A 54,745-nucleotide genomic window follows, 5' to 3' on the forward strand; every position below is an offset into this window, starting at 1 on the left:
TGACTCGCTCCAGCTCCGCCAGCAGGTTTTCCCAGCCCTTGATCTCAAGCACCGTGAAGTTGCCGCTGGTGATGTCCAGCACCGCCAGACCGAACAGACGCTCGTCACCCAGCACCGCCGCGATCAGGTTGTCGCGGCGCTCATCGAGCAGCGCTTCATCGCTGACCGTGCCCGGGGTGATGATCCGCACCACCTGACGTTCCACCGGTCCTTTGCTGGTGGCCGGGTCGCCGACCTGCTCGCAGATCACCACCGACTCGCCAAGCTTGACCAGTTTCGCCAGGTAGCCTTCCGCCGCGTGGTAAGGAATCCCGCACATCGGAATCGCCTGCCCCGCCGACTGTCCGCGGGCGGTCAGGGTGATGTCCAGCAATTTGGCCGCTTTCTTCGCGTCTTCGTAGAAGATCTCGTAGAAGTCGCCCATGCGGTAGAACATCAGCTGGTCCGGGTGCTGATTCTTCAGGCGCCAGTACTGCTGCATCATTGGGGTGTGGCTGGATACGTCGATATTCAAAGGCTTTGGCTCAGTCTGTCTATTTGACACGGGGCAATTCTCTAATACTACAGGGATTTTTTCGGCATTGTTGGAGGCTCGGCAATGTCAGTTTCACGAAGGCGAAGATAGCGCGCGGTCATTTTTGCGTCGGTGTAGCCGTCAAGCTTCTGGGCGTTGTTTCCTTGCTTGGCTGTGTCGGTCAGCTTCGCGCGCACGTCGTGCAGCGTTGCACCGACGACTCCAGCCGCGTCACAGTTACGCTTGAATGCATCCTTCACCGAGCTGTAATGAACCGGTTTGCCGCCACGCGGTGAGCAGAACAATGTCAGGCCCCGAACGCGACGAGGCAACGCCTTGATCCTGGAGACCAGAGCTTCTAGGTCTGGGCTCATCCAGACGATGAGCCGAGCACCGGTCTTCTGCGGCTTGAACGCAATACATTCCTCACTGATATCCGACAGGTGAATGGACAGCATGTCGCTGATCCGCTGGCCGGTCAGATAGCACATCTCATAGATGACCCGCATGTTCGGGCTCGCCTTGTCACAGATCCTTTCAAACTCAGCATCGGTGATGTACCGATCGCGCCGCTTCTCCGTGTGTCGCCGAATGCGCGTGCACGAACTGGTCTCTGCCGGTTTTTGTCCTTTCCTCCACCTTGCCCAGCGCAACGGTCCTCTTGAGGTGTACAGTCTTCTTTCCCATATCGGTTGCATCCCAACGTACGGCCAAGGCCTCCGAGAGCCGGAGGCCAGTGAAAAATATGACCTCGAACAGAGCGGCGTAGATAAGGCTTGGCCAGTGCTCATGCTGGTACAGCCTGTCGATGATGTTATTGGCCTCTGCGAGGGTGAAGGGGGTCGATTTCCTTCCTTGATCGCTTCGGCAGTTCAATCATCTCGGCAGGTTTTTTGATTAGTAGGCCTTCCCGGGTGGCTGCACCCAGGAGCGTCGCCAGCCTTGTGATCGCGTTGCGTTTGACGTTTGCCGATATCCAGTCGGTGTCAGCGATGGCTCGTCACGGTGCCAGACGCAGCTCCTGGTCAAGAACGGCTTCTTGCCTGTCTCCTCGCCCTCGGTCAGCCATCCAGATGGCCTGGCGGTCAAAGGTCGTGAGCCCGTCCATGGCGCACACGGCCAGGCGCAGGTCGTCGTAGTCAGGGCGCTCGCCGGATTTGGCTGCTTCGATGATTTCGTCGAGAGTTCTCATGGCCGGGCACCAGCGGCCAGGGCCTCAGCCTTCAGCGACGAGTGCGCCACGCCATCCAGCGCGCTGTCCTCGTGGAACTTGTCGGTGTTCTGCCACGGGTGCACATCCTTCAACACCTGGAGCAGCAGCCACCCCTCGGCTTCGGTGAGGTCACGGCCGGTGAACTGCTCGCACGGGCTGATGCTCGACGGGGAGAGCGGGCGAGGCGTACGACTCATTCCGGTAGCTAGTCAGCGATATGAACCTGAGACGGCCACTGACGTTCACTCGGAAAGCCGTCATGCCCAGACATTAGTCACAAATAGTTCATAACGAAGGTCACTTCGCTGTTGGCGGAACCCGCGCTCATTCCCTCATCGTATTGGCCAGCATTACCATTCGGTAGGGTACGAATATACTTGGCATTCAAGGGTATGGAGAAGTTTCCGCCGGCTGTTGAGTACTCGTTGAAGTCATAAATTTTGTCGAGTTGAATGGGGGTCTGATTGTTATCAAGTAATTGCAGTGCGATACCTTTTGCTGTTGAGATTTTGTTTAATTCGATAATGCCGAGTGCGCCGTCCACAGCAGGAGAGTCTGATGTGGCAGATAAGCTATAGCTCACTTTCTGGATTCCGCTCGGGCAGTTATTTAATTTTATATTGACCGCCCTGGGTGGTGTGGTATTTCCGCTTCTTGAAAATACGCTAAGGTTGTGCTCGCCCATTTCAACGGCAATGTTTGGGGTTTCGCATGACTGAAGTGTAATGGCTGAGATATTACTAGTTACCATTGCTAAAGGTCTTAGGTTTGCCGATTCTATTTGTATATACCCTAGGGCTCCGGCTGGTATGGTTGCGCCTGGTGAAATAACTCCAGTTTTAACTATGCGTAGGGCGTTTGTAGTGGTATTGAAACCGTATCCGCCAGGTTCTCTAGGTTTTCCAGCGGCAAATCCCTTATATTCAGTGCCCTGATAAATCCACTGCCACGAAAGCCCCGTATTACCTATTGGGAAATAAGTTGAGGTTGAATCCGTTCCCACGTTGTTTTTAATCCCGCTCGTGAATGTGGTCGTGCAATTGTACGATGCGTCACCATAAAAGGTTATTGCCGGTGATTCGTAAATCACGGTATTGACTGCTGCATCTCTTGGGATGGAAAGCGTTGAAGGTATACTTATATTTATCTGTTTTTGTGAGTGGCCGGTGAAAAACGCGCAAGCTGCAAACGAGAGCGAAGGTGCAGCGATAAAAATACAAGCTGCCAGTAATGTAATAGGTTTAATCATTTACCGAGCCCTCAGCGAATTTCCAGTTGGATTCAGGGTGCTCAGTCGTTAAACGATGGTAAGTCTCGTTTAAATGGGTGCTCTCTGTTTCGCTAGATGTGTTGTTTAAAGAGTCGTGAGTTGGTGAAGTGCATGCAGAAATAGTGAAGAATAAACTCAATAAAATTATATTCCAGCTGCTATAATGCTTACTTGCTTTCTTGTAAGTGTGTCTTGAGTCTCGCATGGTGCACGCCCGATAAATTAATGCACCAAGTTACCCCCAGAATGGCTGCAGGTTTAATCAGACAATTCTGATAGCTACACACGTGCCCAGATGACAGTAAGATCTCTACCTGGAGCGGTTGTTTGCTGAATGGGCTTAGCAACTGATTACCCGTGACACGATGTATCGTGTGTGCCTCGGTCCTGGCTCAACCTTCCATGTGCCGCCCTTCTGCTTGAACGAACAAGCATAGTCCGCCGAGCGGTACTGGCGCGTTTGCGTTTCCTGATGCTGAGTGCTGTATCTATATACAGTATCTCGGTGCGGCATGTACTACCTCCTCGTCCGCCGCCGCGTGAATGGCTAGGCCATCCCCTCTGATCGACTGAAGGAGGTTCAGCCCCTGCGCGCCGACATCCACATCGGCGACCACCACAGCGTGCCGCTTGGCCGGGTGGCCACACAGGCATGGGTATTCAACCCGACTCCTGGGCCTGACATCATTCCTCGGCTGCATGACGCCAAGGTCAACGGCATGGCCCAACCCGGGATGAATATCAATGGATTCGAGGACATTGACGGCGTGCTGTATGTGCAGTCCTGGTGGTGCAGGGCAGAATTTGAAAAGCTGGGAAGGTGACGAGCCAGGACGGATCGTTATCGGCAGAACGCCAGGGTGGGGCGCATAGGCTGCCTAAAACCGCTCGAAAGCTTCTCGGTTTTACTAGGCGAAAGTCGCCCAAACTCGCCAATGCATATTAGACAGGCTCGATGCATAGGCCGTGAACGGTGCGGCCTGAGGTCGATTTTCCACACTACTGCTGAATCATCGGAGTGTGGGAGGACAGGTCGGAGACGGCTTTATTCCTCGGATTGTCAGGTAACTCGTTGGAAGATGTGGGGCAAAAGCGGGGCGGTCTGTCGGACGCAGGCATCGCGGCCGGGTGACATCTATCTGGCGCAAAAAGATCGACTATGCACGATTTATGCAAATCAGCATTTGTCTTCGCGAAAAACTTCAAGCACTATGCGCGTTATGCAAAAACGCAACGTATCCTCCGTCTTAAGAGCACTGCTCGATCAGCACGGGATCTCCCCCACGGAGCTCCACCGTCGCACCGGCGTGCCTCAATCCACTCTCTCGCGGATTCTCAGCGGGAAGATCGTCGATCCTTCGGATAAACACATCTCGAAGATTGCCGAGTACTTCGCCGTGAGCACCGATCAGTTGCGCGGGCGCGCGGATGTTGCGTCGGTCGCCGGCGGCGGGCGCGAGGAGTTGCATTCCGAACTCAAGGACATAAGCCTGTGGGACGATGACACGCCCGTCGATGACGACGAGGTGTCGGTGCCCTTTCTTCGCGAGGTTGAATTGGCTGCTGGATCAGGAAGATTCGTCATCGAAGAGAGCGAACGCTCTAGCTTGCGCTTTGGCAAGCGCAGCCTGCGCCATAACGGCGTGCAGTTCGACCAGGCCAAATGCGTGACCGTACGGGGCAACAGCATGTTGCCGGTGCTGCGCGACGGCGCCACTGTCGGCGTCAATGCGGGCAAGTGCGGGATTGGCGACATCGTCGATGGCGACCTATATGCGATCAACCACAATGGCCAATTGCGGGTGAAGCAGCTCTATCGCCTGCCTACCGGTATCCGCCTGCGCAGCTTCAATCGCGATGAGCATCCGGACGAGGACTACAGCTTTCAGGAAATCCAGGAGGAGCAGATTGTCATCCTTGGTCACGTCTTCTGGTGGGGCATGTACGCCCGATAACGCTCCCTCTCTCAGATAAAACCCGCCCACAGCGGGTTTTTTTTCGCCTGTAGAAAACCGGGCAACCCTTGTTTGGCGGGGCTTCCATGCATCTGCGCAATTCCTGCGCATAAATAAATGCATTTATGCATTGACTGCATATGCATTAATGCATATTCTTGCCACCAAGCCGCTCGACAAAGCGGCTGGCAACAACAGCTCTTTAGTTCCACAAGAACAGGCAGCGATGAACCGGCCTCAACGGTTCAGAGGGTTGGCAACTGACCCGGGTGTGCAGCGTAAAGCACCAGAAGCAGTTATCCGGCGGGCAGGGACCGCGGTCGGAAAAACAATTTGAATGGACTCGTACCGCGCCAGTAGCGCCGAAAAGTCAGCTTCCTTCACGTACACAGGATTGAAGGAAGGCAAAGGAGTGCATTACTGAAAAGCCCGGCGAGTTGCCGGGCTTTTTGGAATGCCTGCCTTGTTCCTCAGCGTCGCTGAAGGCGTGCAGAACTGCGAAACGGCATTTGCTGAAATGAAGAAAGGAAAATATGAATGAACCGATATGTGCTTCTTGAATCCACCGGCACCAACTTCTCTATTGTTACGCAGGTCATTGACACTGAAAGCTACACGGCACCTGCAGTGCCAAACGGATCCAAGGGCTTTTGGCTGTGGGTGCCGGAAAATACAATCGTGCAAGTGGGATGGATAGCCCGCAACGGGGCTACCGGAACGACTTTTACTGCGCCAACTGATGAGGATAAGGTTGTCATTGTTGTCTCCCGCACGAGAATGCTGCTTCTTGCCGCCCTCGATTGGCTCCCGCACCACACATTGCAATACAGAGTGGATATTGGTGTTGCCACCCCCGCAGAGCAAGCCTCGTTACTGGCGTTCAAACAATACGTCATTGCCCTCGATGAAGTGAAAAACCAGACGGGTTATCCGACCGAAATCAACTGGCCGGTCGCGCCCTTCTGATTCGGCGTCCCGCCTCGAAAGTCAACTGAAGGCATTTCAACGTATGCCGGGATACCGGTGAGCGAATAAGGAAGTGAGCAATGAATTTGAAAAAATATGCACGTGTAGTGAATGGCAAAGTCGACAACATTTTCGAAACGGTTAATCCGATCAGCGAAGAGTTTCCCATCGAGCAAGTGTGGGTTGACATCACCGCCACTGCAGTTGGCCAGGTTGACTACGGCCACAACGCGGTCAACACCGACGGTGTTTGGTCTTTCGCTCCTGAGTTCCCTTGGAGCCAGTCGGTATTGGGTGAACAACTGCGTAACGAAAAAACGCGTCGGTTCGACAACCTAATCACTCGTGTGGTGTCCGCGGGGCTACAAAACAAAGTCGATCTGGGCCTGGCGACAACGGCAGAGCAGGCTTATCTGGTGGCTTTCAAGCAGTACTGCGTTGCCTTCACCCAGGTGAACAAGCAGCCAGCCTTTCCCACCACCATTGTCTGGCCAGACCTTCCGTAACCAACACTTCGAATCGTCAGGAGCGCATTGCTGAAAATCCCGACCCCGTGCCGGGATTTTTGGAATGCCTACCTCAAGAGAAATCGTTTGAACCCAACACACACCATTCATCCATCACACCAGGAGGCGTGACATGACAACCGAGCAACAAGCATTGGCAGACATGCCAATCTGGCTGGTCATCCTCCTTGCCGTTGCAGGCGGGGTGTCCGGCGAAATGTGGCGCGCCGACAAGGACGGCGCCCGCGGCTGGCCGTTGCTGCGGCGCCTGGCCCTGCGCTCCGGCGCCTGCATGATCTGCGGCGTTTCGGCGATCATGCTGCTGTACGCCGCCGGCATGTCGATCTGGGCCGCCGGCGCCTTCGGCTGCCTTACCGCAATGGCCGGGGCCGACGTGGCCATCGGTCTGTACGAACGCTGGGCCGCCAAGCGCATCGGCGTCAGCGACGTTACCCCGCGCGACCCGCAATAACCCTTTCACTTTCCTGTCTCGCTGCACACGTGCGGCGGGACTGCGCGTGGACATTCGAAAAGGAGGTCATGTATGCCCACACCGATTTTGCAGCCGTCGCAGCTGTTCACGGCGATGGCGACAGCCTTGCGCAACAACGCCGACCTGAACGTACAAGTCGGCAATCACGACGACTTCACGACCCCCGGCGACAAGGCCTGGGTGCTGATCGACATCGAACGCAATGCACCGGGAGAGCGCGCTGCCAATGGGCGCATTGCCCACGCATTGACGCTGTCCCTTCAGGTTATTCCGGCCATTTCCGCCACCGCGTTTGCCGCGTGTGATCTGATCGCCGCCCTGAAAAACCTGATCACCGACAACCGCTGGGGCCTGCCAGGCGATCAGTGCGATCTGCCGATGAACATCGATGGCTTGCCGTCGCTGGCGATTCGCGCCGATCAGCCCAACAAGGCGTGGACCCTGACATTCAACCAGACCCTCTACCTGGGTCCGACCTTGCTCGACGACCCGCTCGGTACACCGAAATTCGCTCGCACCTGGGAAGTCAGCGACATCGACGACCCCGACCAATACACCTCGCTGGAGGCCTGACCGATGTTCGACGCATTACTGCGAATGCAACTGGGCCCGATCATCGAACGCCTGGCGGAGATGGAAGCGGAGATCGAAGACCTGCACCGACGCGCTGAAAGCTATTGCCGCATTGGCATCTGTCAGGAAGTCGATGCGGCGAGCAACACCTGCAAGGTCAGCCACGGTGGACTGCTCACCCCGGCCATCAAGTTCTTCAACCCGAGTGCCGGTGCGCAAAGCGAGTCGCGGATTCCGAGCGTGGGCGAACAGTGTCTGCTGTTCAACTACGGCAGTGGCGAAAGCGGTGCGCAAAGCGTGGCGTTGTTCGGTCTGAACAGTGACCGCTTTCCACCCGCTGCCACCATCCCCACGTTGACGCGGCGGGTGCATGTCGATGGCAGCGAAAGTGGCTACGACGATGCCTCTCACACGCTGCACTGGCAAAACGGTCCTGCAGCTTTCAGCGGCTCTCGCGAAGCGCTTGAACTGAGCATCGGCCCTGCGCGGCTGGCGATGACGCCGCAAGCGATCAACCTGCAACTGGGCGCCGTCGGCGTGACGATCGACGCCTCGGGCGTTCACTTCAGCGGCCCGCTGGTGGATCACCAGGGTCGCGTCATCAGCCCCTGAATCAAGAGCCTCCCATGATCGGAATCGATAGAGACACCGGGGCCACGGTCGACGACTGGCTGCAATTCGTGCAGCGCGCGACCCGGGCCCTGACCACGCCGTTGGGCACACGGCAGAAGCGGCCCTTGTACGGGTCGCTGATCCCCACGTTGCTGGGACAGAACCTCGGTGACGACGTTCTGCTTCTGGCGCAAAGCCACGCCGCGCAAGCGTTCTACAACACACAGAACGGTATCGGCGACTTCCAGCCGCAAGTGATCGTCGCCAGCCGTCAGGGCGCCGGGTTGTTGCTGCGGTTTGCCGGCACCTGGAAAAACCGCCAACAGACTTTCGAGGTCGTGACATGAGCATGTTGATCCCTGGCCAGAACCAGTTGGCCGAACCTTCACTGATCAAGGTCGAGGCCTTCGAGGATCTGCTCGCCGAGTTCAAGACCTTCGTCCTCGAGTACGTCGGCAGCCGTTCGCCGGACAGCGCGGCAAAACTCAAGACCAGCCTGGAAAACGAAAGCGAACTGCTGACCATGGCGCTGGAAGCTTTCTGCGTTCGCTTGCAAACCCACGAACGCAAATACAACGCCCGCATCAAGCAGATGCTGGCGTGGTGGGCGACCGGCAGCAACCTCGATGCGCGGCTGGCGGACATGGGCCTGGAGCGACAGCTGCTCGACCCGGGCGACCCGGCAGCATTCCCGCCGGTGCCAGCGATTTACGAGAGCGACGATGACGCCCGGTTGCGCTATTACCTGGCGCCCCATGCCCCGGCGGCGGGTTCGCGGATGCAATACCGCCGCGAGGTGTTCACCCTCGGCGAACGGCCGGCGGTGAAAGTCGAATCCACCGATGCCGGTGTGGTGAACGTCACCTACACCTTCGCCCCGGACGGCCTCGCCGCGCAGGTCAAGGATGGCAATGGTCGTCGCACGGCCCCCGGTGAAGTGCAGGTGACGGTGCTCTCGCGGGACGCCGACGGCACACCGTCCGCCGCATTGCTCGACGGCGTGCGCCAACACTTTGCACGGCCCGATGTCTGCCCGGAAACCGACAAGGTCACGATCAAGGGCGCCGAGATTCAGCGCTACAAGATCCGCGTCGTGGCGAAGATCAATTCCGGCCCGGATTCGGGCTTGACCAAAGTCGCCGCCGAGCAACATCTGCAAGCCTACGCCGACAGTTGCCATCGTCTGGAAGGCCGGGTTGATCCGAGCTGGATCGACTACACGCTGCACAGCGCCGGTGCCGTGCAATTACAGATTCTTGAACCGCTGACACCCATCGTGTGCACCGCGTTTCAAGCGCCGTACTGCACGGCGGTCGAAGTCGAGGTGCAGACGCTATGACGGACCAGACACCTCGTCCTACCCTGCTGCCGGCCAACAGCTCGGCGCTGGAACGGGCGCTCGATATCGGCTTCGGCACCTTGCTTGACCGCATTGCGCCGCCGTTTCCCGAACTGATGAATCCGGCTTCAACTCCCGTCGCGTTTCTGCCGTATCTGGCCGCGGATCGTGGCGTGGCCGAATGGAGCACCGATGCGCCGGAAGCGGAAAAACGCCTGACCGTCGAACTGGCCTGGCCCACCGCGCGCCAGGCCGGCACTCGCAAGGCTCTGGAAAACGCCGCCAAGGGCTTGCAACTGAGGCCTGAAGTCCGCGCCTGGTATGAACAGACTCCGTCGGGCGCGCCTTACAGCTTCTCCGTGCGAGCCTTCACCGAACAACCCTACAGCGAAGAAATCGACGCCCGTCTCGACCGACGCCTGGCCGATGCCAAGAGCGAACGGGACGTGCTGTCGGTGTCGGTCGGCCTCAGCGCCTTTGGCTCTCATGTGATTGGCGTCGCGACCTTCTGCGGCGAGCTGACCACGGTCTATCCGGTGTTCCTCGAAGGCCTTGAAACCTCCGGTGAAGCCTTCATGGCGGCCGGTCTCTACACCGTCGAAACATCCACTATTTATCCTCAGGGGGCCTGAATGGCTGACTATTACACCCTGCTCACCAACGCAGGGATTGCCTACGAAACCGCCTGCAAGGCAGCGGGCGTGCCGATCAAGCTGACGCAGATTTCCGTCGGCGACGGCGGCGGCGCGGTCTACAACCCGGCCGCGACGGCTACCGCGCTGAAACGCGAAGTCTGGCGTGGACCGCTCAACGCACTGTTCCAGGACGAGAAAAATCCGAGCTGGCTGCTTGCCGAAGTGACCATTCCGCCGGATGTCGGCGGCTGGTACGTGCGTGAAGCGGGGCTGTGGACCGACACCGGCATTCTCTACGCGATCGTCAAATACCCGGAGTCGTTCAAACCGGTGCTGGCCACCTCCGGCTCGGGCAAAGAGTTCTACATCCGCTCGATTTTCGAGACCAGCAATGCCTCGCTGGTGACGCTGCTGATCGACGACACCGTGGTCAAGGCCACTCGTGCGTGGGTCATGAGTTACCTCGCCGAAGAACTCGGCAAACTCGATGGCAAACAATCGGTGCGCGTCGCCGCCACCGCCAACGTGGTGTTGAACGGTGCGCAGCAGATCGACGGTGTGGCGGTGATCGCCGGTGACCGCGTGTTGCTGCCGAACCAGACCCTGGCCAAGGACAACGGTCTGTGGATTGTCGCCAACGGTGACTGGGTTCGGGCCAACGATGCCAACGTCAGCGCCAAGGTCACACCGGGCCTGACGGTGATGGTGGAAGAGGGCACGCTCAACGGTGATTCGCTGTGGCACCTGACCACCAACGCGCCGATCACTCTCGGCACTACCGCGCTGACCTTCAAGATGCTGGCCGGGCGCACCGGGATTGCTGCCGGTACCTACAAAAGTCTGAGCGTCGACGAATACGGCCGCGCGACAGCCGGCTCGAATCCCGACACGCTGGCCGGTTTCGGCATCAAGGATTCGTACACCAAGGCTGAAGTCGAGGCGCTGATTGCCAAGGCTTCTGCGTTGCCGGTGGGATCGATTGTGGCGTTCCCTGTCGATACACCGCCACCGGGTTTTCTGGAGCTGGACAACAGCGTCAAGAGCAGCGCGACCTACCCTGACTTGAGCGCCTATCTGGGTGGCAAGTTCAACAAGGGGGATGAGGGTGTCGGGAATTTCCGGTTGCCTGAGGCGCGTGGGGAATTCTTGCGGGGTTGGGATCATGGGCGTGGGGTGGATGCCGGGCGTGGCATTGGCAGTTGGCAGGCTGATGACAACAAGGCACATACGCATACAGCCGTTGGTACGATTTACTCGTATGGTCATTTGGCGGCTGGTCCAGGGCGTGACTTTCAGAGTTCCAATGTCACTACTTCCTCGGCGGGCGGTTCAGAGGCGCGTCCGCGCAACATCGCTGTCATGTGGTGCATCAAAGCCTGGAGCGCCCAGGTCAATCAGGGAAACATCGACGTTGCCGCGTTGGCCGTTCTGGCGCAGCAAGCCACCGAACTCAATCAGGGCACTGTGAAGACCGCCACTCAGGCCCAGACAGACGCTGGCAACGACGATCAAACGATCGTCACGCCGAAGAAACTGCGGTGGGGATTCTCGGCGCTCAAGGCGGCAAACGGATATCTGATATTGCCGAGCTGGCTGGGCGGTTTGGTCATTCAATGGGGAACCACGGGAGCCATTGCGGCCGGTGCCCAAATGACAGTGACCTATCCGATTGCGTTCCCGAACGTTTCTGTCATGACATTGGTCGGCAACAGCAGCTCGATCGGCTCTGTCAGTATCACGTCTACCCTCTGCGTCATGTATGGAGGCGCAACGAAATTCGCGGTTTCAGCTCTCGGCAGCAGTGGCCAGCCAAATGGCCCGTGGATTTCGATAGGCTGGTAATCAGGAGAACAGTTTATGTCACTTTTTTATGCCGCCTCCACTGGCGGTTTCTACGATGACACCGTTCACGGTGTCATTCCGCAGGACGCAGTGAAGATCACTGCGCCGATGCGTTCGCAACTGCTCGCCGGCCAAGCGCAGTCACAGGTGATCGTTGCGGATGCGGACGGAAACCCTGTGCTCAAACGGCCGGAGATGGATGCCGAAGCGAAGGCCAACCGCGAGCGCCTTTGGCGCGACGGCGAAATCGACAGCGTCAAATGGCTGCGCGAGCGTCATCGCGATGAACTCGAAATGTCCAGCCAGACGACATTGACCGTCGATCAGTATCAAGCGCTGCTGGCTTATCTAAAGAGCCTGCGCGACTGGCCGCAGTCAGAGCGTTTTCCCGACGAACAGGCTCGCCCCAAACAACCTGACTGGATTGCGTTGCAGACCCATTGAGCGCCCCGCACCCCGGGGCGTTTTCTTTCCCCCCTAAAAAACTCAACACCCGCCAAGCCCCTCCCAACGAGGGGCTTTCCCGTTTATGGAGAAACGAAAAATGGCAACCCGCCAAACCTACACCGTGCTCGTTCCATTCCCCACCGGCGGTGGGCACTGGTCGAGTGTCGGCCAGGAACTCGATCTGCTCGACGTCGAAGCCAGCGCATTGCACAGCGCCGGTCGACTGGAGTTGAAAACACCTACCACCAAGGCCGTGAAGGCCGCTGCCAAGAAGGCTGACTGACTATGGCTGAGGTTCTGAACTTCGAGCACAACGGCATTACTGTCAATGCCACCGAATCTCCCGAGGCCATGGGTGGCCTGGGTGACAACGTCATCGGTCTGGTCGGCACTGCGCCGAAAGCCGATCCGCTGATTCCGCGTAACGCACCGTTTCGCATCAACAGCTTCACCACCCACGCGCTGCTCGATCCGACCGGCTCGGAAGAGGGCACCCTGTACCACGCGGTTTACCAGATCCTCAAAGTGGTCAAGGTGCCGGTCTACGTGGTGATCGTCGAAGCGGGCGCGACCCCGGCTGACACCGTCAACGCGGTGATCGGCGGTGTCGAACCGGCCACCGGCCGCAAGCTCGGTCTGGCTGCGCTGGGCAGCGTTCCGGAAGACCTGACCATCATCGGCGCGCCAGGCTTCACCGGCACCAAGGCAGTGGCCAGCGAGTTCGCCTCGTTCGGCAAGCGCATCAAGGCCCGCGTGGTGCTGGACGGCAAGGACGCTTCGGTCGCTGACCAAGTGCTGTACAGCCAGGAACTGGGCGGCGCGGATCTGGGTTTCGACCGTTGCCTGGTGGTGCACAACATGCCCGCCGTGTACTCGAAAGCGGCGAAGAAAAACGTCTTCCTCGCGCCATCCAGTCTGGCAATCGCCGCGCTGGCCAAGGTCAAGCAATGGGAAAGCCCGGGCAACCAGGTGACCTACGCCGAAGACGTGTCCCGGGTCGTTGAATACAACATCCTCGACACCTCCACCGAAGGCGATCTGCTCAACCGCTACGGCGTCAGCTATTACGCCCGCACCGTGCTGGGCGGCTTCTCGCTGCTGGGCAACCGCTCGATCACCGGCAAGTTCATCAGCTACGTCGGTCTGGAAGATGCCATTAGCCGCAAGCTGGTGAAGGCCGGCCAGAAAGCCATGGCCAAGAACCTGACCAAGTCGTTCATGGATCAGGAAGTCAAACGCATCAACGACTGGCTGCAGACTCTGGTCGCCGACGAAACCATTCCTGGCGGCAGCGTTTATCTGCACCCGGAACTCAACAGCGTCGAGAAGTACAAGAACGGCACCTGGTACGTGGTCATCGACTACGGCCGCTACGCGCCGAACGAACACATGGTTTATCAACTCAACGCCCGCGATGAAATCATCGAGCAGTTCCTGGAGGACGTTCTCTAATGTTTACCAACCGCGTAAGACAGGCCATCGCGGCCACCCTGCAAGGCCTGCCGCTGTCGGCGACCGTGGAGGAATTCACTCCGCCGAAGATCGACTTCGACATGGAAAGCATGACGGGCGGGCGCTTCATCGTTGAGGAAATGGCCAAGAGTGCGAAGGCGCTGAATGCCACACTCAAGCTGCAAGGCACCGGCGCTGAAGTGTTGCTGGCGATGGGCGTGAAACTGGGCGACGACATTCTGCTGAACGTGCGTGAAGCCGGTCAGGATCAGGACGGCAACACCTGGTTCACCTATCACACCGTCGGCGGCAAGCTGAAATCTCTGGCTGAAGATGCCTTGAAAATGGGCAGTAAAGCCATAACCACGCTGGAACTCTCCTGCCGCACCTATAACCGTCTGGAAAATGGCATCCCGGTGATCGACATCGACGTGCGTACCCAGAAGTTCGTGCTCAACGGCGTCGACATCCTCGGCGATGCCCGTCGTGCGGTGCTGATGCCGTAAGGCTTCTGGCAGACCGTGCACAAACCCTGCGGGCGTTCCTGCCCGCAGGGATCTTCAAGAACACCCAAGGAATTCATTCATGTCGTGGATGCCACCCAAGCATGACCTGTTGTCGCCGATCACCGGTGACGACGGCTCGCAGATCGAATCGATCCAGCTCAAGCCCCTGTTCTACGCCGCCCAGAAAGAAGCGCTGGAGCGCGCCGGTGATGACGAAGACGATCAGTTCTTCGAACTGGCGCTGCTGGCCACCGGGTTGTCGGTCAAGGAACTCGACCAGCTCAAGCGTCCGGACTACGTGAGCATTGCGCAGTACGTGCACGAGATGTCGACCCGTCCGGCGTCGTACTTTCTCGACCAGGTCGAAGACGCGGAAAAGTCCGACGACCCCGACCTGGTGCAACTGCTGCAACCACTCGCCGTCACCGGCCGCACCGTGACCTCGCTGAGCCTGGAAATGCCGGCGCTGCGAGCCACCAAAGTGATGAAGAAACTGAAAACGGCCAAGGAACGTGCCGAGTTCATCACCGCCCATTGTACCGGCCTGATGATCCCCGATCTGGCTCTGATGACCGTGCCGGACTGGACGCAATTGCAGGTGCGCATCGACGATTTTTTAAACCAGCCGGCGGCCTTCTTTCAGAACGCGACATCGAAGTAATCCTCGATATCGTGCCGCTCATTTACCCGGTAAGTGAGGCGGAAATTCTGGAGTGGGACGCCGAAAAGGCGTTGCGCCGCTACGACATAGCGATCACTCGCCTTGGCGTGAAAAAGGAGTAGAGCGGCATGGCAGACACATCGTTTTCGCTGATGTACGCCGCGCAAGACGGAGGCGCGGGTTCCGGTTTTTCGGCAGGGGGATCGGCCACGGACAGCCTGATCAAACCACTGTCCGAACTGAAAGAGGCGCTGCTCACGGCCAGTCTGGACATCCGCAGTCTGGTGCGTGAACAGATCAAGCTCGGCGCCGTTGTCCTGGGCCTGAACACAGCTCTGGCATCGTTCAAGGTGCCCGTTGTAACCGCCGCGCCGGCGGCAGGCGGCGAGAGCAAGTCTAAGCTCAAGGCCGAGATTGAACAGCGCTCGCCTCCGGCCTACCTGCAATCGGACATGGCCCTGAAAACCACCATGGCCCAGCTCAGGCAGGTTCAAGGCCTGAGTGGCGACCTCGACACGTTGTCGAAAGGCAACCTCAAACTGGCCTCCGACAAACGGGTTGCCGGCAGTGGGGCGACGGTCGTGGATCTGGTGCAGGTCGAAGTCGCGGCTGGCAGATCCGGAATTGGCGCGGGTCTCAAGGGCGCCGACAAGGAACAAGCGCTGCTGGACTTTGCCCAGGATGCAGCGGTCAACGCGTCGGCGTTCGGCATCAGCCTGAAGTCGGCCGGTGAGATGCTGTCGGCCTGGCAAGTCTCGATGAAACTGGATCGCACTCAAGGTCAGTTGCTGGCCGATGCAACTCAGCATCTGGGCAACAGCGGACTGAATGCGACGGCCGCCGATATCGGCTTGGTGGTGCAGCAATCCGGCGAGTCGGCCGTTGCAGCGGGGATCCTGCCCGAGCAGTTGGCAGCGCTGTCAGCCGCGTTGCTCAACGCTGACGTCGACAAGGCCGGTGCCGGGGCAGCGGTGAAAAGCATCAGCGCTGCCCTGGGCAAAGGCAGCCAGGGCTCGGCGGCCGAGCAGTCGGCGTGGAAGGCGTTGGGGCTTGATCCCGGCAAGCTGACTGAAAACGTCCCGGACAACCTTGTCAAAGCGCTGGCGGCATTGAAGCAACAACCGGCAGAACAGCAAACGGCACTGATCAAGACACTTTTCAGTGGTGACGACGGTGTACGCAAACTGCTGGCGAAGCCCGAAGACCTGCAAAAAGCGTTTTCGCTGGTCGCTCCGGCCAAACTGGAAGGAACGTCGACGCTTGTGTCCTCGCAAGCGACCCAGAGCAGCCTCGCATCGCCCTACAAAGGTGAGGGTGGCGTGCGCCAATGGATGGGAAAACCCGGCGAGGCACAGACGCCGCTTTCATTGCTCAAGCCCAATGATCCACTGACACCGGCTTACAGCGGCGCGATTGAACGCAGCGCCGAGCCTGCAGGTAAAGACCCACAGCGAAGCTGGAACGCGTTCGATGCCAGTCTCAATCGTCTGATCACGGCCTTGGCGCCGGATGCGACCGGCACGCTGGACTCGCTGACGAATATGACCAACGGCGTGGCCGATATGGCTGAAGCCTATCCAAAAACCTCGACGGCGCTAGCCGTTGCGGGCGCTGGATTGTCGGCCATCGTGGTGGCGGTGATGGCCAAGGCATTCGGCAATTTCACCGACAAACTGCTCAAGGGCGTGGCCTCAAAATTGCCGTTTGGTCTTGGCGGTTTGATTGCCGATATTGAAGACCCGAAAGCAAAAAAAACGTCTGCCGGAAATGGCGTGGGCCATGATTGTTGCTGCTGCCAACCACTGGGCGGCGGGACGGGCGGCAAGCTCAAGCCTCGCCGGGCAAGCATCACGCCTCGAGTCGGACGTGGAGCAGTCGGTGGGGTGCCCCCCCGGGCACCACGGATCATTGCACCGTCGGCACCGCTTGCGCCGCCGACACGATCCGTTGGCACGTACTGGCCGGGAACCATGACGGCATTTGCAGGCTCATCAGCTGTCAGCTCTGCACCGGCCGCTCCACTGTCCGGTTCTTACGCCAGGGCAGGCAGACTGCTTGCCAGACGGGCACCACCGCTGCGGTTACTCAGCGCCGGATACGAAATGGTCACCGGCGTCATGAAGGGCGATAAACGTGCCGTCGTGTCGTCCGGTGCATCGTTAGCCGGGTCGTCTGCCGGAGCCGCTGTCGGTGCTGCACTGGGCACGTTGATTCTGCCGGGTTTGGGCACCATGGTCGGCGGGTGGCTGGGGAGCATGGCGGGCGGGGTCATCGGTGAATCCCTGGGCGAAAAGCTAGGGACACAGGTCGATCGTCTCGGCTCTCCTGCACAGGTCAGCAAGGACCTGATCGCGACTTCGGCGACCTCCACGATCTCCGCGGCACCTGCCGCCACTGCCGCCAGCCAGCCTGTCACGCTCAATTCCACCATCAACATCAATGGTCAGGATCAGGGCAGTGCCCAGGCACTGGCCAATCTGGTGGTGCAAACAACGATGAGTCAGTTGGGCCAGATCATGCCGACCAACCCTCTCGCCACACGCCGTGACGCAGCCCTGACCGATGGAGTCGTGACATGAAACAACAAATGGCACTGGGCAGTTTCATCTTCGGCCTGTCCCGGGATTTTGCGTACAGCACGCTGGCGCGAAAGTCCGATGGCGGCTGGACCGAGCTGCAGATCCTCAACAGCAAGCCCAAAGCCCATCAGATAGGGCAGAAGCCCGAAACCCTGACCATCGGCGGCACCTCGATGTATGCCGTGGCGATGGACCGGCTCGATGAGCTGCGGGCGCTGCAAGCGTTGAGAGCGCCGCTGCCGTTGATTGACGGCATTGGCCGCAACTGGGGTTTGTGGCGGATCACCAGCATCGACGAAAACCAGAGCGAGGTCATCGATGACGGCACCGCGATGGTGGTCAAGTGGGTGATCGTATTGACGGAGTTCAACAATGCGTAAGGTACGAAGCGTGGCCGGCGATTCGGTGAATCTGTTGCTGTACCGCGAAACCGGTCGCAGCGATGACAGCGCCGAGGAAGCCCTGTGGACACTCAACCCGACCCTGGCCGAGCACGGCCCGATTCTGTCGGCTGGTGTCTGGGTGACACTCCCGGAACTCGATAGCAGACCCGCCGCGATCAAACCGGTTCTGGCCTGGGATTAAGGAGGCTGCATGGCACAGGGATTTACGCCGGCGATCGAAATCTACGGCGCCAACAAGGACCTGCTGAACCAGCGCCTGATCAGTTGGGAGCACATCGATGCCGCCGGGATGGAGTCCGATCAACTGACGCTGGTGCTCGACCTGGAAGGCCTTGAAGGCTTGCCGACCCTGGGCGGCATCATCGGCCTGCGGGTGGGGTATCTGGAGACCGGGCTGGTCGAAAAGGGCCAGTTCCGGGTGACTCGATTGACACCGACGCTGTTCCCGCTGCGCCTGACGCTGGTCGCGACAGCCGCGCCTTTCAGCGGCAAGGACGAAACCGGATTCAAGGAACGGCGCACGGCCAGTCATGGCCCCACGACGCTTGGCGGGCTGTTTCGCAAACTGGTCGAGCCGCACGGTTTCTCGCCGCGCGTCGATCCCGAACTGGCGCTGATCAGGATTGCCCATGTCGACCAGTCGAATGAAACCGACATGGGCTTCATCACGCGACTGGCGAAGAAGTACGACGCGGTGGCCAAACCGTTCAACGACCTCTACGTACTGGCGAAACCGGCGCAGCTCAAAAACCTGTCGGGTCAGGTGATACCGGACGTGAGGCTGTCGGTGACCCACAACAATCGGCCGGGCGATCACGCCTTCATCAGCGCCACGCTGGAGGAGACCGCCCGCACCCAGAATCAGGGTTGCAAAGTCTGCTGTTGGGACGCCAACGCCGGCAAACAGGTGGAGGTGAAAACCGGCTCGGCACCCTACAAGGTCGTTCGTCAGAAACAGGCCAGTGTGGAAGAAGCCAAAGCCATCGGCGAAGCCGAAGTGCGCAAGATGCTGCGCGAGAAATACAAGCTGAAGATCACCTGCCCGGGTGATCCGCTGCTGGTCGCCGAGGGCTTGTTGGTGCTCGATGACACCTGGCCGGACTTCATGCGCGGTCGCTGGTCGATTGAAAAAATCACCGCCAGTGGCAAGCGCGAAGAAAGCTATCGCTGCCTGATCGAAGCGACCGGCCGGGATCCCGAGGCAAAAGCCAAGGACTGATCCATCCGGCCTCACCGCCACACACCTCTGTGGTCACTCACAAAACCTGGAACGCTCCCCATGAAGATCTCCCCGATCCTCACGCAGCTGCGTGCGCAATGCCCAAGCCTTGCCGGCCATATCGCGACAGGTGTCGACCTGGCGCTGCTGCAAGGCAACCCGAATTTGCCGACCCCGTCGGCTCATGTTTTACCCCTGGCCGACCTGGCCAGCGCCAGCACCGCACAGAACTCCGCCAGCCAGCCGATCCGCGACCGCTTCGAAATCATCCTGGTGCTCGACGCCACGGACGCCACAAAAGCGCTGGATCTGTTGCACGACCTGCGCGCCGAACTGTGGCGGGCGCTGGTGGGTTTCAAGCCCGGTTCGGACTACAGCGCCATCGTTTATGACGGCGGCGAAACGGTCTCGATCGACAGCAGCCGCGCTTTCTACCGGCTGCGTTTTTTTGCCGAGTTCCAGTTGGGCCGCAATCTGCCAAGTCAGCCTGCGGAGAGTTGGCACGAACGCGAACTGGACGGTTTGTCGTCCTTTACCGGGGTCACCGTGCGGGTCGATGCGATCGATCCGGCCGACCCCAACCTGAAACACCCCGGCCCTGACGGGCGCGTGGAAATGACTTTCTCTGGAGACGTAACCCCATGAGCAACCGCATCACCGTAGTGCCGGCCACCGGCCGTGCCGTGCCGGACCCGGAAGCCGGCGACCTGCTGCCACTGGAAGGCCGTGAAGTGCTGGACAGCGCCTGGTGGCGTCGGCGTCTGGCCGACGGCGATATCACCCTCAAAACCGCAACAGCCAAACAAAAGGGAGCCAAATAATGGCGATCGGATTCAGCAACATTCCTGCGGACATTCGTGTACCGCTGTTCTATGCCGAAATGGACAACTCGGCCGCCAATAGCGCGTCGTCGTCCATGCGCCGCCTGATCGTGGCGCAGGTCAACGACAACATCGCCCCGAGCGAAGTCGGCAAACTGGTGCTGGTCTCCAGCGTGGCGCTGGCCAAGAGCATTGGCGGCCAAGGCTCGATGCTGGCTTCCATGTACGAGACCTTCCGCAAGGCCGACCCGATCGGTGAGATCTGGTGCCTGCCACTGCACAACGCCACTGGCGCCATCGCCAAAGGCGTAGTGACCCTGACCGGCACCGCGACTCAGGCTGGCGTGCTCAACCTGTATGTTGGCGGCGTCCGCGTGCAGGCCACCGTGGTCAACGGTGCCACCGCTGCCCAGGCGGCCACCGCCCTGGCACAGAAAATCAACGCCACCGCCGATTTGCCGGTGAGCGCTGCGGCCGCTGAAGGCGTCGTCACCCTGAACGCCAAATGGACCGGCGAGAGCGGCAACGACATCAGCCTGCAATTCAATCGCCTGGGCAAGAGCAACGGCGAAGAAACCCCGGCCGGCCTGACCACCGCCATCACCGCCATGACCGGCGGCGTCGGTGTACCGGATCAAGTGGCGGCCGTTGCCGCACTGGGCGACGAACCGTTCGAATTCATCGCGCTGCCGTGGTCCGACCTGGCCACCCTCAATACCTGGCAAGCGGTGATGGACGACAGCACCGGTCGCTGGTCGTGGGCCAAGCAACTGTTCGGTCACGTCTACAGTGCCAAGCGCGGCACCGTCGGCACTCTGGTGGCCGCCGGTCAGGCGCGCAACGACCAGCACATGACCATTCAGGCGCTGGAGCCGGGCGTTCCGCAACCGGTGTGGGTACAAGCTGCGGCATTGGCTGCACGCACTGCGGTGTTCATCTCCGCTGACGCTAGCCGTCCGACCCAGAGCGGCAGCCTGCCAGGCGTGGATCCGGCTCCGGCCAGCGAGCGCTTCACCCTGACCGAGCGTCAGTCGCTGCTCAACTACGGCATCGCCACCGCTTACTACGAAGGCGGTTACGTGCGCATCCAGCGCTCGATCACCACCTACCAGAAGAACGCCTACGGCCAGGCTGACAACTCGTATCTGGACAGCGAAACCATGCACCAGTCGGCGTTCATCGTGCGTCGTCTGCAAAGCGTGATCACCAGCAAATACGGTCGCCACAAACTGGCTTCCGACGGCACCCGTTTCGGTGCCGGCCAGCCGATCGTCACCCCGGCGACCATTCGCGGTGAGCTGATCGCCCAATACGCCAAGCTCGAACTGGAAGGCCACGTGGAAAACGCCGAGCTGTTCGCCGAGCACCTGATCGTCGAGCGCGACGTACAGGATCCGAGCCGCGTGAACGTGCTGTTCCCGCCTGATTACATCAACGGTCTGCGCGTGTTCGCACTGCTCAACCAGTTCCGTCTGCAGTACGACGACGTCGCCTGATCGGCCCGTTTGACACTGTGATTTCAGCCCACCTTGCGTGGGCTTTTTATTTGAAGGGAGTAACACCATGGGTCAACTGATTGCAGGCACCTGCTACGTCAAGGTCGACGGTGCACAACTGACTATCAATGGCGGCTGCGAAGCCCCGCTGATGGCCGTCAAACGCGAAACCGTCGTGCCGGGTTTCTACAAGGAAACCGACATCGCGCCATCGTTCAAGGTGACCGCGCTGCACACCGCTGACTTCCCGCTGAAGAAGCTGATCGAAGGCACCGACATCACCGTCACCTGCGAATTCAGCAACGGCAAAGTCTACGTACTGGCCGGTGCCTACCTGGTCGAAGAACCAGTCTCCAAGGGTGATGACGCCACCATCGAACTGAAATTCGAAGGCATCAAGGGGACCTGGCAATGAGCGGCGCCGTGAAGCTTCAAGTTGCGATCGAAGCTCACGGCGAGCCCCTGACCGAACTCGTCCTGCGCCGTCCGACGGTGCAGGAGGTGCGAGCGATCAAGGCGCTGCCGTACAAGATCGACAAAAGCGAAGAGGTCAGCCTCGACATGGACGTGGCGGCCAAGTACATCGCCGTGTGCGCCGGCATACCGCCGTCGTCGGTCAACCAGCTGGACCTGGCTGACCTCAACGCGCTGAGCTGGGCCGTTGCGAGTTTTTTCATGAGTGCGGCGTCGGAGCCATCACCGACCTGATTTCGGTCGCCTATGACCTGGCCTGGTTCTGGAAGGTTGACCCCGAACAGATGATGGCCAGGCCACTGGATGTGCTTCGCGAATCGCTGGAGCACGCGCAACGGATCAATGCGATGCAGCAGGTGCAGTGATGGCTAATACACAATTGAGCCTGATCCCGCAGAACTTCCCCGTCACGGTCAACATGCTCGTGGTGCTCAAGGGCGCCGAGAAAATGGAGGCCGAGATGAAGGGGCTGCGCGGCAAGGTCGCAGCATTCAAGAAAAGCATGGAAGAAAGCGGTCTCGAGCCGCTGGATGTCGCCGGATTCATCTCCGAAGGTGGCCTGCTCAAGCCGTTCCAGGACGGCATCAAGAAAGCCATCGAGGCGCAGGATGCGCTGGCGAAAAAAGCCCGGGCGAACAAGGGGCTGAAAGTCCCCAAGGTTGTCCACGGCGAGACCTCGGCCAACCTCGAGAAATTCAACGAGGCGCTGGACAAGATTTCGCTGAATATCGGTCAGGCGCTGTTGCCGGCCGTCAACGGCATCGTCACGGCGCTGACGCCAGTGATCACTTCGGTTGGTCAGTTCGTTGCGAATAACCCGTACCTCGTCGAGGGACTGGCGGCAGCGGCGGTGGCCTTCACGGTCATGACAGTCGGTGCGATGGGGCTCGTCGCGGTGCTGGGGATCCTGACGTCACCGATTGGCCTGATTGCGGCGGCCATTGCGGCGGCGGTAGCGCTGATCGTGATTGGCGCGCGACTGATTACCGATAACTGGGCGTCCATCAGCGGATTCTTCAGCGAGACCTGGCAGTCGGTCAGCGATGCAACCCATCGCGGTATCGACAAGGTTCAGAAAGGCTGGGACGAGATGGCAACGGACGCGCGGCTGAAATTCGACTCGATGCAAGCCTCGGCCAAACAGAAGTGGGAAGAAATGAAGGCTGACGCCGTTGCCGGTGCCAGTCGTCTTGCAGAGGGCGCATCCGCACGCCTGGATGCATTCGGGGCGAAGATGGGCGAGCTGTGGGATTCCGCTGGCGTGGTCATCAAGGATTACTGGAACGACGCAGTCGCCGGTAGCGTTGCCGGTCTGGAGGCACTGAAGGCCAATCTGTACACCTCGCCGAAGGCGAAACTGGCCGAGGTCTGGGGTGCGACTCAAACGGTGTTCAGCGAATTCTGGGACAGCGCGGCGGCCAAAGCTGCGACTGGCATGGAAGCACTGAAGACCAATCTGTACACATCGCCCAAGGCGAAACTGGGCGAAGTCTGGGATTCCACGCAAACGGTGTTCAGCGGATTCTGGAACCGTGCAGCCACCAGCGCAACCACCGGTTGGGCCACGCTCAAGGCAACATTCGATGGCTCGCTGGCGGAGAGATTTTCCGGCGTGTGGGGTTCGGCTCTGGGGATGTTCACCGGTGTGCTGGACAACATGAAAGCCACCGCTTCAGCCGGGTGGGAGCAACTGAAATCAACGTTTTCATGGTCGCCGTTTGCGCTGATTCAAAGTAACTGGCACCCGCTGGGTGAGGTCTTTTCCGCGCTCTGGGATGTGTTGCGGGCGAGTGCGTTGACGCTGAAAAGCGAGTTCCAGAACCTGTTCAACTTCTCGCCGATGGAATCGGCGATGGCGCAGTGGGATGGTTTGAAGGGTTACTTTTCCGGTTTGTGGGCATCGTTGACCACGGATGCACTAGCGGTCGCGAACGCCTTCGGCACATTGTTCAGTCAATCGCCGATGGAGTCGATCAAGCAAGCCTGGGAGCCGATCCTCGGGTGGTTCAGCGAACTGTGGGCAAAACTGCAAAGTGTCGTCGCACCGATCCGGGAATTGCTCAATGGCAATTTTTCCGGCGTTGTGGCGACGATCACCGGGCAATCCCCGGCGGCCGCTTCCGGTTCGTCAGCAATGGCCAGTCCGTTGCCGCAATCCTCCAGCGCCCTGATCCAGCAAAGCGCCGCCAACAACCGCACGCAACTCGAAGGTGGCCTGACGGTTCGCTTCGAAAATGCACCGGCGGGGCTGCGCACCGATCAACCGCAAACCAATCAACCGGGGCTGGCGCTCAGTTCGCGCATCGGCTATCGCTCGCTGTCCATGGGAGGTTCCAATGAACTGGCGTGATCGTTTGTTGCCGGCATCCTTTCGCGGTGTCGGCTTCTGGATCGACCAGGCGAAAACCCCGGTCGGTCGCAAGGGGCAGTTGCATGAGTATCCGCAACGGGACCTGCCGTTTTTCGAGGATCTCGGCCAGCAGGCCAAGACTCACGACCTGACGGCGTTCATCATCGGTGCCGATTGCCTGGAGCAGCGCGACAAGCTGCTCCAGGCCCTGGAGCAGGGCAGCGGCGAACTGGTGCACCCGTGGCTGGGCCGCTTGCAGGTCAAGGTCGGCGAGTGCGACATGACCCACACCCGCCAGGACGGCGGGATGGTGACCTTCACCCTGAAGTTCTACCCGGACCGGCCGCTGCCGTTTCCGACGGCGACGGTCAGCACGCAAAAAGTCCTGCTGATCAAGGCCGACGGTTTGCTCGGCTCGGCGGTGGCACGCTTCGAACAGGCGATGACCCTGATCAAGGCGGCACGGATCGGTATCACCAATCTGCGCAACAGCCTCACCGGCGTCTACGACGTGATCAAGGAACAGCTCAAACCGCTGATCGCGCAATACAAGCAGATCACCGAACTGGTCAGGGCCGTCAAGGAACTGCCCAAGGAAGTGGCAGCGGAGTTCAAGGGCTTGCTCGGCGATATCAAAGAGCTGAAGGAGTTCGCGAAGGAGGGCTACCGTGGCGTGATTGCCGACGTGTCCCAACAACTCGAAGCCATCCGCAAGGCCGACGCACCGAAAATCACCACCGGCAAGGACACCAACGCCGCCGCGCAAGCGATGGCCAACCTGGTGCAGGACACCCTGATCGTCAAAGTGGCGCAATGGGTTGCCTCGATGCCAGTGGCGTCGAAGCCGGTGAAATTGAACTCGACACCTTCGCTGGATCAGCAATCGAAGCAACCGATCACCCGTCAGGAAGTGCCGGTCACCGATGATCTGCAGGCACTGCAAAAAGAGTTGACCGAAGCGCTTTCCCAGGCCCAGGACAAGGCCGACCCCGCGCATTACCAGGCCATCGCCGATGTGAAGGAAGCGCTGATCGCGCACCTCAAGGCAGTGGCTTCGTCCGGTGTGCGCCTGGTCAGCAAAACCTTCCAGGAAACTTTCCCGGCAGTGGTCGTGGCCTACAAGCAGTTTGGCGATGCCACTCGGGTGACCGAGGTCATTCAGCGCAACGGTCTGTCTCATCCGGGGTATTCACCCAACGAAGTGAAAGTCTCCGGGGAGTGAGCCATGAGCGAGACTGACAACCGCGTGACGCTGACCGTCGGCGACATGGAATACGGCGGCTGGAAAAGCGTGCAGATCACCGCGGACCTGGAGCGCCAGTTCCGCACCTTCAAACTCGACATCACCTGGCAATGGCCGGGGCAGACGGTGGATCAGCGGATCAAGGCCGGAGACCCGTGCGAAGTGCGGATCGGCAAGGACCTGGTGCTCACCGGTTATGTGTTCAAGGCCCCGATCAGCTATGACGGGCGGCAGATCAGCCTGAGCATCGAGGGCAGCTCCAAGACTCAGGATCTGGTGGATTGTGCGGCGCGAAACAACCCTGGCCAATGGCAGGATCAGTCACTGTTGAACATCGTCCAGGCTCTGGCCATGGAGTACGCGTTGATGGTGGTCAATGAAATTCCCGAGACTGCACGCCTGAGCAAACACACGATCGTGCCGGGTGAAACGGCGTTTCAGTCGATCGACCGTTTGCTCTCCCTGTACCGGGTGTTTTCCACCGATGACGCCGAAGGCCGGCTGGTACTCGCCAGACCCGGCAGTGGCGGCCGCGCCAGCGATGCACTGGAGCTGGGCAAGAACATTCTCTCGGCCAATGCGCCGATGGATTTCAGCCAGGTGTTTTCCGAATACCGGGTGATCGGCCAGCAGAAGGGCAACGACAAGAAAAGCGGGGCGGCGTCCAGCGAAGTGGAATCGACGGCGGCCGACCTGAGCTTCAAACGCCGACGTACCACGATCATCAACGAAGGCTCGCAACTGACGTTCGAACTGGCCCAGCAACGGGCCCAATGGGAGAGCGCGACGCGCATGGGCCGTGCGCTGACCACTACCTATCAGGTACAGGGCTGGCGTCAGTCCAACGGTGATCTGTGGCGTCACAACACTTTGGTGCGGGTCAAGGATCCGGTGCTTGGCTTCGATGAAGACATGCTGATTTCCAAGGTGACGTATTCGCTGTCGGCGCAAGGTTCGGTGACCACCCTGCAAGTGGCGCCGCCGCATACCTTCGACGCGAACCCGACGCCCCCGAAAAAGACCTGAGCCCGACACCGTCCTCCAAGGAAAACCCTATGAGCCTACTGACACGCCTGCTGGCGCGCGGCACTGTCGTGCTCGCCAGTTCGACCTCCAAGTTGCAATCGCTGCAAATGCGCCTCACCGCCGGTGAAGTGAACGACGACATGGAGCACTTCGAACCCTACGGTTTCACCAGCCATCCGCTGGCCGGCGCCGAGGGTGTCGTCACGTTCCTCGGCGGCGACCGTTCCCACGCCATCGCGCTGGTGGTCGCTGACCGCCGTTATCGCCTGCAATCGCTGGCGGCCGGCGAAGTGGCGATCTACACCGACGAAGGCGACAAGATTCACTTCAAGCGCGGGCGGATCATCGACATCGAAACCTCCACCCTCAACATTCGCGCCAGCACCGCCGTGAACTTCGACACACCGCTGATCAACCAGACCGGCAAGATCGTTTCCCAAGGTGATCAGGTGGCCGCTGGCGTCAGCCAGATCAAGCACGTACATGGCGGCGTGCAGGGCGGCAGCGGCCAGACCGGTGTGCCGGCGGGAGGTCAGTGATGCTCTTCAGTCAGAACCTTCACGCCGCGCTGACCCGTGCGGTGCTGATCAGCCTGTTCACCTGGCGCCGTGCGGCCGACGACGATGCCCTCGACGACGAGGAGCGTTACGGCTGGTGGGGCGACACCTTTCCAACCGTGGCCGATGACCGCATCGGCTCGCGGCTGTGGCTGCTGCGCCGGGTCAAGCTGACCCGGCAGACCCAGATGGACGCCGAGTTCTATGCCCGCGAAGCCCTGCAATGGCTGATCGACGACGGGCATTGCAGCGCCATCGACATCATCAGCGAACGCCTCGACGCCCAGCGCCTGAACCTGCGTACGGTCCTGACCCTGGCCGACGGCGAACGCCTGGACATCAACCCCGATAACAGTTGGCAGGTGATCTATGCCGTTTGAAACCCCTTCGCTGCCGGTGCTGATCAAGCGCACCCAAAGCGACCTGGCCGGCGATTCGCTGCGCCAGTCCGATGCGCAAGTCCTGGCCCGCACCGTCGGTGGTGCCGCTTACGGTCTGTATGGCTACCTTGACTGGATTGCCGAGCAGATCCTGCCCGACACCGCCGACGAATCGACTCTGGAACGCATCGCCGCGCTGCGCCTTAACCAGCCGCGCAAACCGGCGCAAGTCGCCACCGGCAGCGTCAGTTTTACTGCCACTGCGGGTGCGGTTCTGGACGTCGATACGCTGCTGCAATCGAGCGATGGCCGTACCTACAAAGTCACCACCGCGCGCACCACCGTCAATGGCAGTAACACCACCACCATCGCGGCGCTGGAGGCCGGCAGCCTCGGCAACGCCGACGCCGGACTGGCGCTGACCCCGGTGCAACCGGTTGCCGGCGTGGTCGGCAACAGTTTCGTGGTGCTGGCGCCGGGCCTGAGCGGCGGCGTGGCGCGGGAGAGTCTGGAGTCGCTGCGTTCGCGGGTGATCCGTTCCTATCGCGTCATCCCCCATGGCGGTTCAGCCAGCGACTATGAAACCTGGGCGCTGGAAGTGCCGGGTGTTACTCGCGCCTGGTGCCGGGGCGGTCTGCTCGGGCCGGGCACCGTGACGGTGTTCATCATGCGTGATGAAGATCCGCAACCGGTGCCCAACGACGAGCAACTGGCGGAAGTCCAGAACTACATCGAACCGCTGCGACCGGTGACGGCGGAAGTGCATGTGCAGCGACCGATTCAAGTGCCGGTGGTGTACCGCTTCAAGAGCGTCAACCCGGACACCACCGCCGTGCGCGCCGCCGTTGAAGCGCAGCTGCGCGACCTGCACAACCGTGAAGCCGATTTGGGTGTGCCGTTGCTGATCAGCCATATCCGCGAAGCCATCAGCAGCGCCGGCGGTGAGTACGATCACACCTTGACCGCGCCGACCGCTGACGTGCCTGCCGGTCAAAGCGAACTGCTCACCTTCGGAGGTTGCGTATGGGGGGCATAAGATCCGCCGCGCAATATCAGGCGCAGCTTCGCGCACTGCTGCCCAGCGGCCCGGCGTGGGACCCGGAGCGGGTGCCGGAACTTGATGAAGTGCTGCAGGGCGTCGCCGTCGAACTGGCGCGCCTCGACGCCCGCGCCGCCGACCTGCTCAACGAGATGGACCCGGCCGGCGTCAGCGAACTGGTGCCGGACTGGGAACAGGTGATGAACCTGCCCGACCCGTGCCTCGGCGCCACACCGCTGTTTGACGACCGTCGCCTCGCCGTGCGCCGCCGCTTGCTCGCGGTCGGCAGCCAGGCCGTCGGCTATTACCTGGAAATCGCCAAAAGCCAGGGTTATCCCAACGCCACCATCACCGAACTCGAAGCCCCGCGAATGGGCCGCTCGCGCTTCGGTGCGGCGCATTGGGGCACCTGGGAAGCGCAGTTCATGTGGACGCTGAACACCGGCGGCCGCTTGCTGCTCGGCCGGCGTTTCGGCGCGAGTTACTGGGGCGAGCGCTTCGGCGTGAATCCGGGCTCGGCGCTCGAGTGCCTGATTCATCGGGCGGCGCCGGCGCATACCAAGGTGCATATCAACTATGACTAGGAAGGAGTGACGGGATGGATTACCCGAGAAGTGTGCCCAGCTCCGGGCTGGTGGACGGACGTTTTGTCGATGAAAACCCGTTGACCGGAACGCCGGGTTCGCTGATTCCCGCAACCTGGGGAAACGGCGTGACCGAGGAATTGCTGAACGTGATCCGCGCGGCGGGGCTGGTGCCCTCGGAAAGTGAGTCGGACCAACTGCTCAAGTCGCTCAAGAGTGTTCTGTCACAGGATGCGCTGCCGTTCGCCGCGCTGGCGTTTCCAACCGTGGCCACGGCCGACGGACGTATTGCGGTCAGTGCCGCGAGCGCTTCCGCTGGCGGCACCGTGTCGGTGCCGGGCGGTGTGCTGGTCAGCCTCTGCGAGGAAGTCAGCGCCGGCATGACAGCCCGGCCGCGCGGGTTGCTCACCTCCGCGTGGGCTTCGCCCGTGCTGGATATCAACAGCACCTATTTTCTGCGGATGCAGGTACGCAACGGCGCGCTGGTCTGTTACACGCAAAAAGGCCTCGATACCGATGTGATCCCTGCGGCGATGAAAGCGGGAACCGGCAGCAGTGGCGGTGGTTTCGACTCCACCTGCATCGACATGTTGGTGGCCAGAGTGGTGACCGCCGGTGCCGGGACTTTACCCAAGCTCACGCTGCTGGCGAACAAGGCCCGGTTGGAGGCGATCGGTGTCTGGTCCGGTGCCAATGGCAACTACTCAGTTGCCTTGAACTGGGCACGCAAACCTCGTGCGTACATGGCTGGGATCAGCGATTTTGATGACAACGTCAAAACTGACTATGGCGTGATCAGTGAGGAAATCGGGGTCAACTTCGGCGGTGTCCAGATCATGCCTGAGGGAGGCTTCACTGATCGTTACACGGCGCGTGTGGCGATCACTGCGTGGTCACAGAACCTGACCACTTCGGGCCGGATAAACGCTCGCGTCAGATGGGAGGTTTGAGGATGAAGGCCATTATCGAAAATGGAGAGGTGACGGCGCTGGTGACGGGCGATGTCGATTGCGGCATTGCGGTGCCGGTCGGCCTCCCGGTTTCCACAGGCTGGCTGTACGACAACGAGCGTTTCAGCGCGCCGCCGCAGGTGGATGCCGCATCGGACGTGCAAGCCGAGGCACAGCGTCAATGGCGCACGAAAGAACTCACGGGCACTGACTGGCTGGTGACCCGTCATCGCGACGAACTGGATGTCGGGGCGCAACCCTCGCTGAGCAGCAAGCAATTCTCGAAACTGCAGGCTTATCGCCAGGCCCTGCGCGATCTTCCTGCCAGCAGCGCAACCCTGGACGACTCGGCGCGCCCTCAGCCACCGAAGTGGCTTGCACGACTGTCTTGATGAGCAATGCAGGCCAGGAACAATCATGAGTTCACCTCATATCTGACGCCTGCCCTCCGCAGGCGTTTTTTTTGGGGGGGGGGCGCAATCCAAAGTCCCGTCGCCGGACTATCAGTTTCTAACTCAAGGATACAAACAGTGGACTATCCAAAAAGTGTCCCCAGCATAGGCCTGGTCGATGGCCGCTTCGTCGATGAAAACCCGGTGGCGGGAACGCCGGGCTCGCTGATTCCGGCGGTGTGGGGCAACAGTGTCACCGAAGAGTTGCTGGGGGTGATCAAAGCGGCCGGCATGACGCCGGCCGAAGGCATCAACGATCAGTTGCTCTCGGCTTTCAAGAAGCTTCTTAGCCTGGCCAGTCCCATGACCTCGCGGGTGACGGAGGTGTCTGCCTCGAAAGCGTTGATCGCCGATGAGCTTGGGCTCGTGCTGATCAGCGCCAATACGGCTGATACCACCATTACCTTGCCGGCAGTGAGTACGCTGGCGGGAGTACGGGATGTGATCGTCCGTCGTACCGACAACAGTGCCAACCGATTGGTGGTTCAGGCCGCCGGTAACGACCGCATAAGGTTTCACACGCATTTGTCCGCCAGCGGTTATCCGTTTCTGGTGCTGGTGGGCGCGGGTGACTGGTGGCATCTGCGCAGTGATGGTTCGGGTAACTGGTGGCCGGTTGGGCGCTTCGATGCGACGCCTTTGGGGCGGATTGTGTTCGAAAGCTCGACCACCTTGAACCCCGGCGGTTATGGCGCCTTGAACGGTCGGGAATTCCTGCGCGCCGAATGGCCCTGGTTGTGGGATCACGCCGTTCAATCCGGAATGCTGCGTGCAGAAGCCAGTCGTGCTGGCGGCTGGAGCAGTGGTGACGGCATCAAGACATTCCGCGGGCCGGAGGTTCGGGGCGAATTCATCCGGGTGCTTGATGAACAACGCAACATCGATACCGGGCGAGTGGCCGGCTCTTGGCAAAGCGGCACCAACATAACCGGTGATAACGGATACGCTCCGGCCATTCATGGGATCGGCGACATTTCGACGATCGGAGTTGATCCGACAACGTTCGGGGGGCTGGTCTACTACAGCACTGCCGCGGTTGCGGAGCCTCTATCGAGTGGCTTCTGGGGGATGACCCGTCCCAGAAACGTTGCGTACCCCGGTCGATTGAAACTTATTTGAGGTGCATATGGCTTATTACTATGTGAATGAAAGAACGCAGGAATTGAACGGCCCGGTCGAGTTGCCGGTCATCCCGGGCATGGGTGTCGTTCTTCCGGGCAACGCTATCGAGTTGCCCGAGGTTTTGCCACCGGCCGAGTCGGGTCATGTCTGGGTGTGGCGTGACGGAGCGGCGTTGCAACTGATCGATTTGCGCAACCGACCGGTCTATCGCAAAGACAACGGCAACTTTTTCTACTGGAACGAACTGGGCCCGTTGCCCGAGTACCTGACGCTCAAACCGCGTCCGAGCGAATTTTACGTCTGGGGCACCGATGACTGGGTCCTGGATGTCGCGGCGGAGCGCGCGGGTAAAGTCGCCGAGGCTGACGTCGAGCGTGACAATCGCCTGCGTGAAGTGGTCATTCGTGTCGCACCGCTGCAATACGCCTATGAGTTGGGCGAAGCTTCCAACGAACAGTTGACCGCTCTGCAGGCGTGGAAACGCTACACCGTCAAGCTGGCCCAGATTGAGTTGCAAACGGATTATCCGTTGACGATCGACTGGCCTGTAGCGCCGGCCAAAGTGGTTGTTTCGCCTGCTGCCTGACTGAACCTACCCCCTTATCAATCTCACAGGCGGACGATTGCTGCCGGCATCCGGCTGCCTGTAGAACCTCGGAAGTGCAGACGTGGACTATCCAAAAAGCATCCCCGGCGTCGGCCTGGTCGACGGTGGTTTTATCGATGAAAACCCCGTTGCCGGCACGCCCGGGTCGTTGATCCCCGCCGCCTGGGGCAACAGTGTCACGCAAGAAATTCTCAACGCCATCAAGGCGGCCGGGCTGACGCCGGACGAGAGCAAGACCAATCAGCTGGCCACGGCCATCGGTGCGCTGGTCGACTTCACCAAACTGAAGAACACCCCGACCACCCTGGCCGGTTACGGCATCACCGATGCGGTCGGTCGACTGCTGGCGGTCCGACAGATCGAGACGGTCGGGATCACGGTTTACAAGCCAAACCCGAGAGCCAGACGGATTCGTGTGCGGTTGGTGGGCGCAGGTGGTTCGGGGGGCGGATGTGAACCTGTTCCGGCGGGTACCCAAATCCTCGGCGGTGGTGGCGGGTCCGGCGCGTATGCGGAAAGCCTGTATGACGTCACCGCACAAATGCTCGCCGGCGTACCGGTTTCGTTGGGCGCCGGGGGCGCCGTCAGCAACACCACGGGCCTTGCGGGCGGCGGAGCGTCCTTTGGTAGCTACATGAGTGTTTCGGGCGGCGGTGGCGGGCAGAAACTGGGGATCGTGGTCACAGGCACTTCGTCAGGATTCATTCAGGGCGGGGTAGGTGGGTTGCTGACTGGGGGCAATCTCTGCAGCGCTCGCGGTATCACCGGAGGTTTTGGAATGAGCAATGCCAATTGGGGATTGCTGTCGGGTTGCGGAGCTCCGAGTCCGTTCGACGGCGGTGGCCCTTTCAGCGGGTCAAACACCGTTGGTAATGCGGGTGTTCGAGGTTCGGGTGGCAGTGGCTCCTGCTCGGTTCATGCTACTGCGTCAATCGTAAGTGGCGCCGGCGGCAATGCCTTCTGTGAAATCTGGGAGTACGAGTGATGGCCCGTTATGCACGTATTGAAAACGGTGTCGCGGTCGAAGTGATCGACACCGGTGACTACGCGATCGAGCAACTGTTTGCGCCGGCTTTTGTCGCTGCGATGGTGCAAGTGCCCGATGGCGTGAACGTCGAAATCGGCGCGTCGATGGATGAGATAGCTCCCGCTATCGAGCCTGTGTACGAACCGCAAAGTCCCGTTGTCGACAAGCCCCCCATGGTCGAGGACAACGAGCCTCTGGCAGTAGAGCGCACCTGGCGTCAGTCGGCTCTCGCAGCCACCGAATGGCGGGTCACCCGCCATCGCGATGAGCAGGAGCTGGGGCGTGGGACAACGCTCAAGGCCCAGCACTACCTGGAGCTGCTCGAGTACCGTCAGGCATTGCGCGACTGGCCCGATTCCGGCGCATTCCCGTCATCCGTTTCTCGGCCATCAGCGCCGCAGTGGCTGGCCGGCCCGATTGGCTGATGCCATCACGCAATCCATGTTTTCAGATAAGGAGATAAGCCTTGGACTATCCCAATAGTGTTCCCAGCGCAGGTCTGGTGAACGGACAGTTTGTCGATGAAGACCCGCTCAAAGGCTCGCCGGGTTCATTGATCCCGGCGAGCTGGGGCAATGGTGTCACGCAGGAAATTCTTGGTGTTGTGCGTGCGGGCGGCCTGACGCCGAGTGAGGCGTCAAATACTCAATTGTTGGGTGCTCTTCGCGGTTCTCAACTGTTCCAGACCGCTGCGCCATTCGATGTCAGTCGTTCGGCGGCGACGTCCGAGTTTGTTCAGCGAGCACTTGGCAACTATGCCAGCGCGCGCAGTGTGTCTGCGGCCACGCAACTGACGGCTGCGGATTTCGGATGTTCAATCGGCCTGGGTGGCAATTCGTCATACACCGTGACCCTGCCGGACATCCTCAGTGTGCCCAACGGCGCGACGATCGGCTTTCACTGTCGCAGCAACGCAGCGATCACCATTGCCTGCATGGGCAGTACGCAGATAAGCCCGCAAGGCGCTTATCTGAGTTCGATTGTGATGAACAGTGGCGAGAGTGCCAACGTTGTCAAAGAGAACGGTATCTGGACTGTTTACGGCACGGCCAGTCTGAAATATGCCGCGCTGTTTTCCGGCTGGTCTGGTAACCCTGGATACCAGAAACACGCCAGTGGAAACATTGATCAATGGGGATTCGGTACTACCGATGCCAATGGTGAAATGTGGGTCAGTTTCCCGATTTCCTTCCCGAATGCGTTTTTCTCGTGTGTCGCCACTCATGTTGGCGGTGACGGCGCCATGGTCATTGTTATCGGCGGCTCGGCCACCAAACAAGGCGTTCGCTTGAAAGTACGCAACGCGCTCAACCAGGTCACGGCTGGCTGGACCGTATTTTATTTTGCCAAGGGCTATTAAATGAACGATTTCAACGTTTTATTCAGTGCACGTACCCGAGGGGTTTATGTGCCGGGAATCAATTCGTCGGACATTCCGGACGACGTCATCGAAATTCCCAAGGCCTACTGGATTTCATTGCTCCATCAACTGGCGGTCACTGCGAAAGTCATCGGTGTGGATGCGCAAACCGGTTATCCGATACTGGTCGATCCGCCGCCTCCTTCGGCAGAACAGGCGGGCGAAACCGAGCGCAATTGGCGAACCGCACAACTGGCAGCCACCGATGGCCTGGTGGCCCGCGACCGCGATGAGCTGGAGGACGGCGGGGGCACCACGCTGACCACCGAGCAATATGCCGAGCTGCAAGCGTTTCGGCGCGCGCTGCGGGACTGGCCACAGGCTTCGTTTTTCCCGTTCAGCGAGCATCGTCCGGTGGCGCCGCGCTGGTTGGCAACGGCACTTTGAGTCCTCTGTATTTCACAAGGATGCTGGCGTGGAAAACTCCGGAAAGAAATGGCTGGCAGGCCCTGGTCTCCAGTCATGATTCAATCGCAGCACATCCAGGGAGGATCAAGCATTATGCAAATCACAGAAAACAACCTCAGCAACATCATGCCCAACGCCCGCTCCCAAGCGGGCGTTTTTGTTTCACCGCTCAACGACGCCATGGCGCGTCATCGCATCGATACGCCCAAGCGCGTCGCTGCGTTTCTCGCTCAGGTCGGCCATGAGTCCGGGCAATTGCGCTACGTGCGCGAACTGGGCGACAACCAGTATCTGAGCAAGTACGACACGGGGACGCTGGCCCTGCGCCTGGGCAATACGCCGGAAGCCGATGGTGACGGGCAGAAGTATCGCGGTCGCGGTCTGATCCAGATCACCGGCCGCACCAACTATCGCCAGTGCAGTCTCGGGCTGTTTGGCGATGAGCGTCTGCTGTCGTTACCCGAATTGCTCGAGCAACCACAGTGGGCGGCGGAGTCCGCCGCGTGGTTCTGGGAGCAGAACGGTTTGAACGAACTGGCGGATCGCGATCAGTTCAACACCATCACCCGTCGAATCAACGGCGGGTTGAACGGCTTGCAGGATCGCCTGGATATCTGGGCGCGGGCGAGGGCGGTGTTATGTCCATCTCCTGGCGTGTAACCGGTGTTGTATTGCTGGTCCTGGGGGCTGCCACGCTGGCCTGGCAATTCCAGGACTGGCGCTACGGCCGCCAACTGGCCGAGCAGGCCCGACAGCATGCCGAAACTCTCAATCAACTAACTCAGGCTGCTGCCACGGCGCAACAGGCCGAGCAGGATAAGCGTATGGCCCTGGAGCAACGGCTCGCGGCCAGTGAACAAACCCATTATCGAGCACTCAGCGATGCCCAACGTGATCAGGATCGCCTGCGCGATCGCCTTGCCACTGCTGATCTGCGCCTGTCAGTCCTCATCGACGCAGGCGACGCTGCCCAAGGCTGCGGTGTGCCAGCCGCCTCCGGCACCGGCGGCGTGGATCATGCAACCGTACGCGCCCGACTTGACCCGGCGCATGCTCAACGAATTGTCGCCATCACCGGTGAAGGCGATCGCGGACTGATTGCCCTGCAGGCCTGTCAGGCCTATATCAGAGCGCTGGCGCCTGCACATTTTGAATGAGTCTGTGTATTGAAAGCGCAACCGGCTCGTGTACGGTGGTACGCATTCCATCCGATCCGGAGCGCGCCGTGAAAGAAATCACCCAACTGGCGGCCGAACTTGGCCGACGCCTGCAATTGCTTAACGCCCACGTCACCACCGCCGAGTCCTGTACCGGTGGCGGGATTGCCGAAGCGATTACCCGGATTCCGGGGAGTTCGGCATGGTTCGAGGCCGGTTATGTGACCTACTCCAACCGACAGAAAACCCAGCAACTGAACGTGCCCGCCGAACTGTTCGGGACGGTGGGCGCTGTCAGTCGCGAGGTGGTCGAGGCGATGGTGCGCGGTGCACAGAAACACAGCCGTGCGCGGTTCGCCGTGGCGGTCAGTGGTATCGCCGGGCCGGACGGCGGCTCGCCGAACAAACCGGTGGGCACGGTGTGGCTGGCCTGGGGCGTGGGGGATGCGGTTTCCAGCGAAGTGCAGCACTTCCCCGGCAATCGCGATGAAGTCCGCCGACAAACGGTGAAGGCCGCGCTAGAGGGGTTGCTGCGACTAGCGGCACGAGAAATCGAAAATCAGGGGTAGGCGATCCGCGAACGCTGTGGAATAATACTGTCTACTTATACAGGTGTTGGCCGTCAGGCCTTATTGATTACGTGAGGACTTTAATGGACGACAACAAGAAGAAAGCCTTGGCTGCGGCCCTGGGTCAGATCGAACGTCAATTCGGCAAGGGTGCCGTAATGCGTATGGGCGATCAGGATCGTCAAGCGATCCCGGCCATTTCCACTGGCTCTCTGGGTCTGGACATCGCGCTCGGCATCGGCGGTCTGCCAAAAGGCCGTATTGTTGAAATCTACGGTCCTGAATCTTCCGGTAAAACCACACTGACGCTGTCCGTGATCGCCCAGGCCCAGAAGGCCGGCGCGACCTGCGCATTCGTCGACGCCGAACACGCCCTCGACCCTGAGTACGCCGGCAAACTGGGCGTCAACGTCGACGACCTGCTGGTGTCCCAGCCGGACACCGGCGAACAGGCCCTGGAAATCACCGACATGCTGGTGCGCTCCAACGCCGTTGACGTGATCATCGTCGACTCCGTGGCGGCACTGGTGCCGAAGGCTGAAATCGAAGGCGAAATGGGTGACATGCACGTGGGCCTGCAAGCCCGCCTGATGTCCCAGGCGCTGCGTAAGATCACCGGTAACATCAAGAACGCCAACTGCCTGGTGATCTTCATCAACCAGATCCGCATGAAGATCGGCGTGATGTTCGGTAGCCCGGAAACCACCACCGGTGGTAACGCGCTGAAGTTCTACGCGTCGGTTCGTCTCGACATCCGCCGTACCGGCGCGGTGAAGGAAGGCGACGAAGTGGTCGGCAGCGAAACCCGTGTCAAGGTTGTGAAAAACAAGGTGGCTTCGCCGTTCCGTCAGGCCGAGTTCCAGATTCTCTACGGCAAGGGTATCTACCTGAACGGCGAGATGATCGACCTGGGCGTGCTGCACGGTTTCGTCGAGAAGTCCGGCGCCTGGTATGCCTACGAAGGCACCAAGATCGGTCAGGGCAAGGCCAACTCGGCCAAGTTCCTGGCAGACAACCCGGAAGTCGCGGCGAAGCTCGAGAAGCAACTGCGTGACAAACTGCTGTCGCCAGCCGTGATCGCTGACTCCAAGGCCTCTGCGGTCACAGAGACCGAAGACGACCTGGCTGACGCTGACATCTGATTGCACCGATGACAACCGCCGTACTCGATACCCTCGTCGCGGTGCGGCGAACCGCAATGGATCTGCTCGCACGTCGCGAGCACGGTCGAGTCGAGCTGACGCGTAAACTGCGCCAGCGCGGCGCTCCACCCGAAATGATCGAAACAGCCCTCGACCGATTGACGGAAGAAGGGCTGCTTTCCGAAGCCCGTTATCTGGAAAGCTTTGTTTCTTATCGCGCCCGCTCAGGTTATGGCCCGTTACGGATTCGTGAAGAACTGAGCCAGCGAGGCCTGCAGCGTGCCGATATCGAACTTGCCTTGCGTGAGAGCGGTATCAACTGGCAAGAGCAGCTGACAGACACGTGGCAACGGAAATTCTCCGGCCAGCTTCCCGCCGACGCCAAGGAGCGAGCCAGACAAGGCCGGTTTCTGGCGTATCGGGGGTTCTCGATGGAGATGATCAACCGCTTGTTCAGCGGCAGAGGGATGGACGATTAACCGATGTGAGCAAAACGAACGGCCCGCTATTTTGATAGCGGGCCGTTTTTTTTTGCCTTCAGATTACCTTTGACGGTTCACGGGAGGGTTGTGTTGTTTGTGGCCTTGACTGGGCCCAGTTTTCCGGCAAGTTGATGAAGTCCACCAGCTCTCGCAGGCGCCCGTGGTCCCGGGCATTGAAAGCAAAGGCCAGTCGCGTCAGATGGCTGAATTGAACTTCGTCGTGTTCTTCGCCGCTGTAGGCGTGTTGATGGAACCCGTCGCTCAGACACAGATCGGCGAAGGCCTTGTGCAGATGAGCGAGTGCCGGATCGCTGAGCCTGTGATTCATGCGTATCACGAATTGCTGTTTGAGCCAGCGACTGGAGTGGAAGTTGCCGTAGAACTGATTGATCTGCTCCACCGCCTCCTCAACGCTGTAGACCAGGCGCATCAACTTCAGGTCGGTTGGCAGGATGTAACGGTTGTCCTCCAGTTGTTGGCGGATGAAGTCCAGCGCTCCTTGCCAGAACGTGCCGCCCGGCGCGTCCAGTAGCACCACCGGCACCAGCGGGCTCTTGCCGGTCTGGATCAGTGTCAGTACTTCCAGTGCTTCGTCCAGGGTGCCGAAGCCGCCGGGGCAGAGCACCAGTGCATCCGCTTCCTTGACGAAGAAAAGCTTGCGCGTGAAGAAAAAGTGGAAGCGCAGCAGGTTTCCCGTGCCGTCCACGGTGGGGTTGGCATGTTGTTCGAAGGGCAGGGTGATGTTGAACCCCAGGCTGTTGTCGCGACCGGCCCCTTCATGGGCAGCGGCCATGATTCCACCGCCGGCACCGGTGATGACCATCATGTTCGAGCGGGCCAGTGAGGCACCAAGTTCCCGGGCGAGGGCATACAGTGGATGCTCTACCGGTGTACGTGCCGAGCCGAACACCGTGACCTTGCGCCGCCCCTTGAACTGTTCGAGCGTTCGAAACGCCTGTTCCAGTTCACGCAGGGTCTGCAGGGTGATCTTGGCGTTCCAGCGGTTGTGATCTTCCTGGGCCATCCGCAGCACGGTCAGGATCATGTCGCGGTAGATGGGTGTGTTCGGACTGTTGGGGGAAACCAGGTTGAGTTGTTCTTCGACCTTGCTGATGAGGTCGTGGCCGCTTTCCTGAAAATGACGGCTGAGCAGGTCATTCGGTTGGTAAGGCATGCAACTTCTCCTTCTGCACAGAGCCTTCGGCCCTGACGTGCGGCGTCAGTGCCGCGCTGCAAGAAAAACAAACGTCCGGCAGCTCCTTTCCTGCCGTTGATAAAATGATCGGGAATACTTTGAATCTAGACCCTCAAAGCATTTCTCGCTCATTGAGCATTGCGCCACAAAGTCTTGCCTGGCAACTGCTTATTGTCATTTTGCGAAGTGCTTTCACCGCTCGTCCGATGGCGCGCCGAGGGCAAAATGCTCTGATTTACTAAGTTAAAGGCGCCGTACGACAACTTTGCGTCAACGACCGTACGCAAGGTGCACGCGATTCAAGGATTTGCGGGTGGCAAGGAGGCGGGACACATGACCAGAGTCATTCTGGAGATCGATACGCAGCTGTATCGAATGTTAAAGGCATCGGCCGAGACCAATCATGTCAGTCTCGAAGAGGAGTGCTGCCGACGTCTTTCGGGAGGGGAGCGCCGCTCGCGCTATCTGCAGGCCTTGCTGGCCGAACTGCGCGCCGAGGATGAACAGCGGCGCGCCACTTCTCGCTAATTACTTTTTCTTCGCCGGGCCCGCTTTCGGGCAATCCGATTCCTGATAACTGGCCGAACCGATCGCCCGGTTGGTCTTCACTTCGCTGAAGTCATAGCGCATGACGGCACCCTTGGCCATCAACTTGCGGTACGACGGGTTGTTGCAGACCGAAGCACCCAGCTGGAAATACACGGCCTTGGGGTCGGCGCGCATCTTCTCGGCATGGCTTGCCTGGACGCTCAGGTGGTTGATCAGCGTGGTGCCTTCAACGGTGTAACCCTGATCGAGGATGTCTTCGTTGATCGCCCGTGGTGTACCGACGCTGCTTTGTGCGGCGACGTTTTGCAGCTCTTTGTTCAGGTTCTGCTCTTTCAGGGACGCAGCCTGTGCGCTGAAGGACAACGCCAGCGCAATGGCCGCGGTAGGAACGATAAGGCGCAGCATGAAACTCTCCTGATTCAGTGACTGGTGGTTCGACCAGCCCCGGGGCTGTGCGTTCAGTGGCGGCGAATTATAGGGGAGCCGGTCGGGAGGGTACAGGCTTGTGCTCGCTGCTCTGATAAACTGCCGGCCTTTATTGCCTTGCCGAGAGTTGTTCGTGTCGAGTTTTCCTGTCAGTCGGCGTCGCCCGCAATGAACCATGCCCCCAACGCCGTGGCCCGCCTGCGCGATCAGCGCGAGGACGAGGGCATCAAGCCGATTCAGGCCCGTGGTTTTCGCTCCGAGCGTTGCCGCGACTGCCGGGTGATCATCAGCCATTGTCTATGCGCCTGGCGCCCGACTGTCGACACCCGATCCGGCGTCTGCCTGATCATGACCGGCAAGGAAGTGTTTAAACCAAGCAACACCGGTTGGCTGATCGCCGACATCGTGCGGGACAATCACGCCTTCATCTGGTCGCGGACCGAACCGGACGAACAACTGCTGGCGCTGCTGAACGACCCGCAATGGCAGCCGTATCTGGTGTTCCCGGGCGAGTACGTCGAGCCTTCGCGGGTCACCAACACCGTGGAACTCGACAGCAGCAAGCGTCCGCTGTTCATTCTGCTGGACGCGACCTGGACCGAGGCGCGCAAGATCTTCCGTAAAAGCCCGTATTTCGATCGCCTGCCGATCCTCAGTCTGCTACCCGACAAACTGTCGCGTTATCGCCTGCGCCGTTCGACCCGCAGCGAGCACCTGTGCACCGCTGAAGTGGCGGCGCTGTGCCTGGAACTGGCGGGCGATACGGATGCCGCCTCGGCGCTGGACGCCTATTTCGATGTGTTCAGCCAGCATTACCTGGGCGCCAAGCAGCAGCTTGAGGTGAATGTGTCGACACCGGCCCATGCCGAGTTGCTGCCTTTTATAGCCAACCCGCAGCCGGTGCCGGCCTGATCCTGGCCCATACTGCTAAAGCAGTGGCCGTGTTGCTTGACCACCCCGGCTTCGCTGGGCATGCTTGGCGCCGATTGGGGTGCGGCCAAGGTTTGAAGCGCCGTTTTTTGTCCGTGATTGGCGTTGAACGTGCCCCTGTGGATGCCGCTGCACAAGCGCCGGCATCTTGATTTGCCTTGGTGAGCCCCGAATGCATCGGGTCTGCCATCAAAAACAGGATCATTTGAAAAATGGCCACATACGACATCCTGATTGCCGATGATCACCCTCTTTTTCGTAGCGCACTGCATCAAGCGGTGACGATGGGCCTTGGTCCGGATGTACGAATGGTGGAGGTGGCGAGCATCGCCGAGCTGGAGGCGCGGCTGACCGAGAAGGCCGACTGGGATCTGGTGCTGCTGGACCTGAACATGCCGGGCGCCTTCGGGTTTTCCGGGCTGGTGATGCTGCGCGGTCAGTACCCGCAGATTCCGGTGGTGATGGTTTCGGCGCAGGAAGAAGCTTCGGTGATGGTCAAGTCGCGGGAGTTCGGTGCCAGCGGTTTCATTCCCAAGTCGAGCGACTTGAGCGTGATTCAGGAAGCCGTGCGCAAAGTACTGGACGGCGACGTGTTCTGGCCGCCGCAGGCGTTCGAAGCGGTCAGCGTTTCGGATGAAGCCAAAGCCGCCAGCGATGGTCTGGCGAGCCTGACACCCCAGCAGTTCCGGGTGTTGACCATGGTCTGTGAAGGCCTGCTCAACAAGCAGATTGCCTATGAGTTGAGTGTGTCGGAAGCGACCATCAAGGCCCACGTCACGGCGATCTTTCGCAAGCTGAACGTGCGGACTCGCACCCAGGCGGCTTTACTCTTGCAACAACTTGAGTCAATTCCAAGCCAGTAAAGGCTAGCGTCTTCACGCTTTTTTGACTTTCGTTGAACTAGCTTCCCCACTTCTTTTTGGTCGGTTGTTTACTTTATGTCACCTTTCAAGGGCCAGACGGGCCTGAAACGCATCCTCAACGCTTCCGGTTACTCGCTGGACGGCCTGCGCGCAGCCTTCACCGGCGAAGCGGCGTTCCGTCAGCTGGTATTGCTTAACGTGGTGTTGATTCCACTGACGTTTTTCCTGAATGTCAGCCGTGTCGAGCAGGCGTTGTTGATTGCCGTGTGCCTGCTGGCGCTGATCGTCGAGCTGCTGAATTCTGCGGTGGAGGCGGCCATTGACCGCATCTCCCTGGAACTGCACCCGCTGTCCAAGAACGCCAAGGACATGGGCAGCGCCGCGCAATTCGTGGCACTGAGCATGATTGCCCTGGTGTGGGCGGTGATTCTGCTTTAAGCGATTGTCGGCAGGACGATCTCGTCGCTGCGCTGGACCCCGGCGGTGAAGGCGCGGCACAGATCGAGAAACTCGCGCATGGCGGAGGTCTGATACTTCTGCTTATGCCAGATGAAATAGAACTGCCGCGCCAGGTCCAGATCCGGCGTCTCCACCGGCACCAGGCTGCCGCGCCGGAAGGCGTCACGCAGCGCCAGACGCGAAATACAGCCAATCCCCAAACCTGATTCCACGGCGCGCTTGATCGCTTCGGTGTGTTCCAGTTCCAGACGAATGTTCAACGCACTGCGATGGTGACGCATGGCCTGATCGAAGGTCAGGCGGGTGCCGGAGCCTTGTTCACGCAGAATCCACGCTTCGTAGGTCAACTCTTCCATGGTCGCGCTGCCGCGTTTGGCCAAGGGATGCTGCGGGGCGCAGAACACCACCAGTTCATCCTCGACCCAGCTCTGCACTTCGATGTCCGGGTGGCTGCAATCACCTTCGATTAGACCCAGATCAATTTCGTAATGCGCCACTTGTTGCACGATATTGGCAGTGTTCTGCACGTGCAGCTTCACCTGGCTTTCCGGATGGCGTTGCATGAAGCCGCCGATCAACAGAGTGGCCAGGTAATTGCCGATGGTCAGGGTGGCGCCCACCGACAGCGAGCCGAAACCGGATTTGCCGTTGAGCAGGTCTTCGATTTCCTTGGCCTGATCGAGCAGGGCCACCGCTTGCGGCAACAATTGTTTGCCGAGGGCGTTGAGGCTCAGGCGTTTGCCGGCGCGGTCGAACAGCTGGCAGCTGGACTGGCGCTCCAGTTCGGTGATGGAAGTGCTGGCGGCCGACTGCGACAGGTTGAGCAGCCCCGCAGCACGGGACACGCTTTCCTGTTGGGCGACGGCGACGAAGACTTGCAGTTGACGAAGAGTAAATCGCATATCGATATAACCGATAACCCTTATCTTAATAATCCAGTTAACAGATATTGTCGGTGCTATTAGAATGCGATGCAATTGCGCACCGTCGGCATCCTTCAACGCGGGCCGGGCAAGCGCGGATCAATCTCCAGGAGTCCCACGTACATGAGCAACATGAACCACGAGCGTGTCCTCAGTGTTCATCACTGGAACGACACTCTGTTCAGCTTCAAGTGCACCCGCGATCCGGGCCTGCGCTTTGAGAACGGTCAGTTCGTGATGATCGGCCTGCAACAGCCAAACGGCCGCCCGCTTATGCGCGCTTACTCGATCGCCAGCCCGAACTGGGAAGAGCATCTCGAGTTCTTCAGCATCAAGGTACCTGATGGCCCGCTGACCTCCCAGCTGCAGCACCTGAAGGAAGGCGACGAGATCATCATCTCGAAGAAGCCTACCGGTACCCTCGTTCTGGACGACCTGAACCCGGGCAAGCACCTGTACCTGCTGAGCACCGGCACCGGTCTGGCGCCGTTCATGAGCGTGATCCAGGACCCGGAAACCTACGAGCGCTTCGAGAAAGTGATCCTGGTTCACGGTGTTCGTTACGTCAACGAAGTCGCCTACCGCGAATTCATCACCGAGCACCTGCCGCAGAACGAATTCTTCGGCGAGGCGCTGCGTGACAAGCTGATCTACTACCCGACCGTGACCCGCGAACCGTTCGAGAATCAGGGCCGTCTGACCGACCTGATGCGCAGCGGGAAGCTATTCAGCGACATCGGCCTGCCACCGATCAATCCGCAGGACGACCGCGCGATGATCTGCGGCAGCCCAAGCATGCTCGACGAGACCAGCGAAGTACTCGACAGCTTCGGCCTGAAGATCTCGGCGCGGATGCGCGAGCCGGGTGATTACCTGATCGAGCGCGCATTCGTCGAGAAGTAATCCCGACGACGCCAAAGAAAAGCCCGCGTTGCCTTAAAAGGCAACACGGGCTTTTTTCGTTTCCGGGGATCATGCTTCGGCGGGGATGACTTCCAGGACGCGGATTTGCTCCGGTGTCGGGTAATGCCAGCGCACATCCAGATCCCAGAACTGCGCGCCGTATTCGCGCTCGGGCGCGGGCGTCTGATAGGCCGGACGCGGATCCTGGGCCAGGCATTGCTCAATCAGCTCGACCAAAGGTTCGGCAAGGCGCTGAGCGTGCGTGTGCGCCTGTTGCAGCGCCGCGTCCGTCCACTGCACGTCGATCAGTTGCGGCGCGGCACTGGCGATGCTGTTGGAGGCGTCAGCGATGATATCGGCGTAGGGCACGTAGGGTTTGATGTCGAGAATCGGCGTGCCATCCAGCAGATCGATGCCGGAGATGAACAAGCGATTGGCCTCGACCTTGTCCAGCTTCACCACCGACTGACCGATGCCGTTTGGCCGGTGAGTGGCGCGAGTAGCGAACACCCCCATGGACTTGTTGCCGCCCAGGCGCGGAGGGCGGACTTTGAGTCGCGGCTTTTCTTCCAGCGCCTGATGGAACAGGAACAACAGCCAGACATGACTGACCTGCTCCAGTCCCTGCACCGCATCGCCCTGATCGAACGGCGCCACCAGTTCCAGCACGCCACGGGCGGCGGGGGCCAGTTGCGGCTGGCGCGGGATGGCGAACTTCTCCTTGAAGCAGGAGCGGACGAAGCCGATGGGGGAGACGCTGTAAGTCATGGTTTGCATTCGAAACGGAGCAGGGCGGGCATGATAACCCGTCCGGCCGCGTCGCCGACCTAAAGACTGAACCCGCCATCCAGCGGAATGATGTTGCCGGTCATGTAGGCCCCGGCGGTACTCGCCAGGCTGATCGCCAGCGCCGCCATTTCTTCCTCGCGGCCCCAGCGTTTCATCGGGATCAGCGCAGTGTCTTCGGCCAGTGCCTGCTGGTCGTTGCCGATGTGCCGGGTCATCTTGCTCGGAAAGCGGCCCGGCGCGATGACGTTGACGTTGATGTGCTGGCTCACCAGTTCCCGGGCGAGGATTCGTGACAATTGATGCAGCGCCGCTTTGCTCGGCCCATAGGCGTAGGCCTGTTCACCGAAGGACGAGATCCCCGCCACCGAGCCGATGTTGATGATCCGCGCCGGATTCGCTGCCGAGCCAGCCTTGCGCAGCAGCGGCAGGAATTGCTGGATGCAACTGAACACCGAAGTCACGTTGAGCTGCATGACTTTCTCCCAGCCCTTGACCGGGTAGCTCTCCAGCGGCGCGCCCCAGGTCGTGCCGGCGTTGTTCACCAGAATGTCCAGATGGGTGATCTGTTCGCCCAGCCGGGCCGCCAGTTCTTTTACACCTTCTTCGGTCGCCAGATTCGCCGCCACGCCCTGACAAGTGCCCAGGGCACCGAGTTCTTCAGCGGTCTGATGGCAGGCTTCAGCGTCACGGGAGCAGACGTAGACACGGGCGCCGGCCTCGACATAGGCCTTGGCGATCATTTTGCCGATACCACGGGTGCCGCCGGTCACCAGGGCGGTGCGGCCTTGCAGGGAGAAATACGGGTGCATGGCGAATCCTGAGGGCTAGGGTTCAGTACACCCTAGTCGCCGGCCGCGAAAAGCGGAGCCACTATTTTTCGAGGGAATGGAGGACCATGCATGAAAACGGCGACCGAAGTCGCCGTTTTTTCAAGGATCAGCCGCGAATGCGCAGCGTCAGGCCCTTGAGGAAATTGCGCAGCAACTGGTCGCCGCACGGGCGGTAATTGGTGTGGCCGACCTTGCGGAAAAGTGCGCTCAGCTCAGGCTTGGATACCGGGAAATCTGCAGACTTGAGGATCGCGTGCATGTCGTCTTCTTTCAGTTCGAAGGCCACGCGCAGTTTTTTCAGAATGATGTTGTTGGTCACCGGCACTTCGATCGGCTGCGGCGGACGGCTTTCGTCCTTGCCGCGCTTGAAGATCACCAGACCGTCGAGGAAGTGCGCGATGACTTCGTCCGGGCAGCGCACGAAACCTTCTTCGTCTTCTTCTTTCTTGTCGAGATACGTCACGACATCAGCCAACGTGACGTCCATGCCGCCGAGTTTGATGATTTCGACGACTTTCTTGTCGCTGATGTCGAGCATGTAGCGCACGCTGCGCAATACGTCGTTATGAACCATGTTTGCAATCCTGATCGTTCGCTGTGGGCACCGCGCAGGCGCGATGCCGGAATGTGTGGCGGCAACGGAGGCCTTAGAACTTCTCTTTGCCGGACAGGTAACGCCATTGGCCGGCCGGCACCTTGCCGATCGATACGCCGCCGATGCGGATACGGCGGATGCCGACGACCTTCAGCCCGACCGCTTCGCAGAGCTGGGCGATGATCCCCGGCTGCGGGTTCTTCATGGCGAAGCGCAGGCGGTTTTCGTTCTGCCAGCTGGCCTTGACCGGCGGCAGCTCCTTGCCCTTGTGGGTGAGGCCGTGCTGCAGGCGATTGAGGCCGTGGGCGACCATTTCGCCTTCGACTTCGACCACGTATTCCTGCTCGATCTTCGCTGCGTCGGCGGTGAGCTTGCGCAGCACCTTCCAGTCCTGGGTGAACACCAGCAGCCCGCTGGCCTTGGGTTGCAGGTCGGCGCTGGCGGTCAGGCGCAGGAAGTGCCCGCGCAGCGGACGCTTGCCGTAGCGGTGTTCTTCGCTGAGGGTGTCGGCGCTCAGCGACTGCATCGCGGTGTCGACATCCATACCGGCCGGCACGTTGAGCAGAATGGTCACCGGCTCCGGCGCGGTGGCCTTGGCGTCCTTGTCGAGCTCGACTTTCTGGTCGCCGACCTTGAACTGCGGCTCGTCGATGACTTCGCCGTCCACGGTGACCCAGCCGCCCTCGATGAACAGCTCGGCCTCCCGGCGGGAGCAACCGACCAGTTCGATGAGGCGTTTGGAGAGGCGAATCGGGTCAGTCATGACAGGGCCGTAACAAAAAAGGGGTGGGCATTGTACCTGCCTGGCGCCGGTTAATCGCGATTGCATTTGTACCGTGTGGCTTTTAGCCGCGTACGGCGCGCTGTTCCGGCTGTTTCAGACGCATGTGCAGCAGCGGATACGGCTGGCCCATGCCATCGACTTCCGAGCGGCCGATCACCTCGAACCCCTGCTTGAAGTAAAAACCCAGGGCCTGCGGGTTCTGCTCGTTGACGTCCAGTTCATCGGCGTTCAAGTGCTGCATCGCATAATTGAGCAACTTTTTGCCCAGGCCTTGGCCACGATGCTCGGGGTCGATGAACAGCATTTCGATTTTGCCCGCCGCCACGCCGGCAAACCCGGTGATGCGTTGGTGGGTGTCCTTGGTGCAGATCAGCATCACCGCATCGAGGTAGCGGGTCAGCACCAGATTGCGCAACAGCTCGATATAGCTGTCCGGAAGAAAATCATGGGTTGCGCGAACCGAGGCCTCCCAGACCCGGGTCAGTTCTTGATAGTCGCTGAGTTTCGGCGTGTGAATGACCGAATGGTGGCGCATGCCCGATAGCCTCTTTGTCATGGATGAGGGACTCCTTCCCACCACAAACGATAGCCGTAAAAAAGCCCCGCATCTCGTAAAAGAGAGCGGGGCTTTTTGTATTTTTCGCGTTTAGATCTGTTCGGCCCAGAGGTCGTATTCGTCGGCGTCGGTCACCTTGCACCAGACCTTGTCGCCCGGCTTGAGGTTGCTGCCGTTGTCGATGAACACGTTGCCGTCGATTTCCGGGGCATCGAAGAAGCAGCGGCCGACCGCGCCTTGCTCGTCGACTTCGTCCACCAGCACTTCGATTTCACGGCCGATGCGCATTTGCAGACGGGCCGAGCTGATTTCCTGCTGGTGCGCCATGAAGCGCTCCCAGCGATCCTGCTTGACGTCGTCCGGGACGATGTCGAGGTTCAGGTCATTGGCCGGCGCGCCTTCGACCGGCGAGTACTGGAAGCAGCCGACGCGGTCGAGCTGGGCTTCGGTCAGCCAGTCCAGCAGGTACTGGAAGTCTTCTTCGGTTTCGCCGGGGAAACCGACGATGAAGGTCGAACGGATGATCAGGTCCGGGCAGATCTCGCGCCAGTTCTTGATTCGCGCCAGGGTCTTGTCTTCGAACGCCGGGCGTTTCATCGACTTGAGGACTTTCGGGCTGGCATGTTGGAACGGGATGTCCAGGTACGGCAGGATCTTGCCGGCGGCCATCAGCGGGATCAGCTCGTCGACGTGCGGGTACGGGTAAACGTAGTGCAGACGGACCCAGACGCCGAGGGTGCTCAGCGCTTCGCACAGTTCGGTCATGCGGGTTTTCACTGGCGCGCCGTTCCAGAAACCGGTGCGGTACTTGACGTCAACGCCGTAGGCGCTGGTGTCTTGGGAGATCACCAGCAGCTCTTTGACGCCGGATTTGACCAGACGCTGGGCTTCGTCGAGCACGTCGCCAACCGGGCGGCTGACCAGTTTGCCGCGCATCGACGGGATGATGCAGAAGCTGCAGCTGTGGTTGCAGCCTTCGGAAATCTTCAGGTACGCGTAGTGGCGCGGCGTCAGCTTGATGCCTTGCGGCGGCACCAGGTCGATCAGAGGGTTGTGATCCTGTTTCGGCGGCACGACTTCGTGCACCGCGTTGACCACTTGCTCGTACTGCTGCGGACCGGTGACGGCCAGCACGCTCGGGTGCACGTCACGGATGTTGCCTTCTTCCACGCCCATGCAACCGGTCACGATGACCTTGCCGTTTTCCTTGATCGCTTCACCGATGACTTCCAGGGATTCGGCCTTGGCCGAGTCGATGAAGCCACAGGTGTTGACCACGACCACGTCGGCGTCCTGATAGGTGGACACCACGTCATAGCCTTCCATGCGCAGCTGGGTCAGGATGCGCTCGGAGTCGACCAGTGCTTTTGGGCAACCCAGAGATACGAAGCCAACCTTTGGATTGGCCGGCGCAGGAGTGGTGGACATGTCTAACCTCGGTGTTTTGTGACGTCGCTTGCCTGATGGCGGAAGCCGACGGACGGGCGCTTGAACTGCGCCTCTGATCAAAAAGTGCGCAATTCTAGCGGCGAGCAGCGCACTTGACCAGCTTTATGCAGGGAAATGCGACGAGTGCTGCGCTATGCTTCGCGCCAAGACGCTTTACCAATTTTTTACAGTCAACAAAACGACTGTAACAACAGGTAAAACAGCGCATGCTGCATCAAAAAGCATAGTGCTTCGTTAAAAGAAGCCGGTCTGGAATCAGGAGTGTTGGATGGGTCAGGCAAGTAGTCAGGCGGCGGGCGCCGAGCATTCGGCTGCAAAACCGCTGAGCATGCTGGTCGCGGCAGTCGGGGTAGTTTACGGCGACATCGGCACGAGCCCGTTGTACACCCTCAAAGAAGTGTTTTCCGGCGGTTACGGCGTACCGGTCAATCACGACGGAGTGCTGGGCATTCTGTCGCTGATCTTCTGGTCGCTGATCTGGGTCGTGTCGATCAAGTACATGATGTTCGTCCTGCGCGCCGACAACCAGGGCGAAGGCGGGATCATGGCGCTCACCGCGCTGGCGAGGCGGGCGGCAGGGGAGCGCAGGAAGTTGCGTTCGCTGCTGGTGGTCTGCGGCCTGATCGGCGCGGCGCTGTTCTACGGTGACAGCATGATCACCCCGGCGATCTCCGTACTCTCGGCCATTGAAGGTCTGGGCCTGGCGTTTGACGGGATCGACCATTGGGTCGTGCCATTGTCGCTGGTGGTGCTGGTGGGCCTGTTCCTGATCCAGCGTCACGGTACGGCGCGGATCGGCATTCTCTTCGGGCCGATCATGGTCACCTGGTTCCTGGTGCTCGGCGCCCTCGGCGTTTACGGCATCAGCCATTCCCCGGAAGTGCTCAAGGCGCTGAACCCGATCTGGGCCGTGCGTTTCTTCATGGTTCATGCCGGCATGGGCGTGGCGATCCTCGGTGCCGTGGTGCTGGCGCTGACCGGTGCCGAAGCGCTGTACGCCGACATGGGCCACTTCGGTCGCAAGCCGATCGCCCGGGCGTGGTTCCTGTTGGTGCTGCCGGCGCTGGTGCTCAACTACTTCGGTCAGGGTGCCTTGCTGCTGGACAACCCGGAAGCGGCGCGCAACCCGTTCTACCTGCTGGCGCCAAGCTGGGCGCTGATTCCGCTGGTGGGGCTGTCGACCCTGGCCACGGTGATCGCCTCGCAAGCGGTTATTTCCGGCGCGTTCTCCCTGACCCGTCAGGCGATCCAGCTCGGCTACATCCCGCGCATGTATATCCAGCACACCTCCAGCGATGAGCAGGGGCAGATCTACATCGGTGCGGTGAACTGGACGCTGATGGTCGGTGTGGTCCTGCTGGTGCTGGGCTTCGAGTCTTCCGGCGCCCTGGCCTCGGCCTACGGCGTGGCCGTGACCGGCACCATGCTGATGACCACGATTCTGGTGTCGGCGGTCATGTTGTTGCTGTGGAAATGGCCGCCGGTGCTGGCCGTGCCGGTGCTGATCGGCTTCCTGCTGGTGGACGGTCTGTACTTCGCCGCCAACGTGCCGAAGATCGTCCAGGGCGGTGCGTTCCCTGTGGTCGCCGGTATCGCCTTGTTTATCCTCATGACCACCTGGAAGCGCGGCAAGCAATTGCTGGTCGAGCGCCTGGATGAAGGCGCGCTGCCGCTGCCGATTTTCATCAGCAGTATCCGCGTGCAGCCGCCACACCGCGTGCAGGGCACGGCTGTGTTCCTCACCGCCCGCTCCGACGCGGTGCCGCATGCGCTGTTGCACAACCTGCTTCACAACCAGGTCTTGCACGAGCAGGTTGTGCTGCTGACCGTGGTCTACGAAGACATCCCGCGCGTACCGCCATCCCGACGCTTCGAAGTCGAAGCCCACGGCGAAGGCTTCTTCCGGGTGATCCTGCACTTCGGCTTCACCGACGAACCGGACGTGCCGCAAGCGCTGAAGCTGTGTCATCTGGACGACCTGGACTTCAGCCCGATGCGCACCACCTACTTCCTCAGCCGCGAAACGGTGATCGCCTCGAAACTCGAAGGCATGGCCCGTTGGCGTGAAGCGCTGTTCGCGTTCATGTTGAAGAATGCCAACGGAAACCTGCGGTTCTTCAATCTGCCGCTGAACCGGGTGATTGAGTTGGGGACGCAGGTGGAGATGTAGATTTCGCTTCAACTGAAAAGCCCCCGTCAGTCTTGTGGCTGGCGGGGGCTTTTTCGTTTCTGTGCCGTTTACAGACTTTCGGGCAATTCTGCTTCAGACTCGGTTTTCGTCCGCGTTACTCGTGGCATCAGGGATTTCGTCACATCATCCATCAAGGCCTTGCCCATGATTGTCAGGTAATGCGCAGCCCAGGCGTGGCGGTCGCTTTCCTTGTCGTAGGCGGCATCTTCGGCGAAGGATTTGGCGAGGAACAACAGATCTGAAGCCTGTGACAGGGCTTCGACGATGGGGACGCCAGAGCGGACGTTGAATAACGCCATATCCGAGCTGTAGAGGAAAGAGGTAAAGCCGACTGTTGTGAGGTCTGAAGGTGATGAAGGACTTTGTTTGCTCATTGTTTCGCTCCTTAAAACGAGGAGCTGCCACATTCGTTACCACGCGAATGGGTGGCAGCTGTACGCAGGGTGGTAAACCGGAAGAGCAAAGAAACCGGCAGACCCGAAGGTCTCCCACGCACAGCCGCCATGACTCGGAACTGCAGACGTAAAAACACCTGAGTCGTATTGGGAACGCTGTTGCACTTTGCCTTGCCGGGTTACCACACCCGATCGCTGAATTGGTCAGCGACATTTGGAGAGTATCCCGTCAAAAAACAGTGCAACAGGGCGGCAAAGTGCCCAAACACGAGATTAGGAGTTTGCCTACAAGGTACTCGGACGTCATCTGATATTGCGCCACCGGAAGTAAGCGAAACTATGCGTCGGACAGAAATCAATGCGCTACTTACGTGTTGATTCTTCAATTAGCTTCACTTGGCAACTGTCTTTTCTCCCAGGACTGAGGGTTGTTCGAGTGAAAGGCGACATTCTTGGAGAGCGGTGTTCATGAAGAAATGCTTGAAGCAAGAAAGGCTGGATGAACTCGAGAGTCTCCGGATTGAAGAGGTAGCTGAGGCACGATTGATCAATTTCGGCTCAAGCGATTAGCCATGTCGACATGCGGGCGAGGTATGGCCAAGAAGCGCTGAAAGTTCGCTGATTTCTGTATGGCTCTGTGAGAACTCCGGGAATGAAAAAAGCCCCTCAACCGTGAGGTTGCAGGGGCTTTTCGTTGGAGAGCCTCAGATCACTCTGCCGGCTGATCCTTGCTCTGACGCTTCTCGATCAGATCCACCAACCGCTTGGCCAGCGCCGGGTAGTTCTCGTCGAAGTGGTGGCCGCCAGGCAGTTTCACCGCTTCGCCCACCGCTGTCTTGTCGGTGCAACCGCTTTCATCCTTCTCTTCTTCGCCGTAGATGCACACGACCTTGGCCGGTGGCAGCTTGGCCATTTCCGGGCCGGTGGCGGCTTCTTTGCCGGCGTTGCCGAGCCAGCCTTCGACTTCGATTTCGAAGCTGCCGGTGCGGGCGAAGGCCAGCAGTATGATTGCGTCGACGCGTTGCTGCTCGGTTTCCGGCAGGCGGTTGTAGATGGCCGGCAGGACATCGGCGCCGAACGAGTAACCGGTCAGGATGAAGCGTTTGGTGCCCCATTTCTGGCGGTAGTGCTGCATCAGTTCGGTCAGGTCCAGCGCGCTCTGTTCCGGGCTCTTGTGCTGCCAGTAGTAGCGCAGGGTGTCGATGCCGACGACCGGGTAGCCGATCTTGGCCATTTCACCGGCCACGTCGCGGTCGAGGTCGCGCCAGCCGCCGTCACCGGACAGGAACAGGGTCACGGTGTCCTTGGCCTGGCCGGCCGGGACTTCCACCACCGGGATCTGCAGGCCGCCGTTGGCTTTGTCGCCACCGACGAGGATTTTGCGCAGTTCGTTGTTCAGCACTTGCGGCAGGTTGATGTCGTAGTCGCTGATGCTGGTTTCGGCATTCGGTTGATCACGCACGAAACCGGCGCTGGTGTCGTCCGGGTTATCGTTCCAGGCCACCAGCCAATGGCCATGGGCAGCGGACTTCGGCAGCAGGTGAGTGCAGCCGCCTTTTTCCAGGGCCAGATCAACCGACACGGCCTGGGCCTTGTCGTCCTTCTGTTCCGACAGCCAGCGCCAGGCCAGCACCGCGCCAGGGCCGATGCCGCTGACCAGGGTCGCCGGGCCGTTCAGTTCGCGCAGACCGCTTTGCAGCGCGCGGCTTTGCTGCAGGCAGTCCTTGGGCAGAATCACCTGGACGATCTGCGCCGAGGCGCTGCGGCTCAGGGTGGTCAGCTGATTGTCGGTGAGTTTCTTGTCGTCCTCGACCGCCACCAGCACCTGGGCTTTGGGCTTGGTACCGGGGATGACCCGGGTCATGGCGATGCCGTCAGCCGGTTTTAGCTGTTCGAGGGTCGGTTCCGGTGCCGGGCGTTTGAGGTACCAGTAACCGCCGCCGGCAATCACGGCCAGCACGATCAGTGCGGCCAGGATGTACTTCAGGGAGCGTTGAATCATCAGCGTTTCACCAATCCAGTCAAGCCGCCCGCGATCAGGGCAGCAGTATCGGCCAGTGCCACCAGCGGATCGAGTCCGGCGGGCACTGCCATATAACGGGGTTCCCAGTCAGGCTGGAACTTGTCTTTGAAGCGGCGCAAGCCTTGGAAGTTGTACAGCTGCTCACCACGGCGGAAAACCATCGAGCCCAGACGCTGGGTCAGCGGTGCGCCACGCCGGGGTTGCAACCCCGACAACGGCACCATGCCCAGGCTGAAACGCGCGTATCCGTGACTCTTATAATGTTGAATCAGACCGACCATCAAAAACTCCATGGTCAGCTTGGGGGCGTCCGGGTGTGAGCGCATCAGGTCGAGACTGGCCAGGTCATGGCTGTAAGTCTCGAGCAGGTTGGCGAACGCCACCGGGCGGCCT

68 protein-coding genes and 1 pseudogene (2 of these 69 only partly in view) are annotated in these 54,745 nt (G+C 60.2%); 51 read left to right on the top strand and 18 right to left on the bottom strand.

Translation table 11 applies throughout. From position 1 onward, the window contains the following. The 6 genes and pseudogenes from mutS to NH234_RS06715 all read right to left on the bottom strand — a co-directional run. A protein-coding gene (gene mutS, locus NH234_RS06690) for a DNA mismatch repair protein MutS (protein WP_367257131.1) crosses the window boundary here: on the bottom strand, positions 1–484 show its 5' end (the start). The gene continues 2,060 nt to the left of window position 1, outside the view; only the first 484 of its 2,544 coding nucleotides appear in the window; the start codon lies at positions 482–484; the stop codon falls past the left edge of the window. Positions 485–561: 77 nt separating this feature from the next. Next, positions 562–1,212, bottom strand: a complete 651-nt coding sequence (locus NH234_RS06695; protein ID WP_367256045.1) for a tyrosine-type recombinase/integrase — start codon at positions 1,210–1,212, stop codon at positions 562–564. Then, positions 1,115–1,508 (bottom strand): annotated as a pseudogene (locus tag NH234_RS06700) (hypothetical protein); the annotation flags it as partial. The gene NH234_RS06695 and the pseudogene NH234_RS06700, both read right to left, overlap by 98 nt. 6 nt (positions 1,509–1,514) lie before the next feature. Continuing rightward, positions 1,515–1,706, bottom strand: a complete 192-nt coding sequence (locus NH234_RS06705; RefSeq protein WP_367256047.1) for a hypothetical protein — start codon at positions 1,704–1,706, stop codon at positions 1,515–1,517. Then, positions 1,703–1,924 (bottom strand): hypothetical protein, encoded by a 222-nt coding sequence (locus tag NH234_RS06710; RefSeq protein ID WP_367256049.1) that lies wholly within the window; start codon positions 1,922–1,924, stop codon positions 1,703–1,705. Before NH234_RS06710 ends, NH234_RS06705 begins: the two co-directional genes overlap by 4 nt. A gap of 77 nt (positions 1,925–2,001) precedes the next feature. Next, entirely contained in the window at positions 2,002–2,976 is a 975-nt protein-coding gene (locus NH234_RS06715) for a fimbrial protein (protein ID WP_367256051.1), read from the bottom strand. Between the two features lie 575 nt (positions 2,977–3,551). Here NH234_RS06715 and NH234_RS06720 point away from each other — a divergent pair. The 45 genes from NH234_RS06720 to recX all read left to right on the top strand — a co-directional run bounded on the left by NH234_RS06720 (position 3,552) and on the right by recX (position 38,489). Then, positions 3,552–3,821: a hypothetical protein gene (locus NH234_RS06720; protein WP_367257132.1), complete on the top strand. Its 270-nt coding sequence runs from the start codon at positions 3,552–3,554 to the stop codon at positions 3,819–3,821. A 396-nt stretch (positions 3,822–4,217) separates the two neighbouring features. Then, positions 4,218–4,952: a helix-turn-helix transcriptional regulator gene (locus NH234_RS06725; protein ID WP_367256053.1), complete on the top strand. Its 735-nt coding sequence runs from the start codon at positions 4,218–4,220 to the stop codon at positions 4,950–4,952. Positions 4,953–5,489: 537 nt separating this feature from the next. Next, a complete protein-coding gene (locus tag NH234_RS06730) occupies positions 5,490–5,918 on the top strand; it encodes a tail fiber assembly protein (RefSeq protein ID WP_367256055.1) in 429 nt (142 codons plus the stop codon). 80 nt (positions 5,919–5,998) lie between these two features. Continuing rightward, on the top strand, positions 5,999–6,424 hold the full coding sequence (locus NH234_RS06735; protein ID WP_256575877.1) for a tail fiber assembly protein: 426 nt from the start codon (positions 5,999–6,001) through the stop codon (positions 6,422–6,424). A 133-nt stretch (positions 6,425–6,557) separates the two neighbouring features. After that, positions 6,558–6,896, top strand: coding sequence for a phage holin family protein (locus tag NH234_RS06740; RefSeq protein ID WP_085729828.1), 339 nt, complete (start codon positions 6,558–6,560; stop codon positions 6,894–6,896). A gap of 72 nt (positions 6,897–6,968) precedes the next feature. After that, positions 6,969–7,490, top strand: a complete 522-nt coding sequence (locus NH234_RS06745) for a hypothetical protein (protein ID WP_367256058.1) — start codon at positions 6,969–6,971, stop codon at positions 7,488–7,490. Between the two features lie 3 nt (positions 7,491–7,493). Beyond that, a complete protein-coding gene (locus NH234_RS06750; RefSeq protein ID WP_367256060.1) occupies positions 7,494–8,102 on the top strand; it encodes a phage baseplate assembly protein V in 609 nt (202 codons plus the stop codon). Between the two features lie 14 nt (positions 8,103–8,116). Further along, positions 8,117–8,449 carry a phage baseplate protein gene (locus tag NH234_RS06755; protein ID WP_085729831.1) on the top strand — a complete coding sequence of 111 codons (333 nt, stop codon included), beginning with the start codon at positions 8,117–8,119 and terminating at the stop codon, positions 8,447–8,449. Further along, the gene (locus NH234_RS06760) at positions 8,446–9,441 is read left to right on the top strand and encodes a baseplate J/gp47 family protein (protein WP_367256062.1); all 996 of its coding nucleotides are present in this window, start codon (positions 8,446–8,448) and stop codon (positions 9,439–9,441) included. The genes NH234_RS06755 and NH234_RS06760 overlap by 4 nt, the downstream gene beginning before the upstream one ends. Next, a complete protein-coding gene (locus tag NH234_RS06765) occupies positions 9,438–10,073 on the top strand; it encodes a phage tail protein I (RefSeq protein WP_367256064.1) in 636 nt (211 codons plus the stop codon). Before NH234_RS06760 ends, NH234_RS06765 begins: the two co-directional genes overlap by 4 nt. Continuing rightward, complete coding sequence (locus NH234_RS06770; RefSeq protein ID WP_367256066.1) at positions 10,074–11,918, top strand: phage tail protein; 1,845 nt, start codon at positions 10,074–10,076, stop codon at positions 11,916–11,918. Between the two features lie 15 nt (positions 11,919–11,933). Next, positions 11,934–12,362, top strand: coding sequence for a phage tail assembly chaperone (locus NH234_RS06775; protein WP_085729835.1), 429 nt, complete (start codon positions 11,934–11,936; stop codon positions 12,360–12,362). A 100-nt stretch (positions 12,363–12,462) separates the two neighbouring features. Further along, positions 12,463–12,648, top strand: a complete 186-nt coding sequence (locus tag NH234_RS06780; RefSeq protein WP_039771239.1) for a hypothetical protein — start codon at positions 12,463–12,465, stop codon at positions 12,646–12,648. A 2-nt stretch (positions 12,649–12,650) separates the two neighbouring features. Then, positions 12,651–13,817: a phage tail protein gene (locus NH234_RS06785; RefSeq protein ID WP_221732477.1), complete on the top strand. Its 1,167-nt coding sequence runs from the start codon at positions 12,651–12,653 to the stop codon at positions 13,815–13,817. Beyond that, positions 13,817–14,323 (top strand): phage major tail tube protein, encoded by a 507-nt coding sequence (locus NH234_RS06790; protein ID WP_103520481.1) that lies wholly within the window; start codon positions 13,817–13,819, stop codon positions 14,321–14,323. Before NH234_RS06785 ends, NH234_RS06790 begins: the two co-directional genes overlap by 1 nt. A 79-nt stretch (positions 14,324–14,402) precedes the next feature. After that, a complete protein-coding gene (locus NH234_RS06795; RefSeq protein WP_367256069.1) occupies positions 14,403–14,984 on the top strand; it encodes a phage tail assembly protein in 582 nt (193 codons plus the stop codon). Positions 14,985–15,112: 128 nt separating this feature from the next. Beyond that, entirely contained in the window at positions 15,113–17,563 is a 2,451-nt protein-coding gene (locus NH234_RS06800) for a phage tail tape measure protein (RefSeq protein WP_367256071.1), read from the top strand. Beyond that, positions 17,560–17,943 carry a phage tail protein gene (locus NH234_RS06805; RefSeq protein WP_085729841.1) on the top strand — a complete coding sequence of 128 codons (384 nt, stop codon included), beginning with the start codon at positions 17,560–17,562 and terminating at the stop codon, positions 17,941–17,943. Before NH234_RS06800 ends, NH234_RS06805 begins: the two co-directional genes overlap by 4 nt. Continuing rightward, positions 17,936–18,148, top strand: a complete 213-nt coding sequence (locus NH234_RS06810) for a tail protein X (protein WP_085712874.1) — start codon at positions 17,936–17,938, stop codon at positions 18,146–18,148. The genes NH234_RS06805 and NH234_RS06810 overlap by 8 nt, the downstream gene beginning before the upstream one ends. Positions 18,149–18,157: 9 nt before the next feature. After that, positions 18,158–19,186: a phage tail protein gene (locus tag NH234_RS06815; RefSeq protein ID WP_085729843.1), complete on the top strand. Its 1,029-nt coding sequence runs from the start codon at positions 18,158–18,160 to the stop codon at positions 19,184–19,186. A gap of 60 nt (positions 19,187–19,246) precedes the next feature. Beyond that, positions 19,247–19,831 carry a hypothetical protein gene (locus NH234_RS06820; protein ID WP_085729844.1) on the top strand — a complete coding sequence of 195 codons (585 nt, stop codon included), beginning with the start codon at positions 19,247–19,249 and terminating at the stop codon, positions 19,829–19,831. Further along, on the top strand, positions 19,828–20,007 hold the full coding sequence (locus NH234_RS06825) for a DUF2635 domain-containing protein (protein ID WP_085729845.1): 180 nt from the start codon (positions 19,828–19,830) through the stop codon (positions 20,005–20,007). Before NH234_RS06820 ends, NH234_RS06825 begins: the two co-directional genes overlap by 4 nt. Then, complete coding sequence (locus tag NH234_RS06830; RefSeq protein WP_367256074.1) at positions 20,007–21,503, top strand: phage tail sheath subtilisin-like domain-containing protein; 1,497 nt, start codon at positions 20,007–20,009, stop codon at positions 21,501–21,503. Before NH234_RS06825 ends, NH234_RS06830 begins: the two co-directional genes overlap by 1 nt. Positions 21,504–21,570: 67 nt before the next feature. Then, positions 21,571–21,918, top strand: coding sequence for a phage tail tube protein (locus NH234_RS06835; protein WP_007908779.1), 348 nt, complete (start codon positions 21,571–21,573; stop codon positions 21,916–21,918). Then, positions 21,915–22,211, top strand: a complete 297-nt coding sequence (locus tag NH234_RS06840; RefSeq protein ID WP_003222226.1) for a phage tail assembly protein — start codon at positions 21,915–21,917, stop codon at positions 22,209–22,211. Before NH234_RS06835 ends, NH234_RS06840 begins: the two co-directional genes overlap by 4 nt. Positions 22,212–22,341: 130 nt before the next feature. Continuing rightward, the gene (locus NH234_RS06845) at positions 22,342–24,327 is read left to right on the top strand and encodes a hypothetical protein (protein ID WP_367256076.1); all 1,986 of its coding nucleotides are present in this window, start codon (positions 22,342–22,344) and stop codon (positions 24,325–24,327) included. Beyond that, a complete protein-coding gene (locus NH234_RS06850) occupies positions 24,314–25,549 on the top strand; it encodes a DNA circularization protein (protein WP_085729848.1) in 1,236 nt (411 codons plus the stop codon). The genes NH234_RS06845 and NH234_RS06850 overlap by 14 nt, the downstream gene beginning before the upstream one ends. Positions 25,550–25,552: 3 nt before the next feature. Continuing rightward, a complete protein-coding gene (locus NH234_RS06855) occupies positions 25,553–26,596 on the top strand; it encodes a phage baseplate assembly protein (RefSeq protein WP_085729849.1) in 1,044 nt (347 codons plus the stop codon). 29 nt (positions 26,597–26,625) lie between these two features. Further along, entirely contained in the window at positions 26,626–27,135 is a 510-nt protein-coding gene (locus NH234_RS06860) for a phage baseplate assembly protein V (protein WP_367256078.1), read from the top strand. Further along, complete coding sequence (locus NH234_RS06865) at positions 27,135–27,533, top strand: phage GP46 family protein (protein WP_085729851.1); 399 nt, start codon at positions 27,135–27,137, stop codon at positions 27,531–27,533. Before NH234_RS06860 ends, NH234_RS06865 begins: the two co-directional genes overlap by 1 nt. Then, complete coding sequence (locus tag NH234_RS06870) at positions 27,523–28,569, top strand: baseplate J/gp47 family protein (RefSeq protein ID WP_085729852.1); 1,047 nt, start codon at positions 27,523–27,525, stop codon at positions 28,567–28,569. Before NH234_RS06865 ends, NH234_RS06870 begins: the two co-directional genes overlap by 11 nt. After that, entirely contained in the window at positions 28,557–29,156 is a 600-nt protein-coding gene (locus tag NH234_RS06875) for a YmfQ family protein (protein WP_367256080.1), read from the top strand. Before NH234_RS06870 ends, NH234_RS06875 begins: the two co-directional genes overlap by 13 nt. 14 nt (positions 29,157–29,170) lie before the next feature. Continuing rightward, the gene (locus NH234_RS06880) at positions 29,171–30,106 is read left to right on the top strand and encodes a hypothetical protein (protein ID WP_367256082.1); all 936 of its coding nucleotides are present in this window, start codon (positions 29,171–29,173) and stop codon (positions 30,104–30,106) included. A gap of 2 nt (positions 30,107–30,108) precedes the next feature. Further along, entirely contained in the window at positions 30,109–30,498 is a 390-nt protein-coding gene (locus NH234_RS06885; protein ID WP_367256083.1) for a phage tail assembly chaperone, read from the top strand. A 138-nt stretch (positions 30,499–30,636) separates the two neighbouring features. Beyond that, complete coding sequence (locus NH234_RS06890; RefSeq protein WP_085729855.1) at positions 30,637–31,677, top strand: phage tail protein; 1,041 nt, start codon at positions 30,637–30,639, stop codon at positions 31,675–31,677. Positions 31,678–31,684: 7 nt separating this feature from the next. Further along, positions 31,685–32,266, top strand: coding sequence for a tail fiber assembly protein (locus NH234_RS06895; protein ID WP_085729856.1), 582 nt, complete (start codon positions 31,685–31,687; stop codon positions 32,264–32,266). Between the two features lie 82 nt (positions 32,267–32,348). Next, entirely contained in the window at positions 32,349–33,272 is a 924-nt protein-coding gene (locus NH234_RS06900; protein ID WP_367256085.1) for a hypothetical protein, read from the top strand. Beyond that, positions 33,272–33,739, top strand: a complete 468-nt coding sequence (locus tag NH234_RS06905; RefSeq protein WP_367256087.1) for a phage tail assembly chaperone — start codon at positions 33,272–33,274, stop codon at positions 33,737–33,739. Before NH234_RS06900 ends, NH234_RS06905 begins: the two co-directional genes overlap by 1 nt. A gap of 41 nt (positions 33,740–33,780) precedes the next feature. Beyond that, positions 33,781–34,674 carry a phage tail protein gene (locus NH234_RS06910; RefSeq protein ID WP_367256088.1) on the top strand — a complete coding sequence of 298 codons (894 nt, stop codon included), beginning with the start codon at positions 33,781–33,783 and terminating at the stop codon, positions 34,672–34,674. Beyond that, the gene (locus tag NH234_RS06915; protein WP_367256090.1) at positions 34,675–35,121 is read left to right on the top strand and encodes a hypothetical protein; all 447 of its coding nucleotides are present in this window, start codon (positions 34,675–34,677) and stop codon (positions 35,119–35,121) included. It begins immediately after the preceding gene. 114 nt (positions 35,122–35,235) lie between these two features. Next, positions 35,236–35,802: a glycoside hydrolase family 19 protein gene (locus NH234_RS06920; RefSeq protein WP_085712895.1), complete on the top strand. Its 567-nt coding sequence runs from the start codon at positions 35,236–35,238 to the stop codon at positions 35,800–35,802. Further along, positions 35,781–36,299: a lysis system i-spanin subunit Rz gene (locus tag NH234_RS06925; protein ID WP_367256092.1), complete on the top strand. Its 519-nt coding sequence runs from the start codon at positions 35,781–35,783 to the stop codon at positions 36,297–36,299. The genes NH234_RS06920 and NH234_RS06925 overlap by 22 nt, the downstream gene beginning before the upstream one ends. Before the next feature lie 68 nt (positions 36,300–36,367). After that, a complete protein-coding gene (locus NH234_RS06930; protein WP_085729865.1) occupies positions 36,368–36,868 on the top strand; it encodes a CinA family protein in 501 nt (166 codons plus the stop codon). Between the two features lie 83 nt (positions 36,869–36,951). Continuing rightward, positions 36,952–38,010 (top strand): recombinase RecA, encoded by a 1,059-nt coding sequence (gene recA, locus NH234_RS06935; protein ID WP_085712898.1) that lies wholly within the window; start codon positions 36,952–36,954, stop codon positions 38,008–38,010. 8 nt (positions 38,011–38,018) lie between these two features. Further along, the gene (gene recX / locus NH234_RS06940; RefSeq protein ID WP_085712899.1) at positions 38,019–38,489 is read left to right on the top strand and encodes a recombination regulator RecX; all 471 of its coding nucleotides are present in this window, start codon (positions 38,019–38,021) and stop codon (positions 38,487–38,489) included. A 58-nt stretch (positions 38,490–38,547) separates the two neighbouring features. Here recX and NH234_RS06945 read toward each other — a convergent pair whose 3' ends face one another. Continuing rightward, complete coding sequence (locus NH234_RS06945) at positions 38,548–39,666, bottom strand: TIGR00730 family Rossman fold protein (protein WP_085729866.1); 1,119 nt, start codon at positions 39,664–39,666, stop codon at positions 38,548–38,550. A gap of 354 nt (positions 39,667–40,020) precedes the next feature. On the opposite strand from NH234_RS06945, the gene NH234_RS06950 reads away from it, so the two are divergent. After that, positions 40,021–40,215: a hypothetical protein gene (locus tag NH234_RS06950; protein ID WP_085729867.1), complete on the top strand. Its 195-nt coding sequence runs from the start codon at positions 40,021–40,023 to the stop codon at positions 40,213–40,215. Here NH234_RS06950 and NH234_RS06955 read toward each other — a convergent pair whose 3' ends face one another. Then, positions 40,216–40,641, bottom strand: a complete 426-nt coding sequence (locus tag NH234_RS06955; RefSeq protein ID WP_085712902.1) for a PA3611 family quorum-sensing-regulated virulence factor — start codon at positions 40,639–40,641, stop codon at positions 40,216–40,218. A 189-nt stretch (positions 40,642–40,830) separates the two neighbouring features. Here NH234_RS06955 and NH234_RS06960 point away from each other — a divergent pair, with 189 nt between their 5' ends. The 3 genes from NH234_RS06960 (at position 40,831) to NH234_RS06970 (ending at position 42,893) form a co-directional block, all read left to right on the top strand. Next, positions 40,831–41,574, top strand: coding sequence for a tRNA-uridine aminocarboxypropyltransferase (locus NH234_RS06960; RefSeq protein WP_085729868.1), 744 nt, complete (start codon positions 40,831–40,833; stop codon positions 41,572–41,574). 230 nt (positions 41,575–41,804) lie between these two features. After that, entirely contained in the window at positions 41,805–42,455 is a 651-nt protein-coding gene (gene erdR, locus NH234_RS06965) for a response regulator transcription factor ErdR (protein ID WP_085647827.1), read from the top strand. A 75-nt stretch (positions 42,456–42,530) separates the two neighbouring features. Continuing rightward, positions 42,531–42,893, top strand: coding sequence for a diacylglycerol kinase (locus NH234_RS06970; protein ID WP_003222276.1), 363 nt, complete (start codon positions 42,531–42,533; stop codon positions 42,891–42,893). Here the strand turns inward: NH234_RS06970 and NH234_RS06975 are convergent. Beyond that, positions 42,890–43,816, bottom strand: coding sequence for a LysR family transcriptional regulator (locus NH234_RS06975; protein WP_367256095.1), 927 nt, complete (start codon positions 43,814–43,816; stop codon positions 42,890–42,892). The genes NH234_RS06970 and NH234_RS06975 overlap by 4 nt on opposite strands. A gap of 144 nt (positions 43,817–43,960) precedes the next feature. Here NH234_RS06975 and fpr point away from each other — a divergent pair, with 144 nt between their 5' ends. Beyond that, positions 43,961–44,740, top strand: a complete 780-nt coding sequence (gene fpr / locus NH234_RS06980) for a ferredoxin-NADP reductase (protein ID WP_003222277.1) — start codon at positions 43,961–43,963, stop codon at positions 44,738–44,740. 69 nt (positions 44,741–44,809) lie between these two features. Here the strand turns inward: fpr and tsaA are convergent, their stop codons facing one another. From tsaA to rimO, 6 genes are all read right to left on the bottom strand, one after another. Further along, entirely contained in the window at positions 44,810–45,508 is a 699-nt protein-coding gene (tsaA, locus tag NH234_RS06985) for a tRNA (N6-threonylcarbamoyladenosine(37)-N6)-methyltransferase TrmO (RefSeq protein ID WP_367256097.1), read from the bottom strand. A 59-nt stretch (positions 45,509–45,567) separates the two neighbouring features. Continuing rightward, on the bottom strand, positions 45,568–46,338 hold the full coding sequence (locus tag NH234_RS06990; protein ID WP_085729871.1) for an SDR family oxidoreductase: 771 nt from the start codon (positions 46,336–46,338) through the stop codon (positions 45,568–45,570). Positions 46,339–46,465: 127 nt separating this feature from the next. Further along, the gene (locus NH234_RS06995) at positions 46,466–46,933 is read right to left on the bottom strand and encodes a DUF1456 family protein (protein WP_085729872.1); all 468 of its coding nucleotides are present in this window, start codon (positions 46,931–46,933) and stop codon (positions 46,466–46,468) included. 73 nt (positions 46,934–47,006) lie between these two features. Further along, positions 47,007–47,717, bottom strand: a complete 711-nt coding sequence (locus tag NH234_RS07000; RefSeq protein ID WP_085729873.1) for an rRNA pseudouridine synthase — start codon at positions 47,715–47,717, stop codon at positions 47,007–47,009. A gap of 82 nt (positions 47,718–47,799) precedes the next feature. Next, on the bottom strand, positions 47,800–48,273 hold the full coding sequence (locus NH234_RS07005) for a GNAT family N-acetyltransferase (protein ID WP_085729874.1): 474 nt from the start codon (positions 48,271–48,273) through the stop codon (positions 47,800–47,802). Between the two features lie 111 nt (positions 48,274–48,384). After that, complete coding sequence (rimO, locus tag NH234_RS07010; RefSeq protein WP_085712910.1) at positions 48,385–49,722, bottom strand: 30S ribosomal protein S12 methylthiotransferase RimO; 1,338 nt, start codon at positions 49,720–49,722, stop codon at positions 48,385–48,387. Positions 49,723–50,011: 289 nt separating this feature from the next. Here rimO and NH234_RS07015 point away from each other — a divergent pair, with 289 nt between their 5' ends. After that, positions 50,012–51,913: a potassium transporter Kup gene (locus tag NH234_RS07015; RefSeq protein ID WP_085712911.1), complete on the top strand. Its 1,902-nt coding sequence runs from the start codon at positions 50,012–50,014 to the stop codon at positions 51,911–51,913. Positions 51,914–51,981: 68 nt separating this feature from the next. Here NH234_RS07015 and NH234_RS07020 read toward each other — a convergent pair whose 3' ends face one another. The 3 genes from NH234_RS07020 to mprF form a co-directional block, all read right to left on the bottom strand. Next, positions 51,982–52,308: a DUF3077 domain-containing protein gene (locus tag NH234_RS07020; RefSeq protein ID WP_367256099.1), complete on the bottom strand. Its 327-nt coding sequence runs from the start codon at positions 52,306–52,308 to the stop codon at positions 51,982–51,984. A gap of 730 nt (positions 52,309–53,038) precedes the next feature. Continuing rightward, entirely contained in the window at positions 53,039–54,331 is a 1,293-nt protein-coding gene (locus NH234_RS07025) for an AcvB/VirJ family lysyl-phosphatidylglycerol hydrolase (RefSeq protein ID WP_085729876.1), read from the bottom strand. Next, on the bottom strand, positions 54,331–54,745 hold the end of the coding sequence (mprF, locus tag NH234_RS07030; protein ID WP_085729877.1) for a bifunctional lysylphosphatidylglycerol flippase/synthetase MprF. Its footprint extends 2,225 nt past the window's final position; the window shows 415 of its 2,640 coding nt (coding positions 2,226–2,640); its start codon lies beyond the right edge, outside the window; its stop codon occupies positions 54,331–54,333. Before mprF ends, NH234_RS07025 begins: the two co-directional genes overlap by 1 nt.

Source organism: Pseudomonas sp. stari2 (assembly GCF_040760005.1).
GTDB lineage: Bacteria > Pseudomonadota > Gammaproteobacteria > Pseudomonadales > Pseudomonadaceae > Aquipseudomonas.

Bases quoted from the DNA above. Each gene is read 5' to 3' on its own strand.
- NH234_RS06695 (WP_367256045.1), bottom strand. From the start codon at position 1,212: ATGCAACCGATATGGGAAAGAAGACTGTACACCTCAAGAGGACCGTTG.
- NH234_RS06705 (WP_367256047.1), bottom strand. From the start codon at position 1,706: ATGAGAACTCTCGACGAAATCATCGAAGCAGCCAAATCCGGCGAGCGC.
- NH234_RS06710 (WP_367256049.1), bottom strand. From the start codon at position 1,924: ATGAGTCGTACGCCTCGCCCGCTCTCCCCGTCGAGCATCAGCCCGTGC.
- NH234_RS06715 (WP_367256051.1), bottom strand. From the start codon at position 2,976: ATGATTAAACCTATTACATTACTGGCAGCTTGTATTTTTATCGCTGCA.
- NH234_RS06725 (WP_367256053.1), top strand. From the start codon at position 4,218: ATGCAAAAACGCAACGTATCCTCCGTCTTAAGAGCACTGCTCGATCAG.
- NH234_RS06730 (WP_367256055.1), top strand. From the start codon at position 5,490: ATGAACCGATATGTGCTTCTTGAATCCACCGGCACCAACTTCTCTATT.
- NH234_RS06735 (WP_256575877.1), top strand. From the start codon at position 5,999: ATGAATTTGAAAAAATATGCACGTGTAGTGAATGGCAAAGTCGACAAC.
- NH234_RS06740 (WP_085729828.1), top strand. From the start codon at position 6,558: ATGACAACCGAGCAACAAGCATTGGCAGACATGCCAATCTGGCTGGTC.
- NH234_RS06745 (WP_367256058.1), top strand. From the start codon at position 6,969: ATGCCCACACCGATTTTGCAGCCGTCGCAGCTGTTCACGGCGATGGCG.
- NH234_RS06750 (WP_367256060.1), top strand. From the start codon at position 7,494: ATGTTCGACGCATTACTGCGAATGCAACTGGGCCCGATCATCGAACGC.
- NH234_RS06755 (WP_085729831.1), top strand. From the start codon at position 8,117: ATGATCGGAATCGATAGAGACACCGGGGCCACGGTCGACGACTGGCTG.
- NH234_RS06760 (WP_367256062.1), top strand. From the start codon at position 8,446: ATGAGCATGTTGATCCCTGGCCAGAACCAGTTGGCCGAACCTTCACTG.
- NH234_RS06765 (WP_367256064.1), top strand. From the start codon at position 9,438: ATGACGGACCAGACACCTCGTCCTACCCTGCTGCCGGCCAACAGCTCG.
- NH234_RS06770 (WP_367256066.1), top strand. From the start codon at position 10,074: ATGGCTGACTATTACACCCTGCTCACCAACGCAGGGATTGCCTACGAA.
- NH234_RS06775 (WP_085729835.1), top strand. From the start codon at position 11,934: ATGTCACTTTTTTATGCCGCCTCCACTGGCGGTTTCTACGATGACACC.
- NH234_RS06780 (WP_039771239.1), top strand. From the start codon at position 12,463: ATGGCAACCCGCCAAACCTACACCGTGCTCGTTCCATTCCCCACCGGC.
- NH234_RS06785 (WP_221732477.1), top strand. From the start codon at position 12,651: ATGGCTGAGGTTCTGAACTTCGAGCACAACGGCATTACTGTCAATGCC.
- NH234_RS06790 (WP_103520481.1), top strand. From the start codon at position 13,817: ATGTTTACCAACCGCGTAAGACAGGCCATCGCGGCCACCCTGCAAGGC.
- NH234_RS06795 (WP_367256069.1), top strand. From the start codon at position 14,403: ATGTCGTGGATGCCACCCAAGCATGACCTGTTGTCGCCGATCACCGGT.
- NH234_RS06800 (WP_367256071.1), top strand. From the start codon at position 15,113: ATGGCAGACACATCGTTTTCGCTGATGTACGCCGCGCAAGACGGAGGC.
- NH234_RS06805 (WP_085729841.1), top strand. From the start codon at position 17,560: ATGAAACAACAAATGGCACTGGGCAGTTTCATCTTCGGCCTGTCCCGG.
- NH234_RS06810 (WP_085712874.1), top strand. From the start codon at position 17,936: ATGCGTAAGGTACGAAGCGTGGCCGGCGATTCGGTGAATCTGTTGCTG.
- NH234_RS06815 (WP_085729843.1), top strand. From the start codon at position 18,158: ATGGCACAGGGATTTACGCCGGCGATCGAAATCTACGGCGCCAACAAG.
- NH234_RS06820 (WP_085729844.1), top strand. From the start codon at position 19,247: ATGAAGATCTCCCCGATCCTCACGCAGCTGCGTGCGCAATGCCCAAGC.
- NH234_RS06825 (WP_085729845.1), top strand. From the start codon at position 19,828: ATGAGCAACCGCATCACCGTAGTGCCGGCCACCGGCCGTGCCGTGCCG.
- NH234_RS06830 (WP_367256074.1), top strand. From the start codon at position 20,007: ATGGCGATCGGATTCAGCAACATTCCTGCGGACATTCGTGTACCGCTG.
- NH234_RS06835 (WP_007908779.1), top strand. From the start codon at position 21,571: ATGGGTCAACTGATTGCAGGCACCTGCTACGTCAAGGTCGACGGTGCA.
- NH234_RS06840 (WP_003222226.1), top strand. From the start codon at position 21,915: ATGAGCGGCGCCGTGAAGCTTCAAGTTGCGATCGAAGCTCACGGCGAG.
- NH234_RS06845 (WP_367256076.1), top strand. From the start codon at position 22,342: ATGGCTAATACACAATTGAGCCTGATCCCGCAGAACTTCCCCGTCACG.
- NH234_RS06850 (WP_085729848.1), top strand. From the start codon at position 24,314: ATGAACTGGCGTGATCGTTTGTTGCCGGCATCCTTTCGCGGTGTCGGC.
- NH234_RS06855 (WP_085729849.1), top strand. From the start codon at position 25,553: ATGAGCGAGACTGACAACCGCGTGACGCTGACCGTCGGCGACATGGAA.
- NH234_RS06860 (WP_367256078.1), top strand. From the start codon at position 26,626: ATGAGCCTACTGACACGCCTGCTGGCGCGCGGCACTGTCGTGCTCGCC.
- NH234_RS06865 (WP_085729851.1), top strand. From the start codon at position 27,135: ATGCTCTTCAGTCAGAACCTTCACGCCGCGCTGACCCGTGCGGTGCTG.
- NH234_RS06870 (WP_085729852.1), top strand. From the start codon at position 27,523: ATGCCGTTTGAAACCCCTTCGCTGCCGGTGCTGATCAAGCGCACCCAA.
- NH234_RS06875 (WP_367256080.1), top strand. From the start codon at position 28,557: ATGGGGGGCATAAGATCCGCCGCGCAATATCAGGCGCAGCTTCGCGCA.
- NH234_RS06880 (WP_367256082.1), top strand. From the start codon at position 29,171: ATGGATTACCCGAGAAGTGTGCCCAGCTCCGGGCTGGTGGACGGACGT.
- NH234_RS06885 (WP_367256083.1), top strand. From the start codon at position 30,109: ATGAAGGCCATTATCGAAAATGGAGAGGTGACGGCGCTGGTGACGGGC.
- NH234_RS06895 (WP_085729856.1), top strand. From the start codon at position 31,685: ATGGCTTATTACTATGTGAATGAAAGAACGCAGGAATTGAACGGCCCG.
- NH234_RS06905 (WP_367256087.1), top strand. From the start codon at position 33,272: ATGGCCCGTTATGCACGTATTGAAAACGGTGTCGCGGTCGAAGTGATC.
- NH234_RS06915 (WP_367256090.1), top strand. From the start codon at position 34,675: ATGAACGATTTCAACGTTTTATTCAGTGCACGTACCCGAGGGGTTTAT.
- NH234_RS06920 (WP_085712895.1), top strand. From the start codon at position 35,236: ATGCAAATCACAGAAAACAACCTCAGCAACATCATGCCCAACGCCCGC.
- NH234_RS06925 (WP_367256092.1), top strand. From the start codon at position 35,781: ATGTCCATCTCCTGGCGTGTAACCGGTGTTGTATTGCTGGTCCTGGGG.
- recA (WP_085712898.1), top strand. From the start codon at position 36,952: ATGGACGACAACAAGAAGAAAGCCTTGGCTGCGGCCCTGGGTCAGATC.
- recX (WP_085712899.1), top strand. From the start codon at position 38,019: ATGACAACCGCCGTACTCGATACCCTCGTCGCGGTGCGGCGAACCGCA.
- NH234_RS06945 (WP_085729866.1), bottom strand. From the start codon at position 39,666: ATGCCTTACCAACCGAATGACCTGCTCAGCCGTCATTTTCAGGAAAGC.
- NH234_RS06950 (WP_085729867.1), top strand. From the start codon at position 40,021: ATGACCAGAGTCATTCTGGAGATCGATACGCAGCTGTATCGAATGTTA.
- NH234_RS06955 (WP_085712902.1), bottom strand. From the start codon at position 40,641: ATGCTGCGCCTTATCGTTCCTACCGCGGCCATTGCGCTGGCGTTGTCC.
- NH234_RS06960 (WP_085729868.1), top strand. From the start codon at position 40,831: ATGAACCATGCCCCCAACGCCGTGGCCCGCCTGCGCGATCAGCGCGAG.
- erdR (WP_085647827.1), top strand. From the start codon at position 41,805: ATGGCCACATACGACATCCTGATTGCCGATGATCACCCTCTTTTTCGT.
- NH234_RS06970 (WP_003222276.1), top strand. From the start codon at position 42,531: ATGTCACCTTTCAAGGGCCAGACGGGCCTGAAACGCATCCTCAACGCT.
- NH234_RS06975 (WP_367256095.1), bottom strand. From the start codon at position 43,816: ATGCGATTTACTCTTCGTCAACTGCAAGTCTTCGTCGCCGTCGCCCAA.
- fpr (WP_003222277.1), top strand. From the start codon at position 43,961: ATGAGCAACATGAACCACGAGCGTGTCCTCAGTGTTCATCACTGGAAC.
- tsaA (WP_367256097.1), bottom strand. From the start codon at position 45,508: ATGACTTACAGCGTCTCCCCCATCGGCTTCGTCCGCTCCTGCTTCAAG.
- NH234_RS06990 (WP_085729871.1), bottom strand. From the start codon at position 46,338: ATGCACCCGTATTTCTCCCTGCAAGGCCGCACCGCCCTGGTGACCGGC.
- NH234_RS06995 (WP_085729872.1), bottom strand. From the start codon at position 46,933: ATGGTTCATAACGACGTATTGCGCAGCGTGCGCTACATGCTCGACATC.
- NH234_RS07000 (WP_085729873.1), bottom strand. From the start codon at position 47,717: ATGACTGACCCGATTCGCCTCTCCAAACGCCTCATCGAACTGGTCGGT.
- NH234_RS07005 (WP_085729874.1), bottom strand. From the start codon at position 48,273: ATGCGCCACCATTCGGTCATTCACACGCCGAAACTCAGCGACTATCAA.
- rimO (WP_085712910.1), bottom strand. From the start codon at position 49,722: ATGTCCACCACTCCTGCGCCGGCCAATCCAAAGGTTGGCTTCGTATCT.
- NH234_RS07015 (WP_085712911.1), top strand. From the start codon at position 50,012: ATGGGTCAGGCAAGTAGTCAGGCGGCGGGCGCCGAGCATTCGGCTGCA.
- NH234_RS07020 (WP_367256099.1), bottom strand. From the start codon at position 52,308: ATGAGCAAACAAAGTCCTTCATCACCTTCAGACCTCACAACAGTCGGC.
- NH234_RS07025 (WP_085729876.1), bottom strand. From the start codon at position 54,331: ATGATTCAACGCTCCCTGAAGTACATCCTGGCCGCACTGATCGTGCTG.